Origin of the sequence: Micromonospora sp. NPDC049257 (assembly GCF_040678915.1) — a bacterium.
In the GTDB taxonomy this organism is placed as follows: domain Bacteria; phylum Actinomycetota; class Actinomycetes; order Mycobacteriales; family Micromonosporaceae; genus Micromonospora; species Micromonospora antibiotica.
Window position 1 is genome coordinate 1 of record NZ_JBFAQU010000008.1, and the last position, 57,671, is coordinate 57,671.

The window sequence follows — 57,671 nt, forward strand, 5'->3', positions numbered from 1 at the left end:
TCCAACACCAAATCACCACCGCCAAAAACACCACCACCGACACCCCCGAACAACAACTCACCAACCTCCTCCACACCGGCGACACCTGGACGATCAGCTAGTCGCCCGTCGACACGTCGAAGTGGCCGTTCCCCGCGCAGGGGGCCGGCCACTCGTCGGTTCGGAAGACCAGCCGCGTCAGGCGCGGACCAGCCGGGATGCGGGGCGGGACAGCCAGCGTCAGGCGCAGCCAGCCGGGGTGCGGGGCGAGCCAGCCGGGGTCAGGAGCTGGTGGTGGCGGTGGGTCGGTCGTCGCGGACGTGCACGAGCATGTCGCCGGTCTCGATCACCGCGCCGGCCCGGTCCGCCAGGGTGACCACCTTGCCCCGGCGTACCAGGGCGATGACCAGGGACTCCAGCTCACGGGGGGACTTGCCCACCTCGTGTCGCTCGGCGGAACGCATCGCCAGGGCCATCCCCTGCCCCGGGGTGAGCAGATCCTCCACCACGTCGATCAGCGGCGGCGCGGACGTGGAGAGGCCGAGCAGTCGACCGGCGGTCGCCGAGGACACGATCACGTGGTGCGCCCCGCTCTGCCGCAGCAGCGGGGCGTTCTCGGCCTCCCGGACCGCCGCGATGATGCGTACCTGACCGGCGGTGAGCTGCCGGGTGGTCAGCGCCACCAGCACCGAGGCGTCGTCGCTGTCGGTGGCGATGATGACGGCCTTGGCGTTGCGGACGTGCGCCTCCTCCAGCACCGACGAGCGGGTGGCGGAGCCCTCGATGGCGACCAGCCCGGCCGAGGTGGCCTGCCGCAGGGCGGTGCCGTTGCGTTCCACCACCACGATCCGGGACTTGTCCAGCCCGTTCTCCAGCAGGGCGGAGACCGCACTGCGGCCCTTGGTGCCGTAGCCGCAGATGATGACGTGGTCCTTCACGGTTCTCCTCCACCGACCCAGCCGACGGCCGGTCCGGTACTGCTCGGTCAGGACTTCCAGGGTGGTGCCGACCAGGATGATCAGGAAGATCACCCGGGCCGGGGTGATGAACAGGACGTTCACCAGCCGGGCCGACTGCTCGAACGGGGTGATGTCGCCGTACCCGGTGGTGGAGAGGGTGACCACCGTGTAGTAGAAGCAGTCGAGCAGGGTCAGCCCGTTCTCGTCCACGTCGCGGTAACCGTCGCGGTCGAGATAGACCACCGCGACGGTGAGCAGGACCAGACCGAGGGCGGCGGCCAGGCGGAGACTCAACGCGCTGAGCGGACCGCGCCGCTGCGCCGGGAAATGGATCACGGTCGGTCCTGCTCCCCCTGGGTCGCCTGCACGAGCACAACATAGCGGTTACCAGGCAGGTCGACCCGCCGGGACGTCGACCTGCACCAACGGTGAGCACCCCGTCACCTCGTACCCGCCGGAAGCGGTCGGCGGTAGCCGGCCCGTCACCCCCGTACCGGCCGGTGCGGGGGCCCGGTGCCGCAGGCTCCCGGGGCCCCCGGTGCGGTCGGCTTGCCGTGACCCACCGGGGCCGCCGACGGGGCATGATGGGAGGGTTCCGGGACACCGGCCACGAGGAGGCCCGCATGTCGCTGCTGCGTCGGGTGATCGGCGGGGTGCTACGCCGGGTACGGCTGCGTCAGGGCCGCACGTTGCGCGAGGTGGCCGCCGCCGCCGGGGTGTCCCTGCCCTACCTGTCCGAGGTCGAGCGCGGGCGCAAGGAAGCCTCCTCCGAGGTGCTGGCGGCGATCTGCCGGGCACTCGGCATCAACCTGTCCGACCTGCTCGAAGAGGCCCGCGACGAGCTGCGCCGGGTCGAGCGTCGGGTCCCCGTGCCGCCGGGCGGGAGCCTCGCCCGACTGGACCGGGTGCCGACCGCCCGCCAGGGCCGAACCGGACCCGGAATGACGACCGTGGGCAGGGCCGGGCCCTGGGGGACGACCGTGGGCAGGGCCGGGCCCTGGGGGACGACCGTGGGCAGGGCCGGGCCCTGGGGGACGACCGTCGGCGGGGCCGGGACGGCAACCGTCGGCGGCGCCGGGACCGGGATGACGACCAAGGGCGGGACCGGGATGACGACCGTCGGCGGATTCGGATTCGGGTTCGGGACGACGACCGTCGGCGTGTCCGTCCGGGTGGTCGCCGTCGTGTCGACCGCCCGCCCCGCTGCGCGTACCGCCAGGGTGCCGGGACGGCGGCGGGTCGGCACGGGCCGGCGGCGGCTGCTGGTCGGGTAGGCCGGCCGGGTTCTGCCGAGGGCGGATCTGCCGGGGGCAGAAAGGCTGGGGCGGTGGCCGCCCGACGGTGCAGGCTGGACCCGCCGGTCCCCGGGCGGAGCGAGGTCGCCCGCCGGCAACGCGGAGGGTGGTCACCATGATCGGGTACGACGTGCGCATGCTGGACGGCGGGCAGCCGGCCTTCGGCGACCAGGTCTTCGAGCGGCTGCTGCGGGAACGGATCATCTTCCTGGGCACCGAGGTCACCGACGCCTCGGCCAACCAGATCTGTGCGCAGATCCTGCTGCTCGCCGCCGAGGACAGCAAGCGGGACATCTATCTCTACATCAACTCACCGGGTGGTTCGGTCAGCGCCGGCATGGCCGTCTACGACACCATGCGGTACGTCCGCAACGACGTGGCCACCCTGGCGTTGGGGCTCGCCGGGTCGATGGGGCAGTTCCTGCTCTGCGCCGGGGCGGCAGGTAAGCGGTTCGCCCTGCCGCACGCGCGGGTCATGATGCACCAGCCGTCCGGGGGGATGGGTGGCACCGCCGCCGACATCACCATCCAGGCGGAGAACATGCTGCACGTGAAGCGGACCATGCAGGAGCTGATCGCCGAGCACAGCGGGCGCACCCTCGACGAGATCCAGGCCGACTGGGACCGGGACCGGTGGTTCACCGCCGAGCAGGCCCGGGAGTACGGCCTGATCGACCAGGTCCTCACCCGGGTCGACCAGCTCCCCGGCTGACCGCCAGGTCGACGAACCGGTAGCCCGACGCGGTCGGCTCCGGGGCGGCCCGGCCCAGTGCCCCACCCACCTCACCCGGGGACGGCCGATCGACGGTCAGGGGCAGGGCTCGGAGGTGATCTCGTGGAACTCGGTGTAGGCGCCCCAGTGGTAGCTCGGGTCGCCGGGGCACTCGCTGAAGGTCGAACCGCCGACCAGGTTGGAGTGGGCGGCGTTGTCGAAGTAGGCGACGAAGACGATCACCCCCTTCGCCTGGGCGGGCGCGGCGGCACCGACCAGCCCCAGGCAGGTCACCGCAGCGACGACGAGGAACGAGGTGATCCGACTTCCGAACCGGCGCATGTCTGCCTCCTCGAACGAATCAGGACCGCCATCCTAAGTGGACCGAAGCAGATCGAGAAAGGCGAACATCAATCAGACAAATCCGGGCGGGCGATCACTCCCCCTGCTCGCCGGTCCGTATCGTGCGGGCCGAGCAGCAGGTCAGCGTGGTAGCGATCGCCGACCGGCGCGATCGGCGTATGCGACGGGGTCGACCGCGCCCTCGCCAGAAAGGACCTTTCCCCGAATTCAACGGCGGACGCGGCCGTACGGGACAAGCGGGTCGTACGGCGATTCCGCCGCCATTCCCACCGGACTCCCCGGTGCCGCCCGGCAAACGGGAGGCACCTACCGGACAGCGGACTGCACCTTGACCGGCCCGCACCGTCGTGACAGCCTCACGGATAGATCATCGTCCATGGTCAGGTGAGTCGACGAGGGGGTCGCCGTTGCGCGACAGGGACGTCGTCCCGGTGAGCGACCGGGTGTCCACACTCGCCCGCCGGTTCCCGCACCGGGTGGCCCTGGCCGACCGGACCGGGGAGGTCACGTACGCCGATCTGGACCAGCGGGCGGACGTGCTCGCCGACAGCCTGTCCGGGGCCGGCGTCGGGCCGGCGACCGTGGTGGCGGTCGTCCTGGAACGCGGCGTTCCCCTCGTCACGGCGGCCCTCGCCACCTGGCGCAGCGGGGGCGTCCTGCTACCCCTCGATCCGGCCAGCCCGCCGGCCTGGAACCAGTCGGTCGCGACGGCGGCGGACGCCACGGTGCTCGTGTCGACGTCCGTGCTGCACCGGGCCCCCGGCATGCGCCAGGTGGACCCGACGCGGCCGGCCGCCGGGCCACCGCGACCGGGAGGCCGGCCCGCTGCCGGCGACCCGACCGGGCTGGCGTACGTCATCCCCACCGCCGGCACGACCGGCACCCCGAAGCTGGTCATGATCGGCCACGACGCGGTCGCCAACCTCATGGCCGCGCAGCAGCGCTGGTTCGGTGACCTCGGCGACGACGCCCGCGTCCTGCTCCATGCCAGCCCGGTGGCGGACGGCTGGATCTTCGAACTTCTCCTCGGCCTCGGTGCCGCCTGCCGGCTGGAGGTCGTCGACCGGGATGCACTGGTCGGTGCGCCGCTGGCGCGGCTGCTCGCGGAGCGGGCCGTCACCCACGCGGTCCTGCCCGCCGCCGTGCTCGACTCCCTGCCGGAGGACGACCTTCCCCGGCTGCGGACGCTACTCAGTGTCGGCAGTCCGTTGGCACCGGCCACGGCGCGGCGCTGGGTCGACCGGTGCGAACTGGTCAACGGTTACGGCCCCACCGAGGCCACCGTGGCCAGCACCCTGCACCGGGTCAGCCGGGCGGACACCGACGGCGAGCGCATCCCGATCGGCCGGCCGATAGCCGGATACGACGTCCTCGTCGTCGACCCCGACGGCCGGGTCGTCGCCGACGGGCAGCCGGGCGAGATCGTCATCGTCGGCCGTGGCGTGTCGCGCGGCTACCTCAACGCCCCCGAACTCACCGCCGCCCGGTTCGGGCAGGTCGACGGCGGCCCGTCCTACCGCACCGGGGACCGGGGCTGCCGGGACCCCGACGGCCTCGTCCACCTGCTCGGTCGGCTGGACGCGCAGGTGAAGGTCCGTGGCTTCCGGGTCGAGCCGGCCGGCGTCGAGGCCGCGCTGCTGCGGCTACCCGGGGCCCGCTCGGCGGCCGTCTCCGCCGTCGCGGCGGACGCCGGCCCGGTCTCGCTCGTGGCGCACGTCGTACCGACACCGGGCTACCGACCCTCCGGTACGGCGCTGCGGGCGGCCCTGGCCCGCGCCGTCCCCGCCCACCTGGTGCCGGACCTGGTCGTGGTGGTGGACGCCCTGCCGCTCACCGCCGCCGGGAAGGTCGACCGGCGGCGGTTGGCGGTACCGGCCGGGTCCCGACCACCGCACACCCCGACCGAACGCGCCATCGCCGCGATCGTCGAGGAACTGGTCGGCGTCGACGGGGTCGGCCTGGACGACGACCTGACCGACGTGGGCTGGCACTCGCTGCTGACCACCCAGGTCGCGTTCCGGATCGAGCGACGGCTGGGCATCCGGCTCACCCTGGAGGAGATCGTCCGGGCCGGCACGATCGGGCGGATCGCGGCGGTCGCCGCCGGCCGGACACCGGACCCCCGATGAGCGGCGGACCAACCGTGCCCGGCCTGCTGCGGCAGCGGGCGGCGGACACACCGGACGCCGCCGCCCTGTGCCACCCCGACGGCGCGACGCTGACGTTCGCGCAGTGGGACCGGTCGGCGGACGCGCTCGCCGCCGCGCTCGTCGACGACGGGCTACGGGTCGGCCAGCGGGTGGCGTTGCTCTTCGACGAGCGGGAGTGGTTCGGGTACGCCACCGCGTTCTGTGGCGTGCTGCGGGCCGGTGGGGTGGCGGTGCCGCTGTCGGCCCGGCTCCCGCCGGGACAGCTCGTCGAGCGGGTCAGAGTCGCCGGGGCGGTCGGGATCATCCGGGAAGGCTGCGCCGTCCCCCCGGAGCTGGGCGGCTGGCAGCGCGGGCCGGCCGGGACCGCAACCGACGCCGTGCCCGACCGGGCGACCCCGGACGGCGCGGCCCAGATCATCTTCACCTCGGGGACCGAAGGGTCGGCCAGGGCGGTCGTCGCCACCCACGGCAACCTCACCCACGGGCACGACACCGCACCCGGCCGGCGGCAACTCGCGCACTCCCGCCATTTCCTGCACGCCTTCCCCATCGGGACGAACGCCGCCCAGACCATGCTCCTCACCGGCCTGGCCGCCGAACCCGCCGCGCTCGTCGTGCCCCGGTTCGACGCCGCCGAGGTCTGCGCCGCCGTCGAGGAGTTCCGGGTCGGCACCCTCTTCCTCGTCCCGTCGATGGCCCGGGAGCTGCTGGCCTCCGGCGAACCCGACCGTCGTGACCTGTCGTCGCTGATGCTCGTGGGAACGACAGGCGACGTGCTGCCCGCCGCCGTCGCGCGGGCCCTCGGCGACGCCCTGCCGTACGCCACCATCGTCAACACCTACAGCTCGACCGAGGCGGCGCCGGCCCGCACGACGATGGTGTTCGACAGCCGACGCCCGGACGCGGTCGGTCGGGGCACCGTGCGGATCACCGACGACGCCGGCCGGGACGTCGCTGCGGGCGAGGTGGGTCAGGTCTGGATCGGCTCCGACGCCCCACCGCGCCGCTACCTCGACGGTGGTGACGCCGCGACGTTCCGCGACGGTTGGACCCGCACCGGTGACCGCGGCCGGCTCGACGACGAGGGCTACCTGCACCTCACCGGCCGCGCCGCCTCGACCATCCACTCCGGCGGCACGAAGGTCTCGCCGTCCGCTGTCGAACAGGCGCTGCACGAGCACCCCGACGTCCGGGACTGCGCGGTGCTCGCCCTCGCCGATCCGGTGTTGGGCGAACGGCCCGCCGCCGTGCTGGTGACCCGTACCGGTGCCGTACCGGCGGACCTGCGGGCCTTCCTCGCCGGCCGGCTGTCCGGCGCGGAGATCCCGCAGCGGATCGTCTGTGTGGACGCGTTGCCGCGCAACGACGGCGGCAAGGTGGTCACCCGGTCGCTGCGGGACCTCTTCCCGCCGGCCGGATCGACGCCCGCCGCCGCCCCGGTGACCGTGGTCGAACGACGACTGGCCGACATCTGGGCGACCGTGCTGGGCGTGGCCGCCGTGGGCCGCGACGACGACTTCCTCGCCCTGGGCGGCAACTCGATGTCGGCGTTGCGGCTGGCCCGTCTCGTCTCCGACCAGTTCGCGGTCGCCACGCCGGTGTCGGCGCTGTACGCCCGGCCGGGCCTGGCCGCGCAGGCCGCCTGGATCGCCGACCGGATGTCCGGGTCACCGTGACGCAGTTCGTGCCGACCTCGCCGCTGCAACGGGGCATCTGGTTCAACGAGCAGCTGGTCGCGCTCGGGTCGGCGTACACGGTCGCGGTCACCGCCCACCTGCGCGGCCCGGTCGACGTGGGCCGGCTGGCGCGGGCCTGCACGGCGCTGGCCGCGCGGCACCCGCTGCTGACCGCCGGCTGCCACAACCTCGACGGCCTGCCCTGGCTGGCGGCCGGCGAGCACCCGCTGACGCTCGCGGTCGAACCCGCCGCCGACGGGACCGTCCGCGAGCGGGTCGAACGGGCCTGCCGCACCCGGTTCGACCTGTCGGCCGGGCCGCTGGCCCGGGTCTGGTGGTTCCCCCTCCCGAACGGAGGTGGGGTGCTCGTCCTGGCCGCCCACCACCTGATCGTCGACGGCCGGTCCAAGGACATCCTGCTGCGGGACCTGGCCGACCGCTACGGCCCCGACGCACCGGCGGTGGCGGCGCAGCCGGCCGAACCCGGGTACCGGACGCCGCCGGAGCACCTGGTCGTCGCGGCCACCGAATACTGGTGGCGGAACCCGCCACGACCTGTCGAGCTGCCCCGCGACGGCGGGGTACGCCCCGGCGACACGGTCGTCCGCGCGCTGACCCCCCGGACCCGTACGAGGCTGGCCGAGGCGGCCGTCGCACTGGACGCGACCCGGTTCGAGTTGCTGCTCACCGTGCTCGCCAACTGCCTCGCCCCCGACGACGGGCCCACCTCGATCGCGATCGAGCTGTCGGTGCGTACGCCGGCCGAGGCGGACCGGATCGGCATGTACGTCAACGAGCTTCCACTCACCCTCCCCACGCCACCGACCGGCTCGTACGCGGCGGCGCTGACGACCGTCCGCGCCGGCCTGCGGGAGCTGTACGCCCACCGGACGGTCCCGTTGGCGATGTGCCGGCCCGGGACACGGCCGTTCCTGGCCACCGCCGCCGTCTCGGTCAGCTACCGGCGGATCGCCCCCGGCCCGGTCTTCGCCGGCGTCGCCACCACTGTGGACTGGTCGGCGTTCAACGGGGTCGCCCGCAACGCCCTGCACGTCATGATCGCCGACGGCGAGCAGACCCACGTCACGTTCCAGTTCCCGGCGTCGGCCGGGGCACGCCGACGGGCCGACGCCCTGATCGACCGGGTCCTGGTGGTGCTCGACCGCAGCCTCACCGCGCCGCAGGCGACCCTCGTCCGGCCGCAGGAGGAGCCGCCCCCGTGGACCTGAGCCTGTTCTTCTTCTCCGCCAGCGCCGACGACGCCCACGACCTGCTGCTCGACAGCGCACGGTTCGCCGACGACCACGGCTTCGCGGCGGTCTGGACGCCGGAGCGGCACTTCCACGAATTCGGCGGCCCCTACCCGAACCCGGCGGTGACCGGTGCCGCCGTCGCGGCGGTCACCCGGCGGGTCGGTGTCCGCGCCGGCAGCGTCGTGCTCCCCCTGCACGACCCGTTGCGGGTGGCCGAGGAGTGGGCGGTCGTGGACCGGATCTCCCACGGCCGGGCCGGGGTCGCGTTCGCCTCCGGTTGGCACGCCGTCGACTTCGTCCTCGCCCCCGACCGGTACCCGCACCGCAGGTCGGCGTTGCCGGAGCTGATCGACGAGGTGCGTGCCCTGTGGCGGGGCGGCACCACGCCACGTCCCGACGGCACCGGCGGTCGCGTCGACGTCGAGGTGTTCCCCAAGCCGGTGCAGGCCGACCTGCCGGTCTGGATCACCAGCGCCGGTGACCTGGCCACCTTCGAACTCGCCGGGCGGCTCGGCGTCGGCGTCCTCACCCACCTGCTCACCCAGAGCCTCGACGAGCTGCACACCAAGATCGGGCGGTACCGGCGGCTGCACCCCGGGCAGGGCCGGGTCACCCTCATGCTGCACACCCTGGTCGGGCCGGACGACCAGGGCGTGTCCGCCCTGGCCCGGGAGCCGATGACCCGTTACCTGCGGTCCTCGCTCGACCTCGTGGCGGGGATGCTGCCCGGCTCCCCTTTCCACGACTCCACGATCACCGAGGACGAGGCGGACTTCCTCATCGGCCGGGTGCTCGACCGGTTCCTGGCCGAACGGGGGCTCTTCGGCTCGGTGCCGACCTGCGCCCGTACCCTGCGCCGGCTCGCCGAGGCGGGCGTGGACGAGGTCGCCTGCCTGATCGACTTCGGCCTGCCGGCGGCGGCGACCAGATCCGGCCTCACCCACCTGGCCCGACTCGTCGAGCGGTGACCCCGGCGGCGGACCGGCGCCCCTGCCTACCGGCGGCGTCCGCGCCACCGGACCCCCGGCGAGGCCGGTGCCCGCGTCGGGCGGTGCCCACACCCACGTCTGCCGATCGAAGGAGCGCTGATGGACGACGACCTCCCCGCATTCCCGCTGCCGCCCGCGTCGGGGCTCGCTCCCGCCGCCGACTTCGCCCGCCGACGCGAGCAGTGCCCGTTCGGCCGCGTCCGGCTGCCCAGTGGCGACAGCGCGATCCTGCTCGTCCGGCACGCCGACGTCGCCGCCGCCGTCGCCAGCCCCGCGCTGTCCCGCAACCACCTGCTCGCCGACGCTCCCCGGCGCAGCGGCGAACCCAACTTCCTCTACGACCCGGACCTGCTCATCAACCAGTCCGAGCGGTCCCACACGGCGGTGCACCGGGTCGCCACCCGGGCGATGGACCACGCGCGGGTCGCCGCCCACCTACCGGTGGTCCGGCAGGTGGCCGGCTCCCTTCTGGACGCGATGACCGCCGACGGCCGCCGCGACGGTGACCTCGTCGTCGGGTACACCGACCGGCTCCCGCTGCTGACGATCACGCGGCTGCTCGGCATTCCGCCCGAGGACTGCGACAGGATCCGCCGCTGGTCGGGGGCGTACACCCATTCGCATCCCGGCACGCCGCAGGAACGGGCCCGGCTCGTCGCCGAGTTCGGCGCATACGTACGCGGGGTCGTCACGGGCGGGTCGGACGCTGCGCTGCTGGCCGACCTGGTCGACCCACCGGACTCCGCCACCCGGCTCTCGACGGACGAGCTGGTCAGCCTGACCAGGCTGATGCTGTCGGCGGGGGTCGAGGCCCCGGCGACCGTGCTCGGCCGGGCGATGCTACGGCTCCTGGGGGACGACGCGGCGGACTGGCGGGCCTTCGTCCGGCACGGCACCGACCCCACGGCGATGGCCGACGAGCTGCTCCGCCTGGTGTACGCCGGCAACGTGGCCGCGCTGCGGACCGCGACCACCGACCTCGTGCTGCCCTCCGGCACCGTGCCCCGGGGTACGGCCGTGCTCCTCGCCTGGATCTCGGCACTGCACGACCCGGAGGTCTACCAGCAGCCGGAGGCGCTCCTGCCGCACCGCAGCGGCCCGAAGTTCGTCGGGTTCGGCGGGGGCCGCCACTACTGCCCGGGTCGACGGCTCGGCCGGGCGATCCTGGCGGTGGGGCTGGAGCGGCTGCGGGCCCGGTTGCCCGGCCTGCGCCTCGCCACCGACGGGCCGTTCCCCATCGCGGAGCGGGAGGTGGGTGGGGTCGTCACCACGTTACCGGTGCGCTGGTAGCGCCGGACACCACGTCGGCCGCCTCGGGCAGGTGGTCGGCGAGGGCGGTGAACTGCGCCCGGGTCAGGTACGACGGGTTGGCCGCCTGTGGCTGGCGGAACACCTCCAGCCCGGCCAACCGGGGGTCGGCGCGCAACCGGTCCCGGTGCAGCCGTCGTGGCTCGGGCAGGACGGTCAGGTCCAGTGGCACCGTCCAGGGCGCGCGGGCCTCCCCGCCGGGCACCGGCTCGCCGGTGAGCCGGCCGATCCCCCAGACGCCGTACGGCAATCGACCCCGGCTGCCGCTGGCCCAGAACACCACGGGCTGACCGGCCCGCATCAGCCGGGCCCGGTAGCCGGGGCGTACGCACCAGCCCGTCACCCGGGGGTCCCGGGCGAACCGGCCGGCGAGGTCGACCAGGTCCGCATTGCCCTTGATCAGCCAGGCGCCCAGGTCGTCCCGGGTCACCTGACGTTCGTCGGTGCGTGCGTGCGGCACGTCGGGTCCTCCTCGGCAGTCAGATCAGCCCCTCCCGGACCGCGTAGGCTACCGCGTGGGTGCGGTTGCGCAGCTGGAACCGGCTGGTGATGTCGTGCAGCACGTTCTTGACGGTCCGCTCCGAGTAGCTCAGCCGGGTCGCCACCTCCCGGGTGTCCATCCCGTCCGCCACCAGCCGCAGGATCTCGCTCTCCCGCACCGAGAGCCCGTTGACGTCGATGCCGCGCGGGGCGAGCACCGTCTGCTGGAGCCGGGTCACCTGCTTGACCAGCAGACCGAGCACCTCCGGGGGCATCGCCGCCCCGCCGGAGGCGGTGCTGACCACGAGTTGGGCCAGCCGGTGGCCGGTCGCCTCGGTGCGTGAGGCGAGGGCGCGTACCCCCAGCTCCACGGCGGGGATCAGCGCCGAGTCCGACTCGACGGCGGCGACCAGCACGAAGCGCCGGCAGCCCAACCGGCGCACGGCCCTGAGCACGTCGAGCGTGTCCCGGTCGAGGGTGTCGGCGGCGACCACACCGACGGTCTCGGCGGTGATCATCTGCGCGGGTACGACCTCGATCTCGGCCCGGCCACGCAGCGCCGCGGTGATCCCGGCCGTGGAGATCGGGTCGGGGGTACGGATGTAGGTCTGGGCACGTCCGTTCATGGCGGTTCCTTAGCTTCCGGGCTGAGGCGGGCGTCGGCTGCCAGGCTGACGCTCAGCAGGGGCAGATCGGTGGTCCGGAGGCCGGTGCCGAGCGGTTCCGTGACCGGGTGGGAGTCGCTTCGCCGAGATGGACACCGGCCAGCGGGTGGTGGCGGTGCCCGTCGTCCACGGTAGAGACGGCGGTCGGTCGCGCACTGGAGGCCGGCTGGACGCCGGCAGATAGACATCCTTGCCGGGTGACAACGTTTTGAGCTGCTCAAATGCCCGTGCGTCCACAAGTGAACGATGGGGGCACCGGCAGAACCGGCAGAACCGTTGCCCCCAAGGGCGGACGGCCCTGCCCCATTGGCAGGTTTGACCTGCGGGTAGCCCGGTGATTCAGTGGCGAAGATCATGGTCATCCGACCGGTCAACCGGCAGAATCATGTGCTGGCAGCGCTGGTGGGACGGACGCGCAGCCATGACAGGGAGGCCCGTTGATGGCCGACAGCGGTGGTGAGATCCGACGACGACGACTGGGTGCCGGACTGACCCAGGAGCAGCTGGCCGAACGGGCGGGAATCAGCGTCCGGGCGGTGCGCGACATCGAGCAGGGCCGGGTCCGCAACCCCCGGGCCGAGTCCCTCCGGCGGATCGCCGCCGCCGTCGGTCCGCCGCAGCTGAAGCCACCCGGCCCGGCGCCACCCGTCGCCACGCCGGCACCGACCCTGCGCATCGACGTGCTGGGGCCGCTGCGCATCCAGGTCGGCGTCGAACCGGTCACGCTCGGCTCCAACCGCCAACGGATGCTGCTCGGCCTGCTCGCCCTGCACCCGGACGCGATCGTGTCCCGCCACGAGATCGTCGACGTGCTCTGGGGTCACGACCCGCCGGACAGCTGCCTCAACCTCGTCCACACCTACGTCGCCCGGTTGCGTCGGGTGCTGGACCAGCCCGGCGGCCCCGCCGCCACCATCACCCACGTCGGCGGCGGCTACCGGTTGAGGGTCGACCCCGCCCAGCTCGACCTGAGCCGGTTCGCCGCCGCGATCGAACGCGCCGAGGGCAGCGTCGCGGGCGACCTGCCGAGCCTGGACCGGCTGGCCGGGGCACTGGCGCTGTGGCGGGGGCCGGTGCTGGCCGACGCGGCGCCGAGCCTGACCCAGCACCCGACCGCCGCCGCCCTGAACCGACGTCGCATCGCCACCGCTGTCACCTACGCCACGCTCGCCGTCGACCTGGGCCTGCCCGACCGGGCGGTCCGGGAACTGCACGCGGTGGCCAGCCACGAACCGCTGCACGAGCAGGTGCACGCCCGGCTGATGCTCGCCCTGGCCGCCTGCGGCCAGCAGGCCCGCGCGTTGGCCCTGCACCGCAACCTGCGCGACCGCCTCGCCGAACAGCTCGGCGTGGAGCCCGGCCCGGAACTGCGGGAGGCACAGCTGCGCATCCTGCGCCAGGACCTGCCCCGGATGGTCACCCACCCGGGCGGGCCGGTGACCGGCACCGTGCCGGCACCCCGCCTGACCGAAGTGGCACCCCGCCGGCCCGAGGTGGCGCAGCCGACCCCACCGTCGCGCCACCGGTCACCGGCGCAGCTGCCGCCCGACGTCGCGTACTTCACCGGGCGCAGCACCCAACTGGCCGCCCTCGACGCGCTGCTGGTCGGGGCGACGGCGGCCCGGGGGCCGGTGGTCATCTCCACCATCACCGGGATGGCCGGGGTCGGCAAGACCGCCCTGGCGGTGCACTGGGCGCACCGGGTCCGCCGGCACTTCCCGGACGGGCAGCTCTACGTCAACCTGCGTGGCTACTCGACGGCCAGCCCGGTCCGCGAGTCGGAGGCCCTCGCCGGGTTCCTGCACGCGCTCGGGGTGCCGGCCGACCAGGTGCCGGTCGACCCCGGGCAGGCCGCCGCGCTGTTCCGCACCATGCTGGACGGTCGCCGGATGCTGGTGATGCTGGACAACGCCGCCAGCGCCGACCAGGTCCGCCCGCTCCTGCCGGGGGCCGCCGGCTGCCTGGCGCTGGTCACCAGCCGGGACCGGCTCAGCGGGCTCGTCGCCGTGGACGGAGCACGCCGCCTCGACCTCGACGTGCTCACCGTGGACGAGGCCGGCACCTTGCTCACCCGGATCATCCCGCCCGACCGGGTGGCCCGCTCAGGTGAGATCGCCGAACTGGCGACGGTCTGCGCCCGGCTGCCGTTGGCCCTGCGGATCGCCGCCGCCAACCTGATCGACCAGCCCCAACAGTCGATCAGCGCGCACACCGCCCGGCTGACCGCCGGTAACCAACTCGCCGGCCTCCGTGTCGAGGGAGACGACCAGGCGGCCGTCCGGGCGGCGTTCGACCTGTCGTACGCCGCGCTGCCCGCCCCGGCCCGCCGGCTGTTCCGGCTGCTGGGCACCGCGCCGGGGACGGACGTCACGGTGACCGCCGCCGCCGCCCTGGCCGGGATCGGTGAGCCGACCGCCGCACACGAGCTGGACCGGCTCGCCGCCGCGCACCTCGTCCAGCAGGTCACCCCCGGCCGGTACGCCTTCCACGACCTGCTACGGCTCTACGCCCTGGAGCGGGCCACCGCCGAGGACCCCGCCGGGCAACTGCGGTCCGCCATCCGACGCCTCTACGGCTGGTACCGGCAGCGCACCGACGCCGCCGCCGCCACGATCTATCCCCACCTCGTGCGGTTGCCACCCGACGGGGCCGAACCGCACCCCGGTGGGTCCCCGTTTCCCAGCTCAGCCGGGGCGATGGCCTGGCTGGAGGAGGAACACACCAACCTGATGCGGGTGATCGCGCACGCCGCCGAGAACGGGGCCGACCCGGCCGCCTGGCGGATCCCGGACGCGCTACGCGGCTACTACCAGTTCCGCCCGCACAGCGACGGCCTGGTCGCCGCGACCAGCGCACTGCACGCCGCACAGCAGGTCGGCGACCATGCCGGTGAGGCCGCGAGCCGGCTCGGGCTGGCCAGCCTGCATCTGCGCCGTGGCGAGTACGCGGTGGGTCTGTCCCACGCCACCGCGATGATCGACGCGGCCCACCGGGCGGCCTGGCCCGAGGGGTTGGCGGCGGCGTACGGCACCTGTGGGCTGCTGCACCTGCGGGCCGGCCGGCTGGCCGAGGGGGCCGAGTTGACCCGGCTGGCGGTGAGCATCCACGAACGCCTGGGCGGTCCCGAACGGCTCAGCACCAGCCTCGGCAACCTCGGGGTGATCTACCGGGACATGGGGCGGCTCCGCGAGGCAGCCGAGGTCTTCCGGCAGTCCCTGGCGCTGACCCGCAGCACCGGGATGTGGATGAGCGCCGGGATCAGCCTGAGCAACCTGGGCGAGGTCCAGCACGCCCTCGGCCAGCACGGCGAGGCTCTCGACCACCTGCGGGAGGCGCTGGATCTCAGCCGGCGGACGGGCTACCGGCCCACCGAGACGGAGAGCCTGCGCCGGTTGGCGGCGCTGCGCGTGCAGACCGGCGACCTGGGCCCGGCGACGAAGCTGGCCGACGAGGCGCTGGCCCTCGCCGACCTGATCGGCGACACCGCCCAGCAGGCGGCCGCCCGCAACGTGCGCGGCGCGATCCACCAGCGCAACGGCGACCCGGCGGCGGCCATCGAACACCGGCGGGCACTCGAACTCGCCCGGGCCGGTGGTGCCCGGGGTGAGGAGGTCGAGGCGCTCATCGGGCTGGCCGAGGTCTTCGGCGACACCGACCCGACGGAGGCGGTCGCGTTGGCCCGGCAGGCCCGGACGGTGGCCCGCGCCGCCGGCTACCGGGTCTGGGAGGGGCACGCCCTGGTGGCCGCCGCCGAGGCGATGCGGAACACCGACCCGGTGACCTCGGCGCGGACCGCCGAGGAGGCGCTGGCCACCCACCGGGAGACCGGGCACCTGCTCGGTCAGGTCCGGGCGCTGCGGTTGCTGGTCGCGCTCGGCCCGGCCGGTGGCGTCGACGCCGCCCAGCAGTCGGCGTACCGGCGGGAGATCACCGAGCTGTCCCGGCGGGTCCGCCCGGTGGTCGACGAGGACCTGCCGGTCAGCCCGTGACGGTGAAGTGGCGGCGGCTCTCGTCGTCCAGCGGGGTCAGGGTCGGCCGGCCGCCGTCGTCGGTCCCGAGCGCCAGCAGGCCCTCGACCGGGGCGTCGTCCTGGTGCGACGCGTGCCACCTGATCCGCAGCTCCGGCCCCCGGTCGTCACCCCCCGGCTCCCACCGGGGGGTGAGGGCCAGCCGTACCGGGGATCCGGTGCTGTTGCGTACGGCGTCGGGGCCGCCCCGGCCGGGTCCGCCGTCGACCCCGGCCACCAGCAGCGTGACCTGCCGGAAGCCGAGGTGCCGACGCCCCCGGTGCCACAGCACCGGCCACGACTCCCGGTTGGCCGTCGGGTCGTCACCGTAGTGGGCGTCGATGCCGACATCGTCCCCGACGGTTCGGTGGGTGACGCTGCGGTGGACGCCGGCCGGGGCGACCAGGTAGCGGTGCATGGTGCACCGGAGCCCCAGCAGCAGCCGGACCGTCCCCCGGAGGGCGGGCCCACCGTGGTAGGTCAGCAGCACCGCACCCGGGTCCGCGGCTGCGAAGTGCAGCATCGCCGACCGTGCCTGACCGGCGGCGTCGCGTACCGCCAGGGTCTGTGGACCGTCCAGGCCCTGGAAACCGGTCACCGTGACGGTGTCGTCGACGTAGGGCGTGGGGTGGGCCTGCGGCAGCTCGGCCGGCGCGGCGGTGAGCCCGGTCGCGTGCCACGCCGGGCGGCCACCGCCGGGCCGGCGGGCGGCGTGCACCGGCACCGCAGGCCGGTCGTGCACCCCCGCGTTGACCGGGGTGACGAGGAAGTGGGTACGGGTGGCCAGCGACTGGTCGGCCACCTCGAAGAGACCGTCGCTGTGCACCAGGAACGAACCCACCTCGTCGTGTTCCGGGGTCAACCGGACTCCCCCGACCGTGGTCTGCTCGTGGTGCACCCGGTAGCCGACCCGGATCGCCGGCACCGTGCCGTGGGCGGCCTCCAGCCGGGCGGTGAAGACCAGCGAGCCGACCTCGTTGAACTTGTTGAACGGGTTACGGCCGGCCTCGACGGCATGGGGCGACACGCTCAGGTCGGTGATCCCCCAGCAGGGGAAGTGCGACAGCGCGCTCTGTCGGAGCACCAGCGCCCCCATCCCGACGTCGGCCACCACGTAGTCGAAGGTGCTGAACCGGACCAGCAGGTCCACACAGACCCGCTTCGGGCCGGCCGGGCCGGATCGACGGCGCAGGTAACGCAACCAGTAGGAGTGCTGCCGTTGCTGGTCGCCACGGACCATGCTGGTGCCGGCGAGGTGGGGCTGCGCCGGGGAGATCAACTCCCGCAGCGTCGCCTGCTCCGGGAAGCCCGCGCCGCCGAACCCGGTCACCGTGAAGGCGTCACCCACCGGCTCGTCGGGCCGGTATCCGGTCAGCCGTATCCGACCAGGCACAGTTTGTCTCCGCTCAGCTCAACACGGTCAGATGCTGGTAGGTCTGCTCGTCGGCGAAACGGACCACCGGCCCGCCGGAGGCGTCCACGGTGATCAGGAACGCGCCACCGACCGGCACGGCGGGGTCGGCTGCCGGGCCCACCGCCTCCTCGGACCAGCGGACCAGCAACCCCGGCACCTCGTCGTCGGTGCCCTCGTACCACTCGGGGACGAACCGCAGCCGCGACCCGACCGGCCCGGTAGGGGCGGCGGCCCCGGTAGGGTCGCCGTCGTCGGGCAGGGGACGCAGCGACACGTCGACGAAGCCGGGGTGCCGGCGGCCGTGGTGGAAGACGACGGCGTCGGCGAACTCGTTCTGCTCGATCAGGTAGCAGCAGGTGCGCAGGTGCAACGCCAGGCGGGCCCGGACCCGGCCGGCCCGGCGGTCGTCACCCCGGTCACCGGCGCGGGCGTACTCCACGATCATCCCGTCGTCGCGGATGTCGCCGCCCATCGACGCGCTGTACCAGCGGGGGTGACCGGTGTGCCAGACCCCGATCTGGTCGGGGCCGGCGACCCGCTCGAATCCCTGCACCTCGACCGCGCCCCGGCGGGCCCGACCGGTCGACACCCGCATCGCGGTGACCGGTGGCGGGGCCGTGACGCCGGTCGCCCGGTAGACGGTGAGGCTGCGCCCGGGTGGCGGCTCGGCCCCGACGATCGGCCGGTCGTGCACCGACCCGCTGACCGGGACGAGTCGCCACGACGAGCACCCAGGCGTCCCGGACGCCGGCTCCAGGGTGATCCCGCCGTCGCTGTGCACGGTCAGCGCCCCGGTCTCCTCGTGCCCGGGGGCGTACCCGTCCCCGACGATCGGGTTGGCCACGTGCCGCACCCGGTGCACGACCCGGATCGCCGGCACCGCGACGCCCGTGCCGGCGGCGGGAACGAACCCGATCTCCGGCTCGAAGACCAGCTGACCGGCGTCGTTGAACTTGTTGAACGGGTTCCGACCGCCGGCCCCGGTGTCCCGCAACGAGATGCTGAGATCCTCGATGCCCCACAGGCCCGGCACCGGCAGCGTCGACCGGGGTGAATACCGGTCGGTGCCGGGTCGGACCTGGTAGGGGAAGGTGCTGAACCGGATCACCAGCTCCACCGCCACCAGCTTCGGGTGCCCCGGACCCGGGCCCCGGTAGCGGTACCGCAGCCAGTAGCAGTGCCGCCGGGTCTGGGTGCCCCGGTCCAGCCACACCGCACCGTCCTGCTCGTCCGGCCACAACTCGTCGGCGAGGAACTCCCCGACCGGCAGGGCGGCGTCGCGGAAGCCGGTCACGGTGAACCGGTTGCCGGAGAGTTCCTCGGGCTCGTACTCGATGGTGGTCACGGCGTGCTTTCCCTCTGTCCGCCCGGTCGGGGGTCCGGGGTCGTGGCGGTGACCGGTGGGTCCGTGGGGTGGGGCGGACGCCGGGCCGGCAGGCGGGGTGCCGGCCCGGCGTCGGCGGTCACACCAGGTCGTACTCGCGGGCCAGGTACTGGAACTTCTCGTCGGTCAGCACCGTGGCCAGGACCCGCTGGTCGGCCTCGGAGAGATCGTCCACCTCGTCGTCCAGCACGCGGTCGAGCACCTCCCGGGCGGCAGCCGGGTCGAGGTCGGCCAGCGGTTCCGGCGACGACGCGTCCGGCTCCGGCTGCTCGACGGGGTACGCCGACCCGCCCGACCCGTCGGGGCCCGGCCCGTCGTAGGCCTGCCCCTCGTAGGCCTGCCCGTCATAGCCCGACTCGTCGTAGGCCTGCCCGTCGTGGGCCTGACCGTCGTACGGGTGCTGGTCGTCAGCCTGCTCGTCGTAGCTCTGCTGGTCCTGCTCGGCGGCCTGATGGGCGGCGGCCACCCAGTGCTGGGTCACCGAGTCGATCATCCGGGCCATCTCCGCCGCCGGCTCACCCAGCTCGTCGACGGCGAAGACCTGCACCGGCGTGAGGGAACTGGCCTGGTGGTAGACGGTGTCGTAGAAGTCGGCCAGCCAACCGTTGCGCTGGTACCAGTCCGGGTCGCCCCAGCCCTGCCCGAGCAGGTCGGGCAGCAGCTCCCAGCCGGTCTCCGGCTGCTCGGCGATGATCCGGTGCGCACTGACGACCGCCCAGCTCAGATAGGCGTACGAGTCGTCCAGACCGGCCGGGCCGGTGGTGTCGAAGTTCTCTGGATAGTTCATCGCTCGTCTCCCGCTCAGCCCGTGACGGTGAAGTACTTGTTGCTGTCGGCGTCCAGCAGGCGCAGCACCGGGCTGCCCGACTGGTTGACCCCGAGCCGGAACTGCCCCTTGTTGCGGTGGCTGCGGGAGCGGCCCTCGGCACCGGCGTGTTCGGCGGCCCAGTCGATCCTGAGCTGCACGCCGACCTGCCCCTCGACCTCCTCGACGTACGGCCCGAAGAACAGCGTCGACTCCTCGTGGTGCCGGTTCTTGACCGCGTCGACGTCGTACCGTTCGCCTTTCTCCCCGACCACCGCCGCCTCGCCGCGCCCCACCTCCAGCACCCGCAGGGAGACGTCGCGGAAGGCGGTGTACCGCACCCCGTTCACGTAGACGATCTGCCGGTTGCCCTGGTCGTCCGGTGCGGTGAGGTAGGGCACCAGGGTGAAACGCAGCAGCAGCAACGCCCTGATCTTGGTGCGGACCTTCCGGCCCAGCACGGCACCGTCGCGGACGTACTCCAGTCGCAGCGCCGCCTCGTGCCCGTCGGCCTCCGCCGCCGAGGCGACGACCGGCTGCTGGCCGTTGTTAAGGACGGTGATGGTGTTCGGGCCGTTCATCCGCTCGAAGCCGATCACCTGCATGCCCCGGTACTCGTGCGGGTCGAGCATCCGGCCACCGTGGTCGATCCCGCCCAGCTCGATGCGCTGGGCGTTGAGCACGGTGGTGGTGCCCGCCTGGCCGACCTGGTCGACCCGGGTCGGGCGCTGGTGCACGCTGCCGCTGAGCGGGGTGATCCGGAAGTGCTTGTCGGTACGCCCCTCACCGTGGTTGATCTCGAAGCTGCCGTTGCTGTGCACCAGGAACGCGCCGGCGTCGTTGTGGCTCAACCCGAGGGGTGCGCCGAGCAGGTTCTTCGCCTGGTGCTGCACCCGGTAGTTGATCCGCAGGTGGGGCATACCGTCGTTGGCGACGGCCGCGTCGAAGGTCAGGCTGCCGGACTCGTTGAACTTGTTGAACGGGTTGCGCCCCCGGCCGGTCGGCATCAGCGACACGCTCAGGTCGGTGATCCCCCAGCACGGGTAGTCACGCAGGACCGCCCGTTCCTGCGCGGTCGGGCCGTCGTCACCGACCTTCGGCACGTAGTCGAAGGTCGTGAAGCGCACCAGCAGCTCCACACAGACCCGCTTCTTGTCCGTGACGCCGATGCCCCGGCGCAGGTAACGCAGCCAGTAGACGTGCTGCCGGGACTGGCCGCCCCGGACCATGACGAGCTGGCCGTCGGCGATCGGCGCCGGTGAGATCAACTGGTTCAGCGGCACTTCCGTCGGGAAGCCGGCGTTGCTGAACCCGCTGACCTGGAACACCCCGTCTGTCAGCCCCTTGGCCTGCCCCTGCGCGAACCCGATCATGTTCGCGGTGGTGTTCAGGGCGATGGCGACTTCTGTCACGGATACACCTCCGACGTGGGACCGTCGGGCCCGTTGGCCGACGGTGGTGGTGGTTGTCAGGTGCCGCTCCCCGGGGCCGCGCCCCGGCGTCACCCGCTGCCCGGCACGCTCACTCCCGGGCGAAGAACTCGAATTCGCTGACCGTCACGTCGGTGCCCTTCTCGGCCCGGTGCACGTCGGTGACCTGGATCTGCACGCTGGTGACCCCGTCGGCCCCGTCGAGGGTCAGCGTCTGCGGTTCCCCGGTGTCCTCGATGGCCAGGGTGTCCGACCGGTTGGTGGAATAGACCAGGTGCAGGGTCTTCGGCCGGTGCGACGCGGTGTAGTCCTCGGCCGTGCCGGCGGTCACGATGAGCCGCTGGAGGTCGACCTCGGCCGCGAAGCGCAGGGTGACCGTCGGCGGTTTCTCGGCGTCCCAGCGCACCTGCCAGTGCGTGTTGCGGTACTGGTCGACGCTGAGCGCCGGCCCGTGGTCCCGTACCGACGCGCCGCCGGTCACCTCGACCGGCCGGACGGCCACGAACCGTGGGTTGATCTTCCGGTCGGCCCAGTCCCGCGCCCCGGTCACCGGCCCGGAGACCGCACCGTTGATCCGTTCCCGCAGCGGCGGATAGATCAGGTAGGCCACCCCGATCGCGAAGAGCAGCACCGCGGCGACCGCGTTCGACCGCTGGTAGATGGAGTGCAGCACGCCGCCGACCCCACCCGCCCCGCCACCGCCGGGGGTGCCGGGGCGGGCCCCGGCGGCGGTGACCCGGGGGCCCCGTCGCGGCAGCAGGCGCTGCCACCAGCGGCGGCGGGCCACCTCGGCGGTACGCAGCGAGTCCCCGCACCGGCTACAGAACCGGCGGGTCGGCACGTTGCCCTCGCCGCACTCGCCGCAGACCAGGTCACCGGGTTGCAGGCGTCGGGTGGGCGGCTGGTGGCCGACGGTCGCCGCCCGGGGGCGTACCGCCTGCGGACTGACCTCCCCGGGTCCGGTCGTCGCCGCAGCGGTGGTCGCCCGCCGCGCGCCGACCCGCCCGCCGGTGGTGGTCGACCCGGGCGGCGCGGGGTCGGCCGGGCCCTCGGCCGCGACCAGGGCACTGGTGTGCGGCGCGGCGCGCGGGTCACGGCGGGCCGGGGCGGTCGGCAGGCGGGCACCCGCCACCCCGGGTGGCGGTGGCGGCAGCCGACGCGGCGGCACCGCGACCTCCGACGCGGTGGTGTCCGGGGTGCCGTCCCGCGCCGACGACGCGTCGGTGGACACCGCGCCGGTGCCGGCCGACCCGTCGACCGCTGGCGGGGCGGGCGGACCACCGGGTAGTCCCGCCGGGCCGGACGTCGGCGGACCGGGGCGGGCCGCCCGGTCCGGCAGCCGGGCCGCCGGCACGCCCGGCGGTGGCGGTGGCAGCCGGCGCGACGGCACCGTCACCGCCGCCGGCCCGTCGCCCGCCACGACCTGCGCGGCCGACCCGCCGGCACCACCCGGCGGCAGGCCCCCCGGCGGGCGTGACCCCGGGGGTGCGGGCCGCGCCCCGGGAGAGCCGGCTCCCGGCGGGGCGGAGCGCACGCCCGGCGGACCCGACCCCGGCGGACCCGGCCGCGACCCGGGCGGACCCGACCCGGGCGGACCGGAGCGGCCCCCCGGCGGTGTCGTCCCCGGCGGACCGGGACGCACCCCGGGCGGGCTCAGGCCGGGTGGCCCGGGACGCACCCCGGGGGGTGTCGTCCCCGGCGGACCGGGACGCACTCCGGGCGGACCCGCGCCAGGCGGCCCCGGACGCACCCCGGGCGGGCCGGGACGCAGACCCGGCGGTCCACCGGCCGACCCCCGGCCCGTCCCGTCACCGACCCGCACCACACCCTCGTCGACCGGGGAGCCACCCGGGGCCGGTGCGATCACCCCGGCGATGCGCTGCAACAGCGTGGGCTTCTGCCGGAACTCCTGCTCGGCCTCCCGTACCGTCTCGACCGGGATCTTCGGCGCGGTCTTCTCGCCGGTCCACTCCAGGAAGCTGCCGCAGGAACCACAGAAGGTGTCCGCGTCACCGTTGTGGTTCCCGCACTCACGACAGATGATCACGGTCGAGCACCTCCAGGGTCGTCGTCACGTGCGCCGGTACGACCGCGCGGCACAACTCGTCGAGGGCGTGCCCGGCGACCCTCCCGGGCTCGGCCACCCACACCCGTACGTGCACCCGGGCCGGCGGCAGCGCGGCCGACGACGGCTCCGGCCGGGTCGACCAGGACACCCCGGTCGAGTCGAGGACCTCCACCTCACCCCCGGTGGCCAGCTCCAGGGCCATCTGCAGCCCGGCGACCGTCCCCCGCAGCCGGTGCGCGGCGACCGCGCCGGCCACCATCGCGCGTTGCCGATCCACCGGCCAGTTCTCGTCGAGGTGGGCACCCACCCAGGCACCGAGCCAGAGCAGGAAATCCGGCGGGGCCAACCACGGGTCCAGGTACGCGTCGAGACAGTCCAGCGTGGACACCACCGGTGCGAGCACCTGGTCCAGCCCTTCGGTCCAGCGCACCAGCAGGTCGTCCTCCTGCAACAGGGCGGGCAGGAAACCGGCGATCGGGTACGGCATCGCCACGTCGACCGGGCCGCGCATCAGTGCTCCTCCACCCGGAGCTGGTGGTCGAAGGAGAAGACCAGACTGTCCGGTTCCAGGTCGATCCGGCCGGCCTCGGTGCCCCGCTCACCGGTCACCGGGTTGGCGGTGAACAGCCGCAGGTCCTCCACCAGCTCCACCCCGCGTACCCGCTGCAACACGGCGAAGAGTTCACCGGCCTGCACCGGACGCCCGAACGGCCAGCCCTGACCGTCCGGGCCACCGCCGGCCAGCGGGCTGAGGAAGCCGTACAGGGCGGCCAGGCCCTCCTCCCGGACCCGCTCGACGACGACCCGGGGCCGGGCGACGACCCGGGCCACCACGGTCACCCCCCGGTAGCGGGGTGGCTCGACGACCACCCGGGTGCCGATCAGCCGCGTCTCGTCCAGCCGGCCGGCCACCCGGGCGAGGCTCGACTCGGCCGGGATCAGGTCCTCCAGCCGCAGCCGCCCCTCCTCGGCGGGGGCTGCCGGCACCACCAGCAGCCGCGCCACCGGCGGCCCGTCCCCGTTGCTCGGCACGCAGCGGACCCGGGCCAACTCCGGGGCGGCCTCCCGGGCCAGCACCTCGTGGTCCTCGGCGGTCACCGCGCGACTGCGGCTGCGCAGGGTCAACGGGCCCCGGCGACGCGCCTCGTCCAGGGTCTCGCCGTCCACCCCGCCGCTGGCCGGGTGCCGGTTCTCCACCCCCGCCACGTACGGGATCGAGGCACGCAGCGCGGTGATCGCGCCGACGCCGACGTTGCCCCGGCTGCCGCCGCCGACCGCGTACCGGCGCAGCCGCAGCCGGCCGCCCCGGGGCGGCACCGCGCCGTAGCGGCGCAACGTGCCGTCGGGTTGCCGGACGGCCGGGCCGAACACCACCTCACCGGCCACCCCGTCGAGCAGGAAGTGCCGGTCCCCGGGGCCGCTACCGGCGAAGTGCTCGACCGGCGACCACCGCTGCCAGCCGTCGTCGGAACTGACCTCCAGCACCGGGTCGCCGAAGCCGGCCAGCACCGGCCGGCGGGTCAGCGTGAACCGCTGGCCGGGCACCCCCTCGGAGTCGCCGAACTCCTCGTCGTCCACCAGGTCGGCGTGCACCGCCTCGGTGGTGCCGCCGACGGTGTTCGCGGCCAGCCCGAGGACCACCGGTGAGGCGCTGTAGCCGGGCTGCCCCTCCTGCGGGGTGACCACCCGGGCCCGCAGCCAGCCGGCCAGCACCCCGTCGACCAGGCTGGCCTGGTGCCCGTCGGGCACGTGCAGCAGGATCGCGCCGGGCCGGTTCAGCGCACCGGTCTCGTCCAACCCGACCTCACAGTCGAGCCAACCGTCGGCACCGCGCGCCTCCCAGCGCAGCGGCGGGTGCAGCGGGTTGACCCCGACACCGTCGACCCGGCCCTCGAACTCCAGCCGCACCGCGCAGCCGCCCACCGGCCGGTCCAGCCCGATCAGCAGTTCGTCGCCGGGCTGCGGCACCGGGGAGAACGCCACCACCGGCCCACCCAGTTCCAGGGCGCCGGTCTGGTCGGTGACCCCGTCGGCGGTCCGGACCCGCAGCTGGGTCAGCGCGCACGGCGGCACGGCGAGGTCGGTGAGGGTGGCGAAGACCAGGGGGTCCCCGCCGTCGGCGACGGTCACCGCCCGGGTCCCCGCCGGGACGAGCTGGGTGGCGCGGGCCGGCGTGGACAACCAGAACGTCAGGGTGGTCCGGGCGGCCGTGGGCGGCACCAGGCGTACCCCGATCAGCTCCAGGAACTTCACGTAGAGCCGGTCGGGCACCCGGTTGAGCCGGTAGATGAGCTGGTCGGTCAGGGAGGCGAACGTCTCGATCAGGGTGATCCCCGGATCGGCGGGGTGCAGGTCCGTCCACTCCGGGCAGCGGTCGGCGATCAACCGGCGGGCGTCACCGACCAGGTCGTCGAAGCCCCGGTCGTCGAGGTCGGGGGCGGGCAGTGCCATCAGCCGAGCACCCCCGAGCCGGTCAGTTCCCGGTCCCCGGGCAGGGTCTGCAGGTTGAGCCCGAGGGTGCCGGGCTCGTCGGTGTCGCGTACCCGGTAACGGACCTCGATGTGCAGCAGCCCGTCACCACCGGCCGGGTCCTCGGTGACGGTGACGTCGTCGATCTCGACCCGGGTCTCCCAGCGTTCCAACGCGGCGCGCACCTCCACCGCCACCGCCCGCCGGGTCTGCCCGGTGACCGGCTCGAAGACGAAGTCGCGCAGCCGGGAGCCGAACTCCGGGCGCATCGGGCGCTCACCCGGGTAGGTCGCCAGGATCACGCACATCGCCTGCTCCAGCAGGGCGGTACCACTGATCATGGCGAGTCGGCCGTTGGGCTGGACCCGCAGCGGAAAGGCACACCCGGTGCCGATGACGTCGGCCTGCATGGCACTCCTCAGTTGAGCTGGATGGGTTTGCCCTTGATGGCGGTCGACGCGGTGCCGCTGATGTTGACCTGCGTACCGCTGATGTCGACCGTCTTGCCCTTGAGCTTCAGGCTGGTGCCGCCGTCGAGGGTGAGGCTGCCGCCCGGCCCCGCCTTGATCTCCACGGCGGTCTGCCCGGTGCACTCGATGACCAGCTTGCCGGGTTTGTCGGGGGCGCAGCGCAGGGTCACCGTGCCGGCAACCTGGTCCATCGCCAGCGACAGCTTGTCGCCCTTGGTGCCGAGCACCACGTCGGCGGCGGTCGGCTGGCCCTTGCCGCCGGGCGGCACCTCGTCGTGGAAGACCAACCGGCTGCCGGCGGGTGACAGCAGGCCGCGCCGGATCACCGAACTGGTCTGCCCCACCGACTTCACCCCGGTCGCCCCGGGCTTCGTCGACGACGACTGGCCGCCGTCGAGGCCGTACCCGGTGTGCCGGCTGGGCAGGCTGCCGAGCACGTACGGGCGGCGTACGTCGCCGAACTCGAACGCGACGAGCACCTGGTCACCCGGCTCCGGGACGAAGAACGCGCCCCCGGTCGGGCCGGCGAAGAGCTGCCCCACCGGCGCCCAGTCGGTCTCGTGGTCCGGCGACAGCCACGGCAGCGCCAGGGTGACCCGGCCCAGGTTCTGCGGGTCCTTGACGTTGCTGACCACCCCGCAGACCACCCCGTCGATCCGGGCCGGATCACCGCCCCCGCCGGTCCCGCCGACGTTCGTCAGCCCGAGCAACGAACGGTCCTCGGCACCGCCGACGGTGAACTCGGTGCGGTAGCCCTCCCCGGTCTCGTCGAAGACGTGCCGGGCGGCGCTGAGCGTCCAGGTGCCGGCGAAGGGTGCGGGCACCCCGTCGACCTTGACGGCCTTGCCGGCGACCAACCGGGCGTCGCCCAGCGCCTCCCCCTCCGCCTCGGCGAACCCGCCACCGATGCTGGCGGCGAGCCCCTTCGCGACCTGGGTGACCGCGCCGTCGGCCCGACCGGGCACGGGCAGCCCCCGGCCGACCAGGACGTGCGCGCGGGGTCCGGGGGCCGGCCCGACGTCACCGACCGCGCTGTTGCCGGCCCGTGGCGGTGCCGCCGCGCCCCGGGGGACGAAGGTGTCGGCGGCGGCGGTCGGCGTCGGGCCGGCCAGGCTCACCCCGTCGGCGGTCGTCGCGGTACGGCTCGCCACCACCGTCGCGGCGACCGGGTCCCAGGCGCGCACCTCGACCTCGGGGGCGAGGTTGCCGGCGCTGACCCGGGGCAGGAAGCGGCGCAGGTTGCCCCGGAAGGTCAACGGCACCGGGCTGCCGGCCCGGCGGGCGGTGGCCGCCCGGCGGAAGTGGAACCGGTCCCCGTCCGCGCCGATCTCGTAGCCGATCTCCCGGGCGCGGGCGCTGAGGAACTCCCAGTCGGTCTGGGCGACCTGGGAGAGGTGGGCCAACCGGCCGGTGGTGGCGTCGATCGTGCCGACCGACAGTTTCGCGGCGGTCGCCACCTGCCGGGCGACGTCGGCATCCGACTGGTTGAGGAAGGTACGCGTCCGCCGTACCCGGTGCAGCCGGTGGTCGTGGGTGTAACCGCGTACCACCACGTGGGCGCTGACGTCCACGAAGTGCCCCTCCACGGCGGTCACCTCGCCGCTGATCAACCGGTGCTCGGCCGAGCCGTCCCCGGTCGGGCCGAAGACCTGCACGGCGGTGCCCAGCTCCAACCCGGCCGTACGCAGCACACTGCCGTCGAGGTCGGCGAAGGTCAGCTCGAACATGTCCGGCAGGGCGGCCTGGGTGTCCACCACCACCCGTACCAGCTGGTCGGCGGCGGCCGTCGGCAGCGCCCGGCCGGCGGTGCCGACGGTGACCCGGGGGCGCAGGGTCGCCGTACCCCAGAGCAGACCGTGCCGGTCGATCGCGGTCATCGTCTCGCCCCCACTACCGCCGCGCCCCGACGGACGCGCCCCTGGCCTGCGCCCGCATCGGGTCGTCGAGCCCGCTGGCCAGCGCCCGCTGCCGCCACTGCGCCGGGTCGGTCCGCACCGACCGGGTCGGCACCGGGCCACCCCGCTTGGGGAAGATCTCCCCTTCGATCACGATCAGGTCCAGGGTGGCCTCCGCCCGCACCGGCTGCCCCTCACCGTCGAACCGGGTCAGGTTGACGTTGAGGGTGCTCAGGTTGACGGCCATCGACAGCTTTCCCCAGGTGAACGTCAACCGGGGCAGCTCGATGCTGGACGCGCTGCGGCTCTGCTCGTCGACGCTCGGTGGGCCGGAGAAGGCGATCAGCTTCTGCACGTCCTGGGCCACCCCGGCACCGACCAGCAGCACCTCGCCGGCCATCACCCGCAATGCGGTGTCGGAGGTCAGCTCCACGCCCCGGCCCCGACCGACGAGCTGACTGGCCCGGGAGGAGCGGGTGATGCCCATCTTGGCCGGGTTGTAGGAGAACGTGACCCGGCCCAGCGACGGGGACGACAGGGTGGCCGTCTCCGCCTTGGCCTGCAGGTCGGGGAAGAACCCCTCGTGCACCAGTTCCAGCCGTTCCACCGCGACCTGGTTGCTGTCCGAGGAGAGGTCCGGCCCGGTCCACGACGACGGCCGTACGCCGTAGAGCAGCCAACTGTTGACCGGTTCGCCGTCGGCGTCGAGCAGGGTGATCCGGGCGGTGGTCCGGGTGTCGTCGCCGGTGCCGTCCTGCCATGAGCGCAGCACCCCGACCAGCCACTGTTGCAGTTGCGCGGAACTCTCCCGGTGCACCGCCCGTTCCAGCACGACCGGGGCGTAGCTGACCTCGCCGGGCAGGTGGTACTGGCCGACGTAGTCCCCGGTCACCCGGACCACCTCGGGCCGGAAGTCGGCCCGCAACCCCCGGCAGGACCGCCACAGCCCGATCGGGACGTCCCCGATGGTCACCTGGAAACGCATCGCCAGGCCGAGCTTGAGGGTCCGCTTGACCCCCGGCCCGTCGCGGAACATCTGCAGCAGGCCACCGGAGGCGAGCCCCTGCGCGGTCTGGCTCGGGTCGCCCAGCATCCCGCCGAGCTGACCTGCGGAGATGGCGGCCATCAGAGCGAGAACTTCACGTCGTCGTGCAGGAAGCCGGTGTGCGCCAGTTCCAGTGTCTCGACCGCCACCCCGCTGTGGCTCGGGTCGAGTTCCGACACCGACCAGCCGACCGGGAAGAAGTGCTTCAGGTCCCAGCCGACGATCTTCAGGCCGACGCTGTCGACGAGTTGGATCGTGCCGCTGAGCGGGCGGTACCGGTTGGCCTGCTGGCAGAGCCACTCCTGGACGACCTGCGAGTCGAAGCACACCGCCCGGCTGAGCCTGATCCGGCTGTAGGTCGGCTCACCCACGTACGTGAAGACGTCGTTGCTGTCCCCGGCCCGGTACTCGCAGACCTGCCAGGTCACCCCCAGCCCGGAGACCCGGGACCAGGAGCCGAGGTTGTACCGCTCGTCGTCGATGACCACGAGGTACCTGTGGTTGACGCCGGTGACCTCGAAGAAGCCGCCCATCAAGCGGGCCGCGGTGGAAAGACCGCCTGCCATCGTTTCGCCCTCCTCGTCGCCTCGTCCTGGACCCGCGTCCGTGCGGTCGTGCCACCTGCCGTGCGTCCTGCCGCCTGCCGTGTGTCCTGCCACCTGCCGTGCCTCGTGCCACCTGGCGTGCCTCGTGTCACCTGGCGTGCTCAGCGGAACTGGGTCAGCCGCCCGCTGCGCTCCCGGTCGACCAGCAGCTCCTGCCGGAGCCGCCCGCGTAACCGCCCGTACAGGCGGCCGGCCAGTTCCTCCAGGTCGTCGGGGTTCTCCAGGTCGACCGGCCGGCCCGGCGACCGGTCCGGCACCCGGTCGGCCTCCTGGTCCAGCCGGGCGGCAGTGGCCCGCCCCCGGTCGGCCACCGTGCGCAGCTCGGCCCGGAGCCGCTCCACCGCGTCGCGTACCTCGGCGATCCGGCCCGCGCTGCGGTCGATCGCGGGCGTCGCGGGCGCTGCGGCCACCTCGGCCCGCAGGGCGTCCGACGGCGGCCCGGCCGGCGGATCGGCGGCCTGGTCCTGCTGCTGGTCGAGTTCGCCCCGCACCAACGCCCGCAGGTCGTCGAGGGTGGCCGCCGAGGTGTCCATCGACGCCCGCTGGAGCGGGTGGGCCGCAGCCGGCGGGCCGGTCGGTGCGGCCGGCGGGCCGGTCAGTGCGGCCGGGGGCACGCCTCCCGCACCGGGCTTCGCCTGCCAGGTCAGCCCACCGCCGGGGGTGATCCCCCAGGTGCCGGCAGCACCCGCAGGCGTCGACGCGGCACCCGCAGGTGTCGACGCGGCACCCGCGCCGGTCAGCAGCGCGGCAGGTGGCAGCGGACCTCCGACGCCCGGCCCGCCGCCGTCGCCGAAGGCGTGCTCGGCGGCGAGCGCACGCGCCTCCAGGTCCCGGCCGGTGCCTGTCGACTCGGCTGGCGGTGTCGCCCCGAACGCCCGCTGCTGCACCACGTGGGCCAGCTCGTGGGCGAGCAGCGCGCGGGCGGGCGGCGCGTCCAGCGGCCCGGCCGAGGCCGGCAACAGGACTTCACCACCCCGGGTCGCGGCCCGTGCCCCGGCCTGCTGCACCACCTCCGTGGCCGCCGCGCCCCGCCACACCGGCACCGCCGCGACGTCCACGCCGTACCGCTGCCGGAAGCCGTCCACCAGGGCGGCCGGCACCTGCTCCGGCAGCTCCGGGTCGCCCACCTCGGTAGGCGGCGGACCCGCGCGGTGCGCCAGCGACCCGGGCCCCTGCCCGGTGCTCGGTATCGGGCCCGGCCGGTCGGCCGCCACCGTCGGCACGGCCGTGAAGACCCTGATGGGGTACGCCGGGACCTGCTCGTCCATGGCTGGTACGACCGTCGGCCGGTCGACCCGCTCGGCCGACGGTACGGGTGGGTGCGGGACGACCGACGGCACCGTTTCCGCCTGTCCCGGGCCGGCCGGCGGTCCCTGCCCGGCCCCGCCGTGCTCCCGGTCCACACCCGACGGAGGGCCGGCCGGCGTGGGCTGCTCCGGACGCCGGGTGAGGAAGAAGGACGACGGCGGGGACACCGGCTCGGGGCGGTGGGTGTCGCGCCCCACCGGTGGGGCGGGCCGATAGTCCCCGGTGTCGTGCGCTGCCGCCGGACCCGGCCGGTCGTCCGCGATGTCGGGCCCCGCCGGTCCTGGCCGTCCCTCCGATGCCGGCCGCTCCGCAAGGCCCGCGAGTGTCCGGATCCCGGACGCCGACCACTGGTCAGGGTCCGTGAGTGTCCGGCTCCCGGACGCCGACCGCTCGGCAGGGTCCGTGAGTAGCCGGTTCCCGGACGCCGACCGCTCGGCGGGGTCCGCGACTGGCAGGTTCTCGGACCCCGGTCGCCCGGCCGGGTTCGTGCCCCGGGTCGGTGCCGTGGCATCTGCGACCGGCGAGGTCACGCCGTCCGGTGTTCCTCCGGGCGGGTGCGCCGACGGTGCGGCTTCCGATCCGACCACGGCACCTGCCTCGTCGAGGGTCCCGCCCCGGTGGTCCGCCGGCCCGGTAGCCTGCGCCGGATACTCCGGCCGGTCCTGCCCGACGCCCGCCGGCCGGTCCTGCCCGACGTCCGGCGAGCCGTCCCGCCGACGGTCGACGGGGGCGTCGCGGCCACTGCCGGTGGCGTCGTCCGGGCCGACCCGGCCGCCCGGGTCGGGCTGGTCCCGGGTGGCGGACCCGGCTTCCTGGGTCGCGGGCCCGGCGAGCCACCCCGGGGCGGCGGTGGGCGGGTCGGTAGTGCCACCCGAATCGGCTGGTCCCTGTTCCGCCGGGGAGGCCGGCTCCTGGCCCGGTCGCGCGGTCGTCGGTCGGGCGGCGCGACCCCGGCGTCCGGCGAAGGCCACCTCGACCGGGCGCACCTCACCGGCCGACGGCGGGGTCCCCTCCGGGTCGCTCCGACCGTCGTGACCGGGGGCGGCGGTGGCCGCGCCCCGGCCGGTGTCCGGCTGCGCCGGCCGGGCACGCCCGCTGCCGCCCGATGCCCGGGACTCCTCGGCGGCCCGGGTGGCCTCCGCCGCCAGGTAGGCGACCTCGAATCCCGGTGGCGGCCAGACCTGCGCGGTGGGCAGACCGGCGGCGGCGAACTGCGCTGCCGTCCGGGCGGCTGCGGCATCCACGTCGGCCCCGTCGGATCGCCCGGCGGACGTTGGTCCCTGCGGATTCTCCGGCCCAGCCGACGGACCCGGTGCCGGGAAGGCACCCTCTCCGCCGGGCCTGCCCGCCGCCCCGCTCGGGCCATGCCCCACCGTCGAACCCTCGTCTACGGCCGGACCACCGGCCACGTTCCACCCCACCTCAGGCGACGAAAAGCTGTCTCCCGCCGGACCCGCAATCGCCCCCGGCACCACCACCGGCCCACGGTCGAGGGCCGAACCGTGGCCGGAAGTCACGCCACGGCCGGGGTCCGAACCGTGATCGGGAGCCAGACCATGACCGGGGGCCGAACCGTGATCGGGAGCCAGGCCACGGTCGAAGGCCGGACCGTTGCTGCCCCACCGGGTCGGAGCGGTCGGCGGGCGGTGGGCCGCACCGGTGTCGTACCGGATCGGGGTCGGGTCGGTGACCGCAGCCGGCCCGACGGACCGCGCGGAGACCACCGGGACCGGGCCGGGGAACGGGCGGTGAGCGGAGGCCGGGGGCCACGACGGGTCGTCCGTGGCCGTCCCCGGTTGCGGGATGGTCACCATCGCCGCGGCGGGTGCCACGGTCAGCAAAGGCAGGCTTGGCAGGACCGGGTACCGGTCGGTGGGCACCGACGACGCGAGCGGCACCGGCGCGACCGGAGCAGGTGCCCCGACCGTCCGGCGGCGACGTGGCCAGAACGGCTGTCCGGGCCGTAACGACCAGGCCATGCCCACCTCCTTCAGATTCCGGTACGGGTGTGCGGCGTCGGGCTGCCGGGTGGGTCAGGAGTCGCCCGGTCGGCCGCCGGCCAGGTCCACCGCGAAGCGCCCCCCGCAGCTGGGGCAGGCCACCTCGGCCCCGGTGTGCCCCTGATGGTTGACCCGCCGGTAGAGGTCCTGGAGGAAGGCCAGGTCGGAGGCGAAGAGGTGCTCGATCACATCGACGTCGACGGCCTGCACCCCGCCGATGCGGGTGACCGTCCGGGCCAGCAGCAGCACGGTGAGGAACGCCGGATTGTGGCGTACCCGGGGATCGCCCTGGGGGGTGATCTCGTCGCGGGCGGTGGCCAGCCGCATGGTGCCCTCGCGGTGCACCCCGCCCCGGTCGTCGACCAGCCCGCGCGGCAGCACGAACGGGTACTCGGTCCGCAGGCCCGCCGCCGGTCCGGCGGCGGGCTCGGCGAGGCTAGATGCGCGCATTGAAGTCGAACAGGTCGTCGCACATCAGCGTGACCGTCTGGTAGACGATGTCGGTGGCTCCGGCCTTGACCCCGCTGACCTCCACCCGCGACGGCCAGGCGTTGGTCATCATGTACGTCAACCGGGCGTCGCCGTTGAGGTCGTCACCGGGGCCGTAGAGCTTCAACGCGCAGTCCCGGTAGGCGTCGTACATCATGTTGCGCACCTTCTGGTGCCAGAGCCACAGGTCGCCGTTGAGGTCGAGGCCCCGCTTGAGGGTGACCGTCGGCGGCTTGGTCCGACCGAAGTGCCGGGAGAAGATCGGCCCGGTCGTGCCGGCGGCCATGTACTCCGCGTTCTCCACCTCGCTGCTGATCCCGACCAGTTCGGCGAAGTTGATCGCCGACATGCCCGGCACCTCCAGCCGGAAGACGGCGGCACTGATGATCTGGGTGTTCTGCTTCGGGTCCTGGGTGCCCTGACCGGCCATGCTCGGTTCTCCTGGTCTCGTCGTCGCTCAGGTCGGGTGCTCGCCGCGGGCCGGTCAGTCGCCGGAGCCCTGGGAGAGCTGGGAGAGGCGGAACACCACGAACTCGGCCGGCTTGACCGGGGCGATGCCGATGTCGACGGTGAGGATGCCGGCGTCGAGGTTCTCCGGCGGGTTGTTCTCGGCGTCGCACTTGACGAAGAACGCCTCGGACCAGGTGTCGCCCATCAGCGCCCCACTGCGCCAGACCCGGCGCAGGAACATCGTGATGACCCGGCGTACCGCGTCCCAGAGGCGGGGGTCGTTGGGTTCGAAGACCACCCAGTTGGTGCCGAGCAGGATCGACTTCTCGATCCAGTTGAACAGCCGCCGGACGTTGAGGTAACGCCACTCGGCGTCGCTGGACAGGGTCCGTGCGCCCCAGATCCGGATGCCCTGCCCGGGGAAGGCCCGGATGCAGTTGACCCCGATCGGGTTGAGCTGGTCGTGTTCGCCCTTGGTCAGCCCGCTCTCCAGGGCGAGCGCGCCCCGGATGATCTCGTTGGCGGGTGCCTTGTGGACACCCCGGGTGTCGTCGTTGCGGGCCCACACCCCGGCGACGTGCCCGCTCGGTGGCATGAAGACCGCCCGGCCCTGCGCCGGGTCCATCACCTTGACCCAGGGCCAGTAGAGGGTCGCGTACTTGGAGTCGTAGCCGGCGACGTCCATCCGCCATTCCTTGAGGCGCTGCGGGTGCAGGCCGGGCGGCGGGTCGAGGATGGCCACCCGGTCACCCATCAGCTCGCAGTGCGCGATCATCGCCAACTGGACGGCCTTGAACGCCTCGTCGTCGATGGCGCCCTGCTGGTGGGCGGCGGCCAGGTCGGGCACGCAGAGCATGGTGATGTCCTCGATCGCCTCCAGCCCGGCGAAGCCGGTCCGGTCGCTGACGTCACCGACGTAGTCCTCGGCGCGTACCCGCAGGTCGCCGGTGCCGGTCGTGGTGGCCGGCAGCGCGGGCGCGGCGAGGGTGACCTCGGCGCCGCGTCGGGGCGGGGCGAGGGTGGCGCCCTTCGCCTCCTCGATCTGGATCAGCTTGGACTGCTGACGGACGGCGGTGACCACGTTGCCCGCACCGCGCTTGGTGGTCAGGTTGTCCAGCGTCTCGACCGGCTTGCCGGCCTGTTTGACGACGAGCTTGAACGCGTCGTCGCCGCCCTCGGAGGCGTCGGCGACCTCGACCGAGAGGTCCTGCCCGGCCGGGCCGGGCAGCGCGGCCCGCACGGTGAAGGAGAGCCGCCCGTTGTCGCCGGCCGCCGGTACGGCCGCAGCCGGGTACGACTCACCGGCGGCTTCGGTGGCGGCGGAGTCCGCACCGGCACCACCACCCACCCGGACCACGTACGCGGAGCCGCCGCCGTTGAGGAAGTAGCCGTAGACCGACAGTGGCAGGAAGCTGCCCGCCACGAAGCCCCCGAAGGTGCGGGTGTACTGCGTCCAGTTCGTGATCAGTGTGGGCTCGTCGACCGGCCCCTTCTCGGCGAAGCCGACGAACGCGGCGACGGCCGTCCCGACCGCTTCGATCGGCCTCGACCCGGAGGAAACCTCCTCCACGTAGACGCCCGGCGACAGATACGTCGGCATCGAACCTCCTGTACGACGGTGTGATGGGGCCGAGCTTGCCAACGCCGGCCGGCCGCGAGGGCTGCCCGCCGGACCGCCGCCGGGGTAGGCAGTTCTGCCCCCAAGGGCAACCGATCCGCCCCGACGGCCTGCCCGGCCGCCGGGCGCGGTGCCGTCCGGGCAGCGGGCAGGGTGGGTGGATGATCTGGGATGTCGACCTGTCGGTCCGGGCCTGGCTGGGCCACTACCTGCCGTCGGACGTGCCGGTCGTCTTCGACCCGCCGGACCGGTGTGCGCAGCGCGGCGAGGGTGACCTGGTCGCGGCCTTCCTGCTGGACGTCGAGGAGGACTCGGCGGGCGTCTCGGCGACCTGGGACGAGTTGCGCGACGCCACCGGTCAGCTGGTGGGGCGTCGCCCGCCGGGCCGCCGGTACCGGTTCAGCTACCTGTTGACCGCCTGGGCCACTGACACCGAGCGGGAGCACCGGCTGCTGGGTGAACTGCTGGTCGGCTGTGCGAGCTGCACCGCCCTGCCGGCCCGGTTCCTGACCGGTGCGGTGGCCCGGGCGAACCAGCCGGTGGTGGTGCGCTCCGCGCCCCGGCGCGAGGGGGACACCGGCTCCGCCTGGGTGGCGCACGGCGGGACCGCCCGGACCGGGTTGCACCTGCAACTGCTCGTGCCGTTCGTGCCCGAGCCGCAGACCGACCTGGCACCGCCGCCGCGTGAGGTCAGCGTCAACAGTGGCGGTGGCCGCCCCGGCGGTCCGGGTGGCCCGCCGGGGCCCCGGCCCAGGGGTGGGATCAGCGAGCCCCGCTGACGCCCCGCCGTCTTCTCGGTCGCCCGGGCCGCCCCTGCCGGTCCCCGGCCACCCGGGCGAGGGCCGCCCGTCGGGTCGCCGGTTGCCCGATCAGGCTTTCCGTTGCCCGTTCAGGTAGCCACGGCTGCCCCTTGGTGTTCCTCGTTCGTGGTTCTGCCGGCCCACCCGCACGGCGAGACTGCCCGCATGAGTGTCGCTGTGGGACTTGTCGAGACCGACCTCACCGTCGCCGCGGGCGGCACGGTCGGCTGCACCGTCCGGGTGCGTAACACCGCCGCCGTCGTCGACCGGTTCACCCTGGACGTGGTCGGCGACGCCGCACCGTGGGCCGAGGTCGAGCCGGCGACGATGAACCTGCTGCCCGGCACCGAGCAGGAGGCCCGGGTGACGTTCACGCCGCCGCGTGCGGCGACCGTGCCGGCCGGCAGCGTCGCCTTCGGGGTACGGGTCCGGGGGCGGGAGAATCCCGAGGGTTCGGTGGTCGAGGAGGGCACCGTCACCGTGCAGCCCTTCGTGGAGCTGGCGACGGAGCTGGTGCCCCGTACCTCCCAGGCGCGTCGCGCCGCCCGGCACCAGCTGGTGATCGACAACACCGGCAACGTCGAGACCACGGTCGAGGTGCTGCCGGCCGATCCGGACCGCCTGCTGACCTTCCGGGTGCTTCCGGTCGCGCCGGTGCTGCGTCCGGGCACGGCCACGTTCGTGAAGCTGCGGGTACGCCCCCGGAAGCGGTTCCTGCTGGGCCCGGACCGCAACCTGCCGTTCCAGGTGGCGGTGACCCGTCCCGACGCCGAGCCGATCACCAGCGACGGACTGCTGGTGCAGCGGTCCGTCCTGCCGGCCTGGTCGCCCCGGGTGGTGCTGGTGGCCGCCGCGGTGGCGGTCGCCCTGGTCGGGCTCTGGTTCGCGGTGCTCAAACCCACCGTGCAGTCCACCGCCAAGGAGGCTGCGAAGGTGGAGACCAAGGAGTTGTCCCAGGAGGTGGCCGAGGTGAAGACCCAGGCCAGCGAGGCGGCGGAGACCGCCGAGAAGGCCGAGAAGGTGGCCATCGTCGCGGCCGGCGCCAGCCCGAAACCGAGCGCGGCCCCGAGCCCGACGACCGAAACCGGAAAGGGCAACGGCAACGGGCCGGGTGCCCAGGGCGGGACGCTGGACAACGCCGACCCGGAGACCGCCGCCGACTTCCGGGTGGCGACCAGCGCTTCACCGACCACCGCCAACGAGTTCACCCTCTCCACCTACCGGCCGGCCGACAAGAAGGTGCTCTGGGTGACCGACATCGTGCTGCAGAATCCGCACGGCGACGCCGGGCTGCTCCAGGTGCGGCGGGGCGACACCGTGCTGCTGGAGACCGGCCTGAACAACTTCCGGGACCTGGACTACCACTTCGTCCAGCCGTTGCGGTTCTCCGCCGGCCAACCGGTGACCGTCGCGGTGAAGTGTGCGAACCCGGGCACCACGGCGTGCACCCCGGCCGCGTACTTCGCCGGACAGCTCGTGCCGGTCGCGCCCACCCCGAGCCCCTCCCCCAGCCGATGAGCGACCCGCACCCCACCGTCGGGCAGGTCCCCGGTCCGGACACCACCGATCCGGCCGCCAGCGCCCACCGGGCGGGCACCGCCCCGGGCCCGGCACCGATCCGTACGGCGGTCCGTTCCCGCGACCCGATCTCCCAGGCCGGTGTCATGGCCCAGCTCGGCACTGCGGCGACCGACGACCCGGTCGGCGCGCGCCCGGTGGTGCTGGCCGAACCCGACGACACCCCGGACATCCTGGTGATCGTCGCCGACACGGTGGACGGGTGGCTGCTGGCCCAGCTCGACGCGTTGACCGGCCGGCCGGCCCCCCGACCGGTGCTGGTGGTCGGGCAGCTCGACGACACCGCCGGGTTGCAGGCGATCGAGGCGGGTGGTCTCAGTCTGGTACGCCGTTCGGAGAGCACCGCCGCCCTGCTGCGCGAGGTGGTCCGGGCTGCCGCCCGGGGCGAGGCGAGGCTCCCCACCGACCTGCTCAGCTCGCTGCTGACCCGGGTCGGTCGGGCCCAGCGGCAGGTGCTCGCCCCCCGGGGGCTGACCATCCTGCCGCTGTCACCGCGCCAGCTCGCGGTGCTCCGGATGATCGCCGCCGGGGCGGACATCGCGACGATCGCCCGGGAGCTGTCCTACTCGGAACGCAGCATCAAGAACATCGTGCACGAGATCACCACCCAGCTCGGTGTCCGCAACCGCACCCAGGCGGTCGCGCACGCCATCCGCGAGGGGCTGATCTGACCGGTTCCGCTGCCCAAGGGAGGGTTCCATCGTGGGCGTACCTGCCGCGAAGCTCGGTGACAAGGTGGTCGGCACCGACACGCACATCATCATGGTGCCCTCGCCGACCGGTCCGGTGCCGACACCCACCCCGATGCCCTTCGCCGGGACCATCGCCAACGGGTGCAGCACCGACGTGCTGATCGAGGGCAAGCCGGCCGCCGTGGTCGGCAGCGTCGCGGTGAACTCCCCGCCGCACCTGCCGACCGGGGGGCCGTTCCAGACGCCACCGAACAACCAGGGCACGATCATCGCCGGCAGCGCCCTGGTGCTGATCAACGGTAAGCCGGCGGCCCGGCACGGCGACAAGGTCAACACCTGCAACGACCCCGCTCCCCTGCCGGCCGGCAGCATCATCGCCACCGGTCAGGTGCTGGTCGGCTGACCGGGGTACGGGCCCCGGGCGATCCCGCCGGGGGTGGCTCGGCGGTGGCCCGGGTCCCGGGGCGCCCCGGCCGTGGCCCGGGGCCGGTGCGCCCCGACGGGTGGGCCGGTCAGCGACGGCGGGTGAAGGGTCCCGGCTGGGCGGTCGCCGACTGCACCAGGAAGGTACCGCTGGTCACCTGGCCGACCGCCGGCACCGAGGCGAGCGCGGCCCGGGGACCGGCGATCCCCTCCTCGAAGACCACCATCGGCACCGCGAACCGGCCGGACGCGTCGGCGACCACCGGCACCGCGCCCGTGCCGTCGACCCAGGTGACCAGCACCTCGGCCCCCGCCGGAAAGCCCTGGCCGAGTGCGGTGACCACCTGGCCGGGGCGGCCGACGCCGGGGTTGAACTGCAACGTCGGGCTGCGACCCGAGACGCTCAGCGCCAGCGACTGGGCGGCGACCCCGCCGGTGTCGGTGGCGCTGGCGAGGCTGAGCACCGACGTCGCGGCCCCGATCGCCCGGGGGGTGGCGGTGAGGGCCACCGTGCAGGACCGGGCGACGGCCAGGGTTCCGCCGCAGGTCGAGGCGGTGACCGCGAACACCGCCGGGAGCGGCTGTTCGGCGAGGGCGGCGGCCACGGTCAGCGGGTAGTCGCCGGTGTTGGTGAGGGTCACCGTCCGGGTCGCCGAGGGCACGCCGAGGGGGGCCTCCCCGAGGTCGAGCGCGGCGGCGTCGGAGTGGAGCACCGGTACGTCCGGTGCCGCCCCGCTGACGTTCACCACCAGGCGTTCCGGTTCGCCCTGCACGATGCCGTCCACGGAGACTTCCAGGTGGCAGGCGTACTCCCCGTTGCGGGCGGCGGCATCGACCGCGACGGAGACGGTGAGGTCGACGGTGCCGCCACTGTCGACGGTCTGCTCGGCCGGGGTGACCGAGGCCGAGAGCTGCGGGTCGCAGTCGGTGGTCCGGGCGCTGACGGTGGCCTGGATGGCGCGGATGCCGGCCAGGATGGCGTTGGAGACCTCGGCCGGGCCGGCGGCGTCGAGCAGCACGCCCCCGGTCTGCCGGGTGATCTCGGTGAACTGTCCGGACTCGTCGAGGGAGTAGCTGCCCGGGTTGCCGACGTCCACGGCCACCACCCGCACGCCCCGGGTGGTCAACGCCTGGATCGTCCCGGCGAGGTCGTGGCCGACGCTCGGGTCGTGCGACGGCGCGTCCCCGAAGATCACCACGATCGGGCTGCTCTCGGTCCGCAGGCCGACCGCTCCGGTGGCGACGGCGTACAGGGCGTTCAGGCCGGCCTCCGGGCCGTCGCCGCCTCCGGCGGCGGTCCAGACGTTCACCGCCTCCTGCACCTCGGACGGCACGGCGGTCAGGTCCCGGTTGAGCCGGAAGACGAACTCGTCGCCCTCGTCCCGGAATTCGGCGACCGCGAAGCGGGCGTCGGGTTGGACGGCGCTGATGTCGCCGATGATCCGTTTCGCGTTGACCCGGACGTCGTTCAGCGCCGCCTGCATGCTGCCGGTCGTGTCGGCGAGCAGCACCACGTCGGGGCGGGGCGGGATGGTCGCGGTGGTCACCGTGCGGGTGACCACCGCCGAGCCACCGGGGGTCAGCCCGAGGGTCGTCCCGGCCGGCTCGCCGACCAGCGGGGCGGCGCCGTCGCTCACGCTGATCCGCAGCGCCGGGCCACCGGCCGGTCGCGGTGCCGCGAAGAACTCGGCGTACGCCGCCGGCGGTGCCCCGGCCACCAGGAGTGCCACCACAGCGAGCGCCGACGTGGCGCGCAGGGACCGGGACGCTGATGCAGCCATGGGGGCCAGTGAACGCGGCCCGCCCGGGTCGGCCGCAACCCCACGGGAAGCCCTCCGGGCAGTCCCGCCTGCACCTTCGGGCACCACCCCACCACCGCCGGCGGTCGTCACCCTACTGCGGCCGGGCCGACAGCACCCGGACGTCGAGCCCACCGGAGCAGCGCCGGACCACCGCCGCCACGCTCTGCTCGTGGCTGGTCCGCACCGGGTCGACAGTGAAGTACGCCTTGCGGCCCCGGCCGTGGCGCACCACGTAGCTCTCGGCCGTGCCGCCGGCCCACGGGTCCCCGAACGTCTTGAGCACGTTGTAGATCGGGGTGTCCATGTCACTCTCGTCGGTGTAGAACATCACCAGGTCCTTGAACTGCACGTAGTGCGCGTACGCCCCCTCGTCGGTGAGGGTGGCGATGATCCCGGTGTTGTGCGCGTTCAGCGCCGAGTCGATCGTGACCGTGATGAAGACGTACTGCGGGAAGACGTGGATGGTCATCCGGTCGTCCCGGTACATCCGGGGCATCCGCTCCATCGCCGAGCCGATCATGGTGGCGAGTTCGTCCACGTCCACCCCCCACAGGCCGACGAGGGCCTGCGTCTGCGCCCAGGAGTAGAGGCCGGCCAGGTTGGAGTTGGCCTCCGGGTTCAGGGTGAAGGCCACCCCGATCTTGAACTCGCCGTGCTGCCACTGCGGCGCGTCCTCCCCCTGCACCAGCGGCTCCGCGAACCGGACCGACTTCTCCGGGCCGGGGGCCACCACCAGGTCGTCGTCGGACGCGATGTGCCCGAACGCCCGGTCGTACCCGGAGTAGTCGTAGCTGGCCTCCTCCTCGTCCTCGCTCTCCTGCTCGCTCTCCTCCTCCTTGCCCCTGTCCCCATAGCCGTGTGCCTCCGCCGCGAGGGTCTGGCAGGAGGTGACGAAGGCGGGCATCACCTCCGGGACGGACAGCGCCATGACGGCAGCCTGCTGCACCTCCTCCCGCCAGAGCGCGAAGAGCTGAGCGTCGTCGCGCAACTGCTCGGCCAGGGCGGCGAAGTCGTCGTCGTCGCGGAGTTCGACCGGCACGTCCGGGTTGCGGCGGGCGGTCTCCGTCAGTGCCGTGGTCATCGCCCAGTCGTCCCACGGCCGGGGTAGCTGGCGCTCGAACGTGTCCAGCGTCGCCTGCACGTCATCGCCGTGCCGGTAGGTGACCAGCAGGTACTCCAGGCTGCGGATCAGGTCGTGGCGGTCCGGATGCATCTGCGCGATCCACCGGCCGAACATCCGGGTGCCGTAGTCGCCGTCGAGGACGGTGGCGAACTCGACGGACTCGAAGTAGTCCGGGCTCTGCGTGGCATCGTCCCAGTAGTTCTCGCGCCAGGTCATGACCGCTCTTTTCACGTCGGCGACAGTCAACCCGGCCACCCTGCCCCGGGCACCCGCCCGCGGGGTACGCGACCGCCGGCCGCCTTAGGGGCAGTTCCTCCTGCCCCTGCGGGCATGCGGGCCGACGGATGACCCCGACGCCGCCGCCGGGACGCAGCAGCGGCGCCCGGACGCGCGGCACCGCGGCCACGAAGTGGACGACGGCGGCGGCGGTCGTCACCCGTCCCACGCCGAGAGTCGGAAGATCAGTTATCCGTTGCCCCAAGAACAACTCCACCGACGCAACGGATAACTGATCTTCAGCTCCGCGTCAGGCACGTCCCATCTCTTCCGGCCAAGACCACTTCACGTCACCGTCCTATGCCGAAAGTATTGACGCCAACACATGTCAAGACATACCGTTCGTTCGGGGGTCGTCACCGTAAGCGATACAATGATCACAGATCTTGGCGCGCGACAGCCTGACACCTTCCCGGCACGGGTCACCCCGCCCGCGCCCTCGGCACCTGCGCACATTCACCGCAGTTCACGCTGAATTCCCGCCATCCCGCCACGGAAGGACGCACCGTGCCAAAGGATCAGCAACAATGGAGCTGGCAGCAGGACACCCATCCCGCCGTTCTCTACAGTTCCCGCCCGGACGGAACGGTCCAGTGCCACCTCTCCCCCCGAAACTGCGTCATCCGCCCAGGAGCGGTCGGGTTCTGCCGGGTACGCGCCAACCGCGGCGGTGAACTGGTGACGCTCAACTACGGCAAGTCGGTCGCCATGACCGAGGAGACGATCGAAACCGAGGCCGTCTACCACTACGCCCCCGGCGCCCGCATCCTTTCGATGGGAAACATCGGCTGCATGATGAACTGCGACTACTGCCACAACTGGCAGACCTCGCAGGCGCGGTTCGTAGAGGACCAGTCGGTGCATTACTACACCCCGGAACAGGTCGTGCAGAGCGCCCTCGAAAGAGGGATCCAGGTCATCTCCTGGACCTACAACGACCCGGTCGTCTGGCACGAATTCGTCCTGGACACCGCCCGGCTCGCCCGCGAGCACGGCCTGGTCAACCTTTTCAAGTCGGCGTTCTACATCTCGCTCGAAGGGGCCAAGGAACTCTGCGAGGTCATCGACATCTTCAGCATCTCGCTCAAGTCGATGGACCCCACGTTCTACAAGCGGGTGACCAAGGGCCAGCTGCAGCCCGTCCTGGACGCCACGGCCTACGTGTTCGACCGGGGCAAGCACGTCGAGGTTTCCAGCCTGCTGGTCACCGACGCCAACGACACCGAGGGCGACGCGCGGAAACTGTCCCGCTGGGTGCTCGACCGGCTCGGCCCCGACGTGCCCGTGCACTTCGTCCGCTTCCACCCCGACTACAAGTACACCCACGTCGACCGGACCCCGGTCGAGCGGCTGGAACGGGCCCGGGAGATCGCGCTGGAGGAGGGGGTCCGCTACTGCTACCTCGGCAACGTCTACGACAACGAGGCGACGAACTCCTACTGCCCGCACTGCGGTCTGCTGGTGGTCGAGCGGTACGGGCTGATCGCGTCCCCCGTCGGGCTCACCGGGGAGGCCCACTGCCAGGGGTGCGCCAACCCCCTGCCGTTCCGGCTGCTGGCGGCACCGGACAACACCGCCCTCGACATTCTCGACGTCGACGCCGCCGACCTGCACCACATCGAGCACGAGTGGCGCGGCGACGTCAAGGCCGTACACGTGGAGTTGTCCAGTGAGGCGTCCGCGGCGCACGAGGTGACCGTCCGCGTGCTGGGCGGGGCCTCCCACGGCCGCGAGGTCAAGCGGGTGCCCATCCTGCCCGGTTCGCAGTACCGCTTCATCGCGTGCAAGTCCGCCTCGGACGACCGCGGCGTCAGCGTGCAGCTGCCCCCCGGCGTCCACGCCAACCTCTACGAGGTGTACGACCGGGCGCACTTCCCCATCAGCACGGTCCTGGAGATCCAACACTCCAGCGACGCCGTCCCCGAGGCCGCGATCCGACTCCAGGAGACCCGCCGTGCGTAGCGGCACCGACTACTTCGTCGTGCACCTCGACGAGCAGGAGTCCGCGGTGCTGGTCACCGGCAACCACCGCATCGCCCGAATGCCACGGGAGGTGGGTGAGCGCCTGGAACAGGGGATCGAGCACCTGCGTGCCGAGGAACACTCGGCCTGGGAGGCTTTCACGCTGACCCCGGACGCCGACAGCAACGCCGAGACGCTGCGCGCCAGCTCGCTGGCCGACGGCGCGGACTTCGCGGTCAACGTGAACCTGACGAACATCTGCAACCTGGCCTGCACGTACTGCTTCGCCGAGGGCGGCGACTACGGCCGGATGAAGGAAGCCATGGGCGAACACTCCGTGGCGTGGATCTTCCGCTTCATCGACGAGAACGTGGCACCCGGCCAGCGGGTGCGCTTCGAGTTCTTCGGCGGCGAGCCGCTGGCCAACTTCGCCCTGATCAGCAAGATCTGCGAGCGGGCCGAGCGGGTGGCCGACGAACGGGGGGTGACGTTCGTCCACCGCATCTCCACCAACCTCACGCTGATGCCCACCGGCGTCATCGACCTGTTCCGCCGGCACCGGTTCATCGTCTCCGTCTCCCTCGACGGGCCCCGGGAGGTGCAGGACCGCAACCGTCCGTCCAAGAACGGCAGCGGCTCGTACGACCGGATCATGCGCAATCTGTGGACGCTGCGCAGGGAAGCGGGCGACAACGTCATCCTCGTGGCCCGGATGACCATCGCGACGGAGACGCCGACCCTGCTCGACAGCGTGCGCGAGCTGTGGGAACTCAACCTGTTCGACTTCTTCCAGATCTACCCCGGCGTCTATCCGGTCGACCAGCAGGGGCGCAGCGTCGCCCTCACCCTGACCCTGGGCGACAAGGTGCTCAGCAGTCCACGCCAGGTCACCTACGTCAACCACTTCCTGCGGCCCGGCATGATCGAGCAGTTCCGCGACTTCCTGTACGCCTACCCGTCGTTCTTCACGCCCGACAACCGCTTCGCCGGGGTGCTCGAGTACGAACGCACCGCCCAGATGATGATCGAGGGTCTCACCGCGTTGTCGTTCTGTTCCGGCGGGCGGACCTACTACACCCATTCGCCGGACGGCACCATCAGTCCCTGCCACCGTCTCGTCGGCGACGAGGCGTTCGACGTGGGGACCGGCGAGGACGGGCTCACCGTGCCGCACCCGGAATGGCGTCGCACCGTCGACGAGCACCCCGTCTGCGGCCAGTGCTGGGCGCGCTACCTGTGTGGTGGCGGCTGCCGCCAGGAGAACTTCGTCGCGAGCGGGGACCTCAACGTGCTCAACGAGGAGTCCTGCCGGTACCAGCTGATGCTCGCCGAGGAGATGGTCCGGCTGGTGGGCCGGTCCGGCTCGGACTACCGGGACCGGCGGCGCGAGGTCTTCGACGACCTTTTCGTGTCGTGCGGCCGGCCGGTGGTCCCGAACGGTCGGGTCAGCAATGCGCTGCCCGACGTAGCCACGCAACCGTTCACGCCGATTCACTGAGCGAAGCGGAGGAATCGCAGATGTATCAGCCCGAGGGCCAGATCATCCGCCGCAACATCCACACCTACCCCTTCAAGTACCGCTACGTGGACTACGACGACTACTTCCGGCGGCAGAGCGCGGTGCTCTATCTGCACGTGCCGTTCTGCATCAAGAAGTGCGGGTTCTGCGACTACACCGTCTATGTCAACAAGAACGAGTCACACTTCGCGCGGTATGTCGACGCGCTGGAGAAGGAAATCCGCAACTTCGCCACCAACCGCACCTTTCCCGGATTCTCGATCGACGCCGTTTACTTCGGCGGTGGGACGCCCGGAATCCTGACCGGTGAGCAACTGGTCCGCCTGCTCGACGCGTGCCGGGAAACGTTCGAATTCAACGACGGCTGTGAGATCGCCCTGGAATTCGACCCGTCGACCGTCGACCCGCACAAGGTCGAGACACTGGTGGCCGGCGGATTCAACCGGGTGAACGTGGGGGTGCAGGCGTTCGACGACCGGCTCCTGGAGATCTGCAACCGCTCGCACGACGTGGCGACCGCCGAGAACGCGTACCGCATGGTGGTCGACGGTGGGTTCCGGCACACCAACATCGACCTGATCTTCCCGTTGCCGGACCAGTCCCTCGACGACTGGAAGCGCAGCGTGGACCGGGCCATCGAGCTGGAACCGGCCTGCATCACGGCGTACGGCCTGGAGATCTGGCCCAAGACGGCCTTCCACACCCTGATCGGCTCGGGCAAGATGCAGCTGCCGTCGCCGGCCGAGGAAGCCATGATGTACGAGTACGCCATCGACGCGTTGGAGGCCGCCGGATTCCGTCGGCGCAGCTCCACCGGGTACTTCCACCCGGACCGGTGTCCCGATCTGTCCCGCTTCCTGGAATACTACTGGCGCACCTGGCCGATGATCGGTTTCGGGGTGTCGTCAAAGAGCGTGATCCATGACCGCCTCTACGTCAACGTCCAGCCCCTCAAGCGGTACTACGAGATGGTGGACGAGGGCAGGATTCCCATTGACTTCGCCACGGTGCTCACCAAGGAGCAGGAGATGCGGCGGGTCATGATCCGTGGCCTGAAGATGTGTGAGGTATCTCAGACAGAGTTCCTACAGCGCTTCGGCGTACCGATGGAGTCGGTTTTCGGCAGCGAGCTCCAGGAACTGGTGGACAAGGACTGGCTACGCCTGGAGGGCGACCGATACGAGCTGACCAGGGCAGGTCAACTGTATTCGACCAACGTCTATGAGATGTTCTACACCCGGGAGGACCTGAGCCCGGCGGACGGCGACGAGGTCAGATTCGGGATATCTGAGCTTATGGAATAGCCCATACCTGGTAGTGTCCCGCAGTGTCGTAACGCGCGCACTGACGGGGGACGCTGCGATGTCTGTCATGATGGGATACCTGCTGGCCGGGCTGTTGGCCGGGCTGGCAGTAGCGGTGCCACTGGGCGCCATCGGGCTGCTGGTCATCCGCACCGGTCAGGCGCGGGGCCTACGGGTGGGCCTGGCGGCGGCGCTGGGCGTCGCCACGACCGACCTGGTCTTCGCCGCACTGGCGGTCTCGGTCGGCGGCGGCGTCGCCGCCGCCGTCGGGTCGCTCCTGACACCGATGCGGATCATCGCCGGTGCCGTCCTGGTGCTCCTGGGGGCGCGGGAACTGCTCGCCCTGCGTCGGATGAAAGGATCGACGACCCCTGGTGGGCCGACGGATCGTGGCATGCCGACCACCGGGCTGCGCGCCTACCTGCTCCTCCTGGGCCTCACCGCCGCTAATCCACTGACCATCGGCTACTTCGCCTCGGCGGCGGTGGGCATCGGTGGCACGATGTCCTGGGGTGCCGGCGTGCTCTTCGTAGCCGGCATCTTCGCCGCCTCGGCGGGCTGGCAGGGGCTGCTGGTGGGAGTCGGGGCGGTCTCCCGCAAGCTCATGACGCCGAGGGCCGGGCAGGTCCTCACGGCAGTGTCCGGCACCCTCATGATCGTTCTGGGCATCTACGCCGCGAGCGACCCGTACCTCTGATCCGCCCGCGACAACACGGACCGCTCAACGGCCTGCAACACCGCCCCACCGCCGTCGACGACGCCGTCATGACCCGCATCGCGGCTTTGACGGCGTCGTCGGAGTTCGGGCAGCAGGTTCACCGTGGGCGGCGATCCGACAGCGGTGGTCCCGCAGCCGGTCGAAGTTCATCGACGATCGGCACTTTGCCCGCTGGACCTCAACTGGTGCCCCCGGCAGGATTCGAACCTGCGACACACGGTTTAGGAAACCGATGCTCTATCCCCTGAGCTACGAGGGCGCGAGCGCCTAGTCTAGCGACCGGCGGGTTCACCTGGGGTGGCAGGGAGTGGCCCACGTTCGCCCGCAGCACCCGGACCGCCGTTCGCCCAGCCCAGGACCACAGCTCGAGCACACGAACCCCCGTTTGCGACCACGAGCGGCTGCGGTGACCCGCGTCGGCACCGGATGACCCGGGTTGGCATCCGCTGGCGAGCACACGTCGCGCACATGATCGAAGATCAACGACATCCCTCAGGCTATCCACCTTCGGCGTCGCCGTCATAGGAGCACGGAGCGCTCATCCCCGGAGTCGCTCGGGTCGCCCTATGTCTGCAGCCATCGCCGAACCGCCAAGCGTGAGTCGACGACCGACGCCGCCGAGAAACCACTCTCGCAGCAGCTCGACGACCCGCACGAGCAGGTACGCCGCCGCGACGAACAAGATGATCCGCCACGCCCAGGCGCCCGCCGTGCGTACCCCCGGGGGAGCCCGTCGTCGACGGTGCCTGTCCGCTCCTCGGCCGGGACCGGCGCGGTCGTGCCGCCGATCGGTGGGCCGCCGGTGAACGCCGGCGGTTGCCACCCCCGCCGCACCGGGACGAGACGACTTCGCGCCCGCCGTCGCGCGGTGTCGACCCAGGTGGTGCCGAATTCCGGGGTGGGGGGAGGTGTCACTTTCATCGAGATCCTCTATGTACTGCGGGGTTGCCCCATTGCTCTTGCACGGCGGGACGGGGAAGGGAACGCGGCCGGTGTCGGGTATTGCCGGGAGAGGGGGTCAGTCGACCCCGCCGAGGACGGGCAGTGCCTCCGGTCGTGCGGCGCCGTGCGGCATCCAGTAGCCGGACGGCGGCAGGTCGCCGCGCATCCTCACCAGCTGCCCCACGTTCGTCATCTCCAGCAGCCGCCGGGTGTGGCGTCTGGGCCGGCACACGACCAGGGCCGCGTCGGCCGTGAGGGCGACGTGCGCCCGGGCGAGGAAGTTGAGCAGCGTCGAAGAGGCGAAGGTGACGTCGCCCAGATCCACGACGACCTCGGACGGGGCCACGGCGGAGAGCCGGTCGACCACGCCCGACAATGCCGGGTCGGCGTCCATGTCGATCTCACCCGCCAAGCACACCAGGGCGGCAGGAGGTCGCGGGGAGGTCAGCACGGTGATGACGAAATGGTCACCGGACACCTGAGCCATCAGCCTCACCTCGGCATGAGTCACCTGATGCCGGGGGCTTGGGCAACGACCGCGAAGGGCCGCAGCTCGACACTACCGCCGCATGACCCGATGCGCGAACGCTCGGACGGTCGGGGCGTCCGAAGGTCGCCATGCGTTGGCGTCGATTCGGGGCTAGGCTGGCCGAAACACTTCGCGCGTTCTGCTGCCCCAGTCCTCCGGCGGCACCGCACCGGGAAGGTGCCGCTGTGCTCGATCCAGATGTCATGACTTCCTGCCCACTGTCACCGCCCAACCTCGGCGGGCCGGCCAACCGCGCCGTCGGTGCGAGTCGTGAATGACCGCGTCTCGTACCTCAGGAACCTCATCCTGCGGCAGCCCCCCGGGCCCGACGGCAGGGACGACCTGCTGCGGCGGGTGTGCGATGTCGCCGCGCGGGAACTGTCGGCGTCCGGGGTCGGGATCAGTGTGATGACGGAGGACGGGATCCGGGCGGTGACCGCCGCGTCCGACCCGGCCAGCGAACGCCTTGAGGAGTTGCAGTCCATGTTCGGTGAGGGGCCCTGCGTGGACGCCTACACCAGCCGCCGTCCGGTGCTGATCTCCGATCTCGGAGACCTCATGGTCAAGGAGGGTGGTCGCTGGCCGTTCTACGCTCCCGCCGCCCACGCCGACGGTCTCCGCGCGGTGTTCGCGTTCCCGCTACAGATCGGCGCCACCCGCCTCGGCGTCCTGGATGTGTTCCGGGACCGCGCGGGGCGGTTGCCCGCTGCGGAGTTCGCCGACGCCCTCGCCTTCGCCGACCTCACGGTGACCGCCCTGCTCGACCGGCAGGAACAGGCGGAGAGCAGCGGCATCGCCGACATGGACGACGACGCGGCCGAGTACCGTGCGGAGTTGTTCCAAGCTCAGGGCATGGTCATGGTGCAGCTCGAGATCCCCCTCGGTCAGGCGATGGCGCGGATCCGTGCCCACGCCTACGCGGAGAACCGCCGCCTCAGCGACGTGGCCCGAGACATCGTCGCGCGCCGGCTGCGGCTCGACCGCGACGGGCCGTAACCCGGAGGATCCCCCATGACCGCCCACAGCTGGACACGCCGGGAGGCACGCATGACCATCGTCTCAGCCGAACGGATGGCGACGATCTTCGTCGAGGTCGCTGACACCCTGGTGGACGATTTCGACCTGATGGACTTCCTGCACATGCTCACCGATCGGGCGGCCGGCCTGGTCGGCGCGGCGGCGGTGGGGCTCGTCCTCGCCGGCCGGGACGGCCGGCTCGAGTTCATGGCCGGCTCGAACGAGAACGTCAAACTCGTGGAACTGTTTCAGCTGCAGACCCACGAGGGTCCCTGCCAGGAAGCCTTCCGGACCGGTGCGCCCGTCATCAACGTCGATCTGGACGAGGCGAGCGACCGGTGGCCCCGGTTCGCGCCCCGGGCCACCGCAGCGGGTTTCCAGTCGGTGCACGCGTTCCCCTTGCGGCTGCGCACGCAGGTGATCGGGGCCTTGAACGTCTTCGGCGACGTCAAGGGCGGCGACTTCGCGGGCACCGATGTGCCGGTCATGCAGGCCCTGGCAGACGTCGCCGCGATCGGACTGCTGCAGGAGCGCGCCATCCGACGGGGTGAACTCCTGACCGAACAGCTGCAAGGCGCATTGAACAGCCGCATCGTCATCGAGCAGGCCAAGGGCGCGGTCGCGCAGGCGACCGGCCTTGATGTCGACGAGGCGTTCGCCGCCATCCGCGGCTACGCCCGGCGTCACCACCGCAAACTGACCGAGGTGGCCCACGGCGTCCTCAGCGATCCCGCGATGCTCGCCCACATCCTCGACGCGTAGCGGACGACTGTCCGGCCGGCGGCGATCCGCGGTCCCGCCTCAACGGCATTCGCGCAGAGGCGCGCCGATCCGGTGCAAGGCGCCGCAGCACCTAACGGTACGACCTGTGGCTCACGCGGGGCAGCCGGGCTCTGATACCGCCGCTGCCATCGGTGCCGGCCGGCATCTCGGTACGAGGTGTCTCTCGGGCCGGGTTGGCGACGCTCTCGGGCGGTTACGGGTTGGTGCGGCGGGCGGCGAGGCGTGCCGCGTCGGGCCAGCGGACGTCGTGGGCCCAGCCGAGCTTCTCGAAGAGCCAGATCAGCCGGGCGGCGGGATCGATCTGCCCGCGCAGCACACCGTGGCGGGCGCCGGTGGGGTCGGCGTGGTGGGAGTTGTGCCAGCTCTCCCCGAATGACAGGACCGCCAGCGGCCAGAAGTTCGTGGCCTTGTCCTTGCTGGCGAACGGCCGCTGACCCACGACGTGACAGATCGAGTTGACCGACCAGGTGACATGGTGCACCACCGCCATGCGGACCAGCCCGGCCCAGAAGAACCCGGTCAACGCCCCGGCCCACGAGCCACTGACGAGACCGCCGATCACCGCCGGGAGCAGCAGCGACGCGGCCACCATCGGTCCGAACAGTCGGTCCACGACCCGGATGTCGCGGTCGGCGAGCAGGTCAGGGGCGAAGCGGGCCTTGTTGGTGATCTCCCGATTCAGCAACCATCCCAGGTGGGAGTGGAGCAGCCCCTTGGCCAGCGCGGCGACACCGGTGCCGTAGCGCCACGGCGAGTGCGGATCGCCCTCCCGGTCGGTGAACGCATGATGGCGGCGATGGTCGGCCACCCACTTGGTGGGGCTTCCCTGCACGGCGAGACTGCCGGCCACCGCCAGCGCGATGCGCAGGCCCCGGCGGGCCTTGAACGATCCGTGGGTCAGGTGCCGGTGGAACCCGACCGTCGCGCCGGCCATCGCGATCACGTAGCCCGCGACGGCCATCGAGGCGTCCAGCCCGGACAGACCGTGGCCCCAGGCCAGCGGCACCGCCGCGATCAGCGCCGCGACCGGCAGCACCAGGAACACCCACAACATCACGAGGGAGCCGGCCGACTGGGTGCCCTCGATCAGCGGCTTCGGCGCCGGACGGGGCACACTCGCGCGGACGGTGGACAGTTCTACGCTCATCACCACATACCTTCCGAGACCGGTCCGGTGATCACGTACGTCCGCTGCGGAGCGCTCCAGCGTGTGATCCCGAACTGGAGGACTGACGAGGGGAAGGCCGCGAGGTCTGGGCAGCCGTCCGCTGGCGTTGCGGTAGAAGGCACCGCGTTGCCGGCGCATGTTGGAGTCGATGACTCCGATACAGAGATGCCCTTCAGCCACCGGGCGAAACACCGCCCGTCTCGACTTGGCCGTGATCCTTCCGAGGTGGCGGTGGGGTCGTGGTGGTCACGAATGGCCCGGCCAGAACAGGCGCGCCCTCCGTCTGCCACGGCGAGAGTCGGTAGATCGGTGCGCATGTGCAGGGTCTGGGCGAAGACGTAGCTGTCGTCGGCGTCGGTCTTGCGTTCGCCGCGGTGACCAGTGCGGCGTTGACGGCACTCATGACCAGGTAGTAGGTCGGGCACCGCTCGAGCAGACCCGCCTGCCGCACCCGGCTCAACAGTTCGGCGTAGTCGCTGCCGCGACGGCACCGCGACCCTGGCTGCGCCGCTCCGATGGTCTGGTCGATGATGCTCATGGATCCTCCCGGCATGGACGCGCAGCACGTCGCCGGGGCCTGGGGCGAATGCCCCCAGCTTACTCCGCCGCCGGTGCGGCAGGGCGGTGCGGCGATCGTGCCATCGCCCCGATGAGCGCGGCCACCGGCACGGTGGCGATACCGATCCGGGCGTCGCTGGCCCCGTACGGCAACCACAGATCGCCGGCGTGGACGAGCCCGCCGCAGGAGTAGACGACGTTGGGCACGTATCCGTCCCGGTCGGCCTCGTCGGGTGACAGGAGCGCGCCGGGAAGCCGTGCGAGGACCCGTTCCGGTCGGTGCAGGTCCAGCAGGAGCGCGCCGATGGCGTACCGGCGCATCGGGCCGACACCGTGGGTGAGCACCAGCCAGCCGTCGTCGGTTTCGATGGGGGATCCGCAGTTGCCGACCTGGATCAGTTCCCAGCCGTCCCGCGGGGCGTGCAGCGGCACCGGTTCCTGCCACCGGTTCTCACCGTCCAAGCAGGTCAGGCCGAGGGTCTCGCCGTCGGCGCGGCACAGGGCGAGGTGCCGGCCGCCGACGGTACGGGGGAACAGCGCGACGCCCTTGTTGCGGACACCCGGCCCGCGCATCGGGGTGCTCTCGAAGCGGCGCAGGTCGCTGCTGGCCAGCGCGCGGGTGGCGATGCGCCGTCCGTCGTAGGCGGTGTAGGTGGCCCGGTACAGGGGTCCGGACTCGTCGGTGAACCTGACGAACCGGGCGTCCTCCATGCCGTTGCTCTCCGCCGGAACGGCCGGCCAGAGCACCCGTTGGTGCAGGGCGGTGTCGGCGGGGAAGGTCGTGGCGTAACTGGCGGCGTTGGTGCGGCGTACGTGTTCGAGGGTGTCCGGTCCGGTGCTGCGGGAGAGCAGATCGGGTGGCAGCTCGCCGAGCACCCGCTCGAAGGTGGCCTCGTCGTACCGATCGGGCAGGGCGTCCAGCACGGTGGCGGTGACCTCGTTGTCGCAGTCCTCCTCGGTGAGGCCGGCGGCGAGAAGGTCCCGGCGGTGTCGTACGGCCATCCGCTGTCCGACGACCGGTGGGCCGGACCGGTCGGCGACGGCGAGCCGGCGCCCGGGGCCGAGGACCGCGGTGGCGAACCCGATGGACGACCGGTGGCCCTCGCCGATCTGGCGCAGGCTGATCGCGACCCGCAGCTGCCCGGCGTCCAGACCGCTCTGGTCGGGGTGGACCGTCATCGACGGGTTGCACAGCGCGGCGGCCTCGACCGCGTACTCGTGACTGAAGTAGGCGCCGACCAGGAGACGCACGGCGGGCGAGAGGTCCCAGGCCCGGGCGGCGCGGTGCCGGACGAGGTCGTAGTGGTGGTGGAACGTGCCGTCCAGGTCGCGGTGCCGACCGCCGAAGCGGTCGAAGGTGTCCCGCAGCAGCCGGCCGGTCTCCTCCTCGTCGAGGTGCGCGACGCGGGCGATGAGCGCCGCCGCGCGGCTGCGTACCAGGGCGGCGTCCTCACCCGGGACGAAGAGCTTGATGATCACCCGGCGTGGATCCGGGGTGAGGACGACGTCCTGCCGGACGGCGAGGGTCCCGGTCACGACCATCGCCGGGCGTGCTGGAGGGTGGAGATCAGCGCGAGGGTCGACTCGGCGCCCTGGTTGAGGTTGGGTCCGTGCGTGGTCAGCCCGTCGTAGCCGCCGCCGGTCGCCGGGTCCCACATCCGTGTGCCGACGTCGTTGTCACCGAGGAACCATCCGACAGCCTGCCGCACCCCGGCCTCCCAGGCGGGGTCGCCGGTGACCGTGGCGGCGGTGGCGCAGGCGTCGGCGAACGCGGCGACCTCGATCGGCTGCTGGTCGTGGCGGGGCCGCGGCGCACCGCGTTCCCAACCTCCGTCGGGTACGACCGACAGGTGCCCGTCGCGGAGTTGGACGTCGCGCAGCCAGGTCAGCATCCGCAGGCCGTCGTCGAGGAGTGGGCCGTCGTGGCGCAGCTGGCTGGCGGCGATGACGACCTCCGCGAGGGCCGCGTTGGCATAGGTCAGCCGTGACTGTGGCCAGGGCCAGCGCGCATCGGATCCCGGGGCGCCGATCGTGCTGGCCGCGTCCCCCAGCAGTGCGGCGGCATCGGCGTGGCCCGGGTGGCGGCGCAGTACCTCGGCCGCGCCGAGCCCGGCGAAGGCCATCGCGTGCGGGGTCGGGGCGCGTCTGGTGGCGCCCCGGCTGAAGGCGACCAGCGCCTCCTCCCTGATCCAGGGCGCGGGACTGCGGGCCGCGGCGGTGCCGAGCCCCCACAGCGCGCGACCCCACCAGTCGCCGAGCCCGGGCTCGTCGGCCCAGCGCCGGTCGTGGCCGAGCCGGTTGTGAAAGGCACCGCCGACGCCCTGGGCGTGGGTCAGGAAGGCGAGATAGCGCTCGGCGAGCCGGAGCACCTCGTCGGTGGGCTCCGGCTCGCGGCTGGTGACGACCAGGCCGCGGGCGACGTCGTCGGTGCAGTAGCCGTGCTCGCGGCGGACGATCGCGTGCCGGGCGTGCTCGAACAGGCCGGTGTCGTCACTCAACCGGCTCAGGTGCGCGAAGCTCGGCCGGGGCGTCGGATGTCGGCGGTCGCTGCCCGGCGTGCTGGACAATCCGGTGGTCGCGGTCACGCCGACGCCGCGCTGACCGCGGGACGGCGGGCGGCGACGAGCCGCTCGGCGAGCGCGCCGTAGCGGGCCGCCACCGCGGGCCAGCGCAGGTCCGCGGCCAGCGGCCGGACGCGACCGGCAAGCCGCGCGCCCAGGCCCGGTTCGGTCAGCATCCGCCGGATCGCGTCGGCCAGCGCCGCCGGATCCTGATGGGGTACGACCAGACCGGGGCCACCGGTGAGCAGCTCGACGGCGTGCGGGAAGGCCGTGGCCACCACGGGCACCCCGGCGGCCACCGCCTCGATGAGCACCCCCGAGGTGACCTGTTCGCGGGAGTCGTAGGGCAGGACGACCACGTCGGCGGAGCGGATCAGCCGGCCGAGGGTGGCCTGGTCGTGGTAGACGTTCTGGTAGTCCACGGCGTGCGCGACGCCCAGCTGCGCGCCGAGCCGGTGCAGCCCCGCCCGGTACGCCTCCCCCTGGTGCTCGACCACCTTGGGGTGGGTCCGGCCGGCGACGGTGTAGGTGGGGGTCGGGTCGAGGTCCTGCAACCGCGTGAGGGCCCGCAGGGACCACTCGACGCCCTTGCCGGGACCGAGAAGTCCCCAGGTCAGCAGGTGGGGCCGGGTACGGCGGTCGGCGGGTACGCCGACCTGCTCAGCGGCGCCGTGCGGGATGACCGTCACCTTGCCCGGACGTACGGTGTAGCCGACGAGCAGCCGGTCACGTGCCGTGTCGGTCATCGTGACGACCGCTCCGGCGGCGGTGACGATCTGCTCCAGCAGGGACTTCTGCCGGGCCGAGGGCCGGCGGAGCACGGTGTGCAGGACGACGATGCTCGGCACGGTGAGCCGGCGCAGCAGCGGCAGGACGTCCTCGCCGTCGGCGCCGGGGTAGATACCGTACTCGTGCTGGACGACGGCCACGTCGAAGGCGTTCAGGGCCGTCGCGGCGTCCCGCCAGCCGGCCTGGGTACGGGTCGACCAGGTGTGCACTACCCCGGGTCCGGCCCGCAGGTCGTCACCGCGGTCGGCGACCCGGACGATGCCGCCGCGCGTACCGTCGGCGGTCAATTGGGCGGCGAGGGCGGAGTTGAAGGTGGCCAGTCCACACCGGGTCGGTGGGTGGGTGCTGAGGAATCCGTAGCTGAGCATGGGTGTCGGGCCTTCCGGTTGTCGGCCGCCTCGAAAGTGCGGGAACGGCCTCACGCGGTGTCGGCGCACGCCGGCCAGCGTGTGTGGCCGGCGGAACGGGTTCGTGGGCGGGAGTCGGATTCAGCGGTGCGATCAGCGGATGACCTGGTCGTAGACCGCCAGGTAGTCGGTGACCATCCGGTCCGCGCCGAAACGCTGCCCGGCGCGGGACCGGCAGGCGGCCCGGTCCAGCCCGACGGCCCGGGTGACGGCGTCGACGGCCTGCTCGACGGTCTGCACGAGGAACCCCGTCACCCCGTCGTCGACGACCTCCGGCATGGACCCCCGCGACCAGGCGACGACCGGCGTGCCGCAGGCCATCGATTCCACCACTGACAGCCCGAACGGCTCGTCGAAGGCGATCGGGTGCAGCAGCGCGGTGCTCTCGCCCAGCACCTCGGCACGGCGGCGAGGGCCGACCGAGCCGAGGAAGACGACCTGGTCGCCGTCGATGTGCGGGGCCACCTGCTCGGCGAAGTACCGCTCGTCCTGCACGATGCCGCAGATGGTCAGCGGCCGGCCGGCACGACGGGCGATCTCGATGGCGGTGTGGGTGCCCTTGTCGGGATGGATCCGGCCGAAGGCGGCCAGTCCTGGGCCGGCGTCGCGGGTGAACGGCAGCCCGGTGAGGTCGACGCCGTGGTGCACCGTGGCGACGTAGTCGAGGTCCGGGCTCCGGTCGGCGTCGGAGATCGACACGTAGGACGAGCGGGCCCGGGCGTACGCGGGGAGGATGCCCGCGCCGGAGAAGCCGTGCACGGTGGTGAGCAGCGGAGCGCGGCAGTGCTCGGCGAAGGCCAACGGCAGCCAGTCGAGGTGGCTGTGCACCAGGTCGAACTGCCCGGAGCGGGACATCGCGTGGGAGACGTGCATCGCCTCCCACACCCGGCCGTCCATGCCCGGATCGTCGGCGTATCCCCGGGGACAGACGCCGTCGAGTGCGGCGGAGGTGACCGAGTCGAGCGTCGCGAAGAGGGTCACGTCCACACCACGGGTGACAAGTCCTTCGGCGAGCAGTCCGGTCACCTGTTCCCAGGGACCGTAGTGGTGGGGAGGAGTCCGCCAGGCGACCGGACCGAGCAGGGCGACCCTCACGGGGACGGCGCGTCGGCGAGGTCGGCCGGATCGAGGCGCAGGGTGGCGAGCAGCCCCGCGTGCTTGGCGGGGTCCACCCGTTCCGGTAGTTCCCGCTCGACCCAGTCGGCCCTGGTCTGCTGGCCGCGCTCGCGCAGCGCCGCAACGATCCTGTATCTGGCGATCTTCATCGTCTGCCCCTCGAGAAGCCGTTCCGGACGGTCATGGTCACGGGTGGTGGTGTGCAGGCCCTGGTCGAATCCCGTCACCGGGGTGCCGAGACGCGGCGGGCGGTCGACCTGTCGTCGTGACCGGCGAATGGTGCGGGAGTACCACGATCCCCCAGGACCCCGGGAAGCG

Annotated in this window: 47 protein-coding genes and 1 tRNA gene; 18 read left to right on the top strand and 30 right to left on the bottom strand. The window is 72.8% G+C overall.

Going from position 1 to position 57,671, the window contains the following annotated elements; translation table 11 throughout:
- Positions 1-260: 260 nt before the first annotated feature.
- Complete coding sequence (locus AB0K25_RS14465; protein ID WP_219466769.1) at positions 261-1,274, bottom strand: potassium channel family protein; 1,014 nt, start codon at positions 1,272-1,274, stop codon at positions 261-263.
- Positions 1,275-1,561: 287 nt separating this feature from the next.
- On the opposite strand from AB0K25_RS14465, the gene AB0K25_RS14470 reads away from it, so the two are divergent.
- Both AB0K25_RS14470 and AB0K25_RS14475 read left to right on the top strand, forming a co-directional pair.
- Positions 1,562-2,212 carry a helix-turn-helix transcriptional regulator gene (locus AB0K25_RS14470; protein WP_363820486.1) on the top strand — a complete coding sequence of 217 codons (651 nt, stop codon included), beginning with the start codon at positions 1,562-1,564 and terminating at the stop codon, positions 2,210-2,212.
- Between the two features lie 136 nt (positions 2,213-2,348).
- On the top strand, positions 2,349-2,945 hold the full coding sequence (locus AB0K25_RS14475; RefSeq protein WP_208565766.1) for an ATP-dependent Clp protease proteolytic subunit: 597 nt from the start codon (positions 2,349-2,351) through the stop codon (positions 2,943-2,945).
- 96 nt (positions 2,946-3,041) lie between these two features.
- Here AB0K25_RS14475 and AB0K25_RS14480 read toward each other — a convergent pair whose 3' ends face one another.
- Positions 3,042-3,287 (bottom strand): hypothetical protein, encoded by a 246-nt coding sequence (locus AB0K25_RS14480; RefSeq protein ID WP_219466765.1) that lies wholly within the window; start codon positions 3,285-3,287, stop codon positions 3,042-3,044.
- A gap of 452 nt (positions 3,288-3,739) precedes the next feature.
- On the opposite strand from AB0K25_RS14480, the gene AB0K25_RS14485 reads away from it, so the two are divergent.
- The 5 genes from AB0K25_RS14485 (at position 3,740) to AB0K25_RS14505 (ending at position 10,666) form a co-directional block, all read left to right on the top strand.
- Complete coding sequence (locus tag AB0K25_RS14485) at positions 3,740-5,437, top strand: non-ribosomal peptide synthetase (protein ID WP_363820489.1); 1,698 nt, start codon at positions 3,740-3,742, stop codon at positions 5,435-5,437.
- Entirely contained in the window at positions 5,434-7,134 is a 1,701-nt protein-coding gene (locus AB0K25_RS14490) for an AMP-binding protein (protein WP_363820492.1), read from the top strand. The genes AB0K25_RS14485 and AB0K25_RS14490 overlap by 4 nt, the downstream gene beginning before the upstream one ends.
- Positions 7,131-8,363, top strand: coding sequence for a condensation domain-containing protein (locus tag AB0K25_RS14495; RefSeq protein WP_363820495.1), 1,233 nt, complete (start codon positions 7,131-7,133; stop codon positions 8,361-8,363). Before AB0K25_RS14490 ends, AB0K25_RS14495 begins: the two co-directional genes overlap by 4 nt.
- Positions 8,354-9,355, top strand: a complete 1,002-nt coding sequence (locus tag AB0K25_RS14500) for a MupA/Atu3671 family FMN-dependent luciferase-like monooxygenase (protein ID WP_219466751.1) — start codon at positions 8,354-8,356, stop codon at positions 9,353-9,355. Before AB0K25_RS14495 ends, AB0K25_RS14500 begins: the two co-directional genes overlap by 10 nt.
- Before the next feature lie 120 nt (positions 9,356-9,475).
- Positions 9,476-10,666, top strand: a complete 1,191-nt coding sequence (locus AB0K25_RS14505) for a cytochrome P450 (protein WP_363820498.1) — start codon at positions 9,476-9,478, stop codon at positions 10,664-10,666.
- Here the strand turns inward: AB0K25_RS14505 and AB0K25_RS14510 are convergent.
- Both AB0K25_RS14510 and AB0K25_RS14515 read right to left on the bottom strand, forming a co-directional pair.
- Positions 10,641-11,144 (bottom strand): EVE domain-containing protein, encoded by a 504-nt coding sequence (locus tag AB0K25_RS14510; RefSeq protein ID WP_255597874.1) that lies wholly within the window; start codon positions 11,142-11,144, stop codon positions 10,641-10,643. The two genes, AB0K25_RS14505 and AB0K25_RS14510, sit on opposite strands and share 26 nt — an antisense overlap.
- A 19-nt stretch (positions 11,145-11,163) precedes the next feature.
- Positions 11,164-11,790: a response regulator transcription factor gene (locus AB0K25_RS14515; RefSeq protein WP_208565759.1), complete on the bottom strand. Its 627-nt coding sequence runs from the start codon at positions 11,788-11,790 to the stop codon at positions 11,164-11,166.
- A gap of 479 nt (positions 11,791-12,269) precedes the next feature.
- Here AB0K25_RS14515 and AB0K25_RS14520 point away from each other — a divergent pair, with 479 nt between their 5' ends.
- Positions 12,270-15,818, top strand: a complete 3,549-nt coding sequence (locus tag AB0K25_RS14520) for a BTAD domain-containing putative transcriptional regulator (RefSeq protein ID WP_219466735.1) — start codon at positions 12,270-12,272, stop codon at positions 15,816-15,818.
- Here AB0K25_RS14520 and AB0K25_RS14525 read toward each other — a convergent pair.
- The 15 genes from AB0K25_RS14525 to AB0K25_RS14595 all read right to left on the bottom strand — a co-directional run bounded on the left by AB0K25_RS14525 (position 15,808) and on the right by AB0K25_RS14595 (position 35,268).
- Positions 15,808-17,229, bottom strand: a complete 1,422-nt coding sequence (locus tag AB0K25_RS14525) for a hypothetical protein (protein ID WP_363820503.1) — start codon at positions 17,227-17,229, stop codon at positions 15,808-15,810. The two genes, AB0K25_RS14520 and AB0K25_RS14525, sit on opposite strands and share 11 nt — an antisense overlap.
- Before the next feature lie 13 nt (positions 17,230-17,242).
- The gene (locus AB0K25_RS14530; RefSeq protein ID WP_363820506.1) at positions 17,243-18,595 is read right to left on the bottom strand and encodes a hypothetical protein; all 1,353 of its coding nucleotides are present in this window, start codon (positions 18,593-18,595) and stop codon (positions 17,243-17,245) included.
- Positions 18,596-18,713: 118 nt separating this feature from the next.
- Positions 18,714-19,421 carry a hypothetical protein gene (locus AB0K25_RS14535; RefSeq protein WP_363820509.1) on the bottom strand — a complete coding sequence of 236 codons (708 nt, stop codon included), beginning with the start codon at positions 19,419-19,421 and terminating at the stop codon, positions 18,714-18,716.
- Positions 19,422-19,435: 14 nt separating this feature from the next.
- The gene (locus AB0K25_RS14540) at positions 19,436-20,851 is read right to left on the bottom strand and encodes a hypothetical protein (RefSeq protein ID WP_363820512.1); all 1,416 of its coding nucleotides are present in this window, start codon (positions 20,849-20,851) and stop codon (positions 19,436-19,438) included.
- A gap of 109 nt (positions 20,852-20,960) precedes the next feature.
- Entirely contained in the window at positions 20,961-22,916 is a 1,956-nt protein-coding gene (locus tag AB0K25_RS14545; RefSeq protein WP_363820515.1) for a hypothetical protein, read from the bottom strand.
- On the bottom strand, positions 22,900-23,448 hold the full coding sequence (locus AB0K25_RS14550; protein ID WP_219466721.1) for a phage tail protein: 549 nt from the start codon (positions 23,446-23,448) through the stop codon (positions 22,900-22,902). Before AB0K25_RS14550 ends, AB0K25_RS14545 begins: the two co-directional genes overlap by 17 nt.
- Entirely contained in the window at positions 23,448-25,388 is a 1,941-nt protein-coding gene (locus AB0K25_RS14555; RefSeq protein WP_219466711.1) for a putative baseplate assembly protein, read from the bottom strand. The genes AB0K25_RS14550 and AB0K25_RS14555 overlap by 1 nt, the downstream gene beginning before the upstream one ends.
- A complete protein-coding gene (locus tag AB0K25_RS14560) occupies positions 25,388-25,816 on the bottom strand; it encodes a GPW/gp25 family protein (RefSeq protein WP_219466709.1) in 429 nt (142 codons plus the stop codon). Before AB0K25_RS14560 ends, AB0K25_RS14555 begins: the two co-directional genes overlap by 1 nt.
- A gap of 8 nt (positions 25,817-25,824) precedes the next feature.
- Entirely contained in the window at positions 25,825-27,753 is a 1,929-nt protein-coding gene (locus AB0K25_RS14565; RefSeq protein WP_363820519.1) for a phage baseplate assembly protein V, read from the bottom strand.
- Between the two features lie 13 nt (positions 27,754-27,766).
- Entirely contained in the window at positions 27,767-28,897 is a 1,131-nt protein-coding gene (locus AB0K25_RS14570) for a phage tail protein (RefSeq protein WP_363820522.1), read from the bottom strand.
- Complete coding sequence (locus AB0K25_RS14575) at positions 28,897-29,382, bottom strand: phage tail protein (RefSeq protein WP_088643770.1); 486 nt, start codon at positions 29,380-29,382, stop codon at positions 28,897-28,899. The genes AB0K25_RS14570 and AB0K25_RS14575 overlap by 1 nt, the downstream gene beginning before the upstream one ends.
- Before the next feature lie 140 nt (positions 29,383-29,522).
- On the bottom strand, positions 29,523-30,689 hold the full coding sequence (locus AB0K25_RS14580; RefSeq protein ID WP_363820525.1) for a DUF4157 domain-containing protein: 1,167 nt from the start codon (positions 30,687-30,689) through the stop codon (positions 29,523-29,525).
- Positions 30,690-32,762: 2,073 nt separating this feature from the next.
- Complete coding sequence (locus tag AB0K25_RS14585; protein ID WP_363820528.1) at positions 32,763-33,179, bottom strand: hypothetical protein; 417 nt, start codon at positions 33,177-33,179, stop codon at positions 32,763-32,765.
- Positions 33,166-33,648 carry a phage tail protein gene (locus AB0K25_RS14590; RefSeq protein ID WP_088643766.1) on the bottom strand — a complete coding sequence of 161 codons (483 nt, stop codon included), beginning with the start codon at positions 33,646-33,648 and terminating at the stop codon, positions 33,166-33,168. Before AB0K25_RS14590 ends, AB0K25_RS14585 begins: the two co-directional genes overlap by 14 nt.
- A 54-nt stretch (positions 33,649-33,702) precedes the next feature.
- Positions 33,703-35,268, bottom strand: coding sequence for a phage tail sheath subtilisin-like domain-containing protein (locus AB0K25_RS14595; RefSeq protein WP_357533286.1), 1,566 nt, complete (start codon positions 35,266-35,268; stop codon positions 33,703-33,705).
- A 179-nt stretch (positions 35,269-35,447) separates the two neighbouring features.
- Between AB0K25_RS14595 and AB0K25_RS14600 the strand changes: the two genes are divergently transcribed.
- From AB0K25_RS14600 to AB0K25_RS14615, 4 genes are all read left to right on the top strand, one after another.
- On the top strand, positions 35,448-36,065 hold the full coding sequence (locus tag AB0K25_RS14600; protein ID WP_357533284.1) for a Pvc16 family protein: 618 nt from the start codon (positions 35,448-35,450) through the stop codon (positions 36,063-36,065).
- Positions 36,066-36,251: 186 nt separating this feature from the next.
- Positions 36,252-37,604: a hypothetical protein gene (locus AB0K25_RS14605; RefSeq protein ID WP_219466686.1), complete on the top strand. Its 1,353-nt coding sequence runs from the start codon at positions 36,252-36,254 to the stop codon at positions 37,602-37,604.
- Entirely contained in the window at positions 37,601-38,335 is a 735-nt protein-coding gene (locus tag AB0K25_RS14610) for a response regulator transcription factor (RefSeq protein ID WP_219466684.1), read from the top strand. Before AB0K25_RS14605 ends, AB0K25_RS14610 begins: the two co-directional genes overlap by 4 nt.
- Before the next feature lie 31 nt (positions 38,336-38,366).
- Positions 38,367-38,759 carry a PAAR domain-containing protein gene (locus tag AB0K25_RS14615; protein WP_208565740.1) on the top strand — a complete coding sequence of 131 codons (393 nt, stop codon included), beginning with the start codon at positions 38,367-38,369 and terminating at the stop codon, positions 38,757-38,759.
- Positions 38,760-38,868: 109 nt separating this feature from the next.
- On the opposite strand, the gene AB0K25_RS14620 is transcribed toward AB0K25_RS14615, so the two are convergent.
- Together AB0K25_RS14620 and AB0K25_RS14625 are read right to left on the bottom strand one after the other, a co-directional pair.
- On the bottom strand, positions 38,869-40,560 hold the full coding sequence (locus AB0K25_RS14620; RefSeq protein WP_219466682.1) for a choice-of-anchor D domain-containing protein: 1,692 nt from the start codon (positions 40,558-40,560) through the stop codon (positions 38,869-38,871).
- Positions 40,561-40,672: 112 nt separating this feature from the next.
- Positions 40,673-41,920, bottom strand: coding sequence for a hypothetical protein (locus tag AB0K25_RS14625; RefSeq protein WP_208565738.1), 1,248 nt, complete (start codon positions 41,918-41,920; stop codon positions 40,673-40,675).
- Positions 41,921-42,487: 567 nt separating this feature from the next.
- On the opposite strand from AB0K25_RS14625, the gene amrS reads away from it, so the two are divergent.
- From amrS to AB0K25_RS14645, 4 genes are read left to right on the top strand one after another with little or no spacing between them, the layout of a single operon-like run.
- Positions 42,488-43,942 carry an AmmeMemoRadiSam system radical SAM enzyme gene (amrS, locus tag AB0K25_RS14630; protein ID WP_219466679.1) on the top strand — a complete coding sequence of 485 codons (1,455 nt, stop codon included), beginning with the start codon at positions 42,488-42,490 and terminating at the stop codon, positions 43,940-43,942.
- Entirely contained in the window at positions 43,935-45,440 is a 1,506-nt protein-coding gene (locus AB0K25_RS14635; protein ID WP_363820535.1) for a radical SAM protein, read from the top strand. The genes amrS and AB0K25_RS14635 overlap by 8 nt, the downstream gene beginning before the upstream one ends.
- 20 nt (positions 45,441-45,460) lie before the next feature.
- Positions 45,461-46,765, top strand: a complete 1,305-nt coding sequence (locus tag AB0K25_RS14640) for a coproporphyrinogen-III oxidase family protein (protein ID WP_208565735.1) — start codon at positions 45,461-45,463, stop codon at positions 46,763-46,765.
- Positions 46,766-46,823: 58 nt separating this feature from the next.
- Complete coding sequence (locus AB0K25_RS14645; RefSeq protein WP_219466668.1) at positions 46,824-47,462, top strand: LysE family transporter; 639 nt, start codon at positions 46,824-46,826, stop codon at positions 47,460-47,462.
- 204 nt (positions 47,463-47,666) lie between these two features.
- Here AB0K25_RS14645 and AB0K25_RS14650 read toward each other — a convergent pair.
- Positions 47,667-47,742: transfer RNA gene (locus tag AB0K25_RS14650), tRNA-Arg, on the bottom strand.
- 759 nt (positions 47,743-48,501) lie between these two features.
- Positions 48,502-48,912 (bottom strand): STAS domain-containing protein, encoded by a 411-nt coding sequence (locus tag AB0K25_RS14655; RefSeq protein WP_357533278.1) that lies wholly within the window; start codon positions 48,910-48,912, stop codon positions 48,502-48,504.
- 312 nt (positions 48,913-49,224) lie between these two features.
- Here AB0K25_RS14655 and AB0K25_RS14660 point away from each other — a divergent pair, with 312 nt between their 5' ends.
- Positions 49,225-49,950 carry a GAF and ANTAR domain-containing protein gene (locus AB0K25_RS14660; RefSeq protein ID WP_357533276.1) on the top strand — a complete coding sequence of 242 codons (726 nt, stop codon included), beginning with the start codon at positions 49,225-49,227 and terminating at the stop codon, positions 49,948-49,950.
- Positions 49,951-49,965: 15 nt separating this feature from the next.
- Entirely contained in the window at positions 49,966-50,733 is a 768-nt protein-coding gene (locus AB0K25_RS14665; protein WP_357533274.1) for a GAF and ANTAR domain-containing protein, read from the top strand.
- Between the two features lie 214 nt (positions 50,734-50,947).
- Here AB0K25_RS14665 and AB0K25_RS14670 read toward each other — a convergent pair whose 3' ends face one another.
- From AB0K25_RS14670 to AB0K25_RS14700, 7 genes are all read right to left on the bottom strand, one after another.
- On the bottom strand, positions 50,948-51,901 hold the full coding sequence (locus tag AB0K25_RS14670; protein WP_357533272.1) for an acyl-CoA desaturase: 954 nt from the start codon (positions 51,899-51,901) through the stop codon (positions 50,948-50,950).
- A gap of 193 nt (positions 51,902-52,094) precedes the next feature.
- The gene (locus AB0K25_RS14675) at positions 52,095-52,460 is read right to left on the bottom strand and encodes a hypothetical protein (RefSeq protein WP_357533270.1); all 366 of its coding nucleotides are present in this window, start codon (positions 52,458-52,460) and stop codon (positions 52,095-52,097) included.
- Positions 52,461-52,519: 59 nt separating this feature from the next.
- Positions 52,520-54,022, bottom strand: coding sequence for a glycoside hydrolase family 130 protein (locus AB0K25_RS14680; RefSeq protein ID WP_357533268.1), 1,503 nt, complete (start codon positions 54,020-54,022; stop codon positions 52,520-52,522).
- Complete coding sequence (locus tag AB0K25_RS14685; RefSeq protein ID WP_357533358.1) at positions 54,013-55,047, bottom strand: glycosyltransferase; 1,035 nt, start codon at positions 55,045-55,047, stop codon at positions 54,013-54,015. The genes AB0K25_RS14680 and AB0K25_RS14685 overlap by 10 nt, the downstream gene beginning before the upstream one ends.
- 14 nt (positions 55,048-55,061) lie before the next feature.
- On the bottom strand, positions 55,062-56,198 hold the full coding sequence (locus tag AB0K25_RS14690) for a glycosyltransferase (RefSeq protein ID WP_357533266.1): 1,137 nt from the start codon (positions 56,196-56,198) through the stop codon (positions 55,062-55,064).
- A 132-nt stretch (positions 56,199-56,330) separates the two neighbouring features.
- On the bottom strand, positions 56,331-57,332 hold the full coding sequence (locus AB0K25_RS14695; protein WP_357533264.1) for a glycosyltransferase family 4 protein: 1,002 nt from the start codon (positions 57,330-57,332) through the stop codon (positions 56,331-56,333).
- Positions 57,329-57,502 carry a hypothetical protein gene (locus tag AB0K25_RS14700; protein WP_357533262.1) on the bottom strand — a complete coding sequence of 58 codons (174 nt, stop codon included), beginning with the start codon at positions 57,500-57,502 and terminating at the stop codon, positions 57,329-57,331. The genes AB0K25_RS14695 and AB0K25_RS14700 overlap by 4 nt, the downstream gene beginning before the upstream one ends.
- Positions 57,503-57,671 lie beyond the last annotated feature (169 nt).

Coding starts and splice junctions, on each gene's coding strand:
- AB0K25_RS14475 (WP_208565766.1), top strand. CDS start 2,349: ATGATCGGGTACGACGTGCGCATGCTGGACGGCGGGCAGCCGGCCTTC.
- AB0K25_RS14535 (WP_363820509.1), bottom strand. CDS start 19,421: ATGAACTATCCAGAGAACTTCGACACCACCGGCCCGGCCGGTCTGGAC.
- AB0K25_RS14675 (WP_357533270.1), bottom strand. CDS start 52,460: ATGAGCATCATCGACCAGACCATCGGAGCGGCGCAGCCAGGGTCGCGG.
- AB0K25_RS14570 (WP_363820522.1), bottom strand. CDS start 28,897: ATGGCCGCCATCTCCGCAGGTCAGCTCGGCGGGATGCTGGGCGACCCG.
- AB0K25_RS14580 (WP_363820525.1), bottom strand. CDS start 30,689: ATGGACGAGCAGGTCCCGGCGTACCCCATCAGGGTCTTCACGGCCGTG.
- AB0K25_RS14600 (WP_357533284.1), top strand. CDS start 35,448: ATGATCTGGGATGTCGACCTGTCGGTCCGGGCCTGGCTGGGCCACTAC.
- AB0K25_RS14605 (WP_219466686.1), top strand. CDS start 36,252: ATGAGTGTCGCTGTGGGACTTGTCGAGACCGACCTCACCGTCGCCGCG.
- AB0K25_RS14575 (WP_088643770.1), bottom strand. CDS start 29,382: ATGGCAGGCGGTCTTTCCACCGCGGCCCGCTTGATGGGCGGCTTCTTC.
- AB0K25_RS14670 (WP_357533272.1), bottom strand. CDS start 51,901: ATGAGCGTAGAACTGTCCACCGTCCGCGCGAGTGTGCCCCGTCCGGCG.
- AB0K25_RS14690 (WP_357533266.1), bottom strand. CDS start 56,198: ATGCTCAGCTACGGATTCCTCAGCACCCACCCACCGACCCGGTGTGGA.
- AB0K25_RS14480 (WP_219466765.1), bottom strand. CDS start 3,287: ATGCGCCGGTTCGGAAGTCGGATCACCTCGTTCCTCGTCGTCGCTGCG.
- AB0K25_RS14625 (WP_208565738.1), bottom strand. CDS start 41,920: ATGACCTGGCGCGAGAACTACTGGGACGATGCCACGCAGAGCCCGGAC.
- AB0K25_RS14645 (WP_219466668.1), top strand. CDS start 46,824: ATGTCTGTCATGATGGGATACCTGCTGGCCGGGCTGTTGGCCGGGCTG.
- AB0K25_RS14590 (WP_088643766.1), bottom strand. CDS start 33,648: ATGGCCGGTCAGGGCACCCAGGACCCGAAGCAGAACACCCAGATCATC.
- AB0K25_RS14560 (WP_219466709.1), bottom strand. CDS start 25,816: ATGCAGGCCGACGTCATCGGCACCGGGTGTGCCTTTCCGCTGCGGGTC.
- AB0K25_RS14490 (WP_363820492.1), top strand. CDS start 5,434: ATGAGCGGCGGACCAACCGTGCCCGGCCTGCTGCGGCAGCGGGCGGCG.
- AB0K25_RS14640 (WP_208565735.1), top strand. CDS start 45,461: ATGTATCAGCCCGAGGGCCAGATCATCCGCCGCAACATCCACACCTAC.
- AB0K25_RS14680 (WP_357533268.1), bottom strand. CDS start 54,022: ATGGTCGTGACCGGGACCCTCGCCGTCCGGCAGGACGTCGTCCTCACC.
- AB0K25_RS14565 (WP_363820519.1), bottom strand. CDS start 27,753: ATGACCGCGATCGACCGGCACGGTCTGCTCTGGGGTACGGCGACCCTG.
- AB0K25_RS14620 (WP_219466682.1), bottom strand. CDS start 40,560: ATGGCTGCATCAGCGTCCCGGTCCCTGCGCGCCACGTCGGCGCTCGCT.
- AB0K25_RS14470 (WP_363820486.1), top strand. CDS start 1,562: ATGTCGCTGCTGCGTCGGGTGATCGGCGGGGTGCTACGCCGGGTACGG.
- AB0K25_RS14610 (WP_219466684.1), top strand. CDS start 37,601: ATGAGCGACCCGCACCCCACCGTCGGGCAGGTCCCCGGTCCGGACACC.
- AB0K25_RS14520 (WP_219466735.1), top strand. CDS start 12,270: ATGGCCGACAGCGGTGGTGAGATCCGACGACGACGACTGGGTGCCGGA.
- AB0K25_RS14555 (WP_219466711.1), bottom strand. CDS start 25,388: ATGGCACTGCCCGCCCCCGACCTCGACGACCGGGGCTTCGACGACCTG.
- AB0K25_RS14585 (WP_363820528.1), bottom strand. CDS start 33,179: ATGCGCGCATCTAGCCTCGCCGAGCCCGCCGCCGGACCGGCGGCGGGC.
- AB0K25_RS14655 (WP_357533278.1), bottom strand. CDS start 48,912: ATGGCTCAGGTGTCCGGTGACCATTTCGTCATCACCGTGCTGACCTCC.
- AB0K25_RS14550 (WP_219466721.1), bottom strand. CDS start 23,448: ATGCGCGGCCCGGTCGACGTGGCGATGCCGTACCCGATCGCCGGTTTC.
- AB0K25_RS14505 (WP_363820498.1), top strand. CDS start 9,476: ATGGACGACGACCTCCCCGCATTCCCGCTGCCGCCCGCGTCGGGGCTC.
- AB0K25_RS14665 (WP_357533274.1), top strand. CDS start 49,966: ATGACCGCCCACAGCTGGACACGCCGGGAGGCACGCATGACCATCGTC.
- AB0K25_RS14700 (WP_357533262.1), bottom strand. CDS start 57,502: ATGAAGATCGCCAGATACAGGATCGTTGCGGCGCTGCGCGAGCGCGGC.
- AB0K25_RS14515 (WP_208565759.1), bottom strand. CDS start 11,790: ATGAACGGACGTGCCCAGACCTACATCCGTACCCCCGACCCGATCTCC.
- AB0K25_RS14595 (WP_357533286.1), bottom strand. CDS start 35,268: ATGCCGACGTATCTGTCGCCGGGCGTCTACGTGGAGGAGGTTTCCTCC.